We start from the raw sequence: 44,748 nt of genomic DNA, 5'->3' as shown, positions 1-44,748 counted from the left end.
GATACCAGCGGACGGTACGGCGCAGGCCTTCCTCCACCGTGACCGAAGGGCGCCAGCCAAGTTCGTCGCGGATGCGGGAGGGGTCGATGGCATAGCGGGCGTCGTGGCCGGGGCGGTCGGTGACGAAGGTGATCTGGTCGGCGTAGGGGGTGGCCTTGGGGGCCAGCTCGTCGAGGAGGGCGCAGATGGTGCGGACGAGGTCGATGTTCCGGCGTTCGTTCTCGCCGCCGATGTTGTAGCTGCGGCCGAGGGTGCCCTTTTCGAGGACGAGGAGGAGGGCGTCGGCGTGGTCCTCGACGTAGAGCCAGTCGCGGATGTTCTCGCCGGTGCCGTAGACCGGGATCGGACGCCCATGCAGCGCGTTCAGGATGACGACCGGGATCAGCTTTTCCGGGAAGTGGAAGGGGCCGTAGTTGTTGGAGCAGTTGGTGAGGACGGTGGGCAGGCCGTAGGTCTCGGCCCAGGCGCGGACCAGGTGGTCGGAGGCGGCTTTCGAAGCCGAATAGGGCGAGCGGGGATCGTAGGGGGTGTGTTCGGTGAACTGGCCGGTCGGGCCGAGGGAGCCGAAGACCTCATCGGTGGAGATGTGGTGGAAGCGGAAGCTGCCGGGCTTGCCCTGGCGGGTCCAGTGGGCGCGGGCGGCTTCCAGGAGGTTGAAGGTGCCGGTGATGTTGGTCTCGATGAAATCCGCCGGGCCGTCGATGGAGCGGTCGACATGGCTTTCGGCGGCGAGGTGCATCACGGCACCGGGGGCGTGGGTTGCGAAGATGCGGTCAAGGGTGGCGCGGTCGCGGATGTCGGCCTGTTCGAAGCTGTAGAGGTTGGAGTGGGTGACGGAGGCGACGTTCGCCGCGTTCGCGGCATAGGTCATGGCGTCGAGGTTGACGACCTCATGGCCGCGCGCGACGGCCAGGCGGACGACGGCGGAGCCGATGAACCCGCAGCCGCCGGTGACGAGGAGTTTCATTCGGTGGCCCCGTAGCGGAAGGGTTGGCCGATGTCGGCGAGGTAGGGGGCTTTGGCGTCCTTGTCGGAGAGGATGGGGAAGGCGGTGCCCCAGTCGATGCCGAGGCTCGGGTCGTCCCAGCGGACGGCGCCGTCGTTCTCGGGGCTGTAGAGGTCGGAGCATTTGTACTGGACCTCGGTATCGGCGGTGAGCGTCACGAAGCCGTGCAGGAAGCCCTTGGGGACGAAGAGTTGCCGCCCGTTGTCGGGGGTGAGTTCGACGGCGACATGGTTCCCGTAGGTCGGGGAGCCGGTGCGGATGTCGACGGCGACGTCAAGGATGGCGCCGCGCGAGCAGCGGACGAGCTTGTCCTGCGCGCGGGGGGGTGACTGGAAATGCAGGCCGCGGAGCGTGCCCCTGGCGGCGGAGAAGGAGTGGTTGTCCTGCACCCAGGGCAGGTCGAGCCCCGCGTCGGCCATGCGTTGCGCGTTCCAGGTCTCAGAAAACCAGCCCCGGGCGTCACCAAAGCGGCGGGGGGTGAGGATCAGGACGTCGGAAAGGGCGGTGGGGTCAATCTGCATCGGCAAAACTCGTCAGGACGGATGGGGCAGAGTTGCGTGGAGTTGACTGGCAATGCAAGCCGCGAAGGGCTGGAAACAGTCTGTTTGCGGGGTTTTGCCGCGTCGGGTCTTGGGCTATCAGGGGCCGATGACCAGGGGGAAAGGCGGGGAGATGACCCATCTGTGGGTGCGGGCGGAGCAGCGGCCGAACGAGGAGCGGGTGGGGATCACCCCGGAAGGTGCGGCGGCGCTGGTGAAGGCCGGCATCCGGGTGACGGTGGAGAGGTCGTCGGTCCGGGCGATCCCGCTGGACGGGTATCAGGCGGCAGGCTGCGAAATCGCGGCGGAGAATGCCTGGCCCGGGGCCCCGACAGATGCGATCATCTTCGGTCTGAAGGAGTTGCCCGAGGACGGGACGTCGCTCAGGCACCGGCACATCATGTTCGGGCATGCCTTCAAGGGCCAACCGGCGGGTCGGGAGTTGCTGAAGCGGTTCAAGGCCGGGGGCGGCACGCTTTACGACCTCGAGTATCTGGTGGGCGAGGACGGGCGGCGGGTGGCGGCCTTCGGCTATTGGGCGGGCTATGCCGGGGCGGCGGTTTCGTTGAAATGCTGGGCGGCGCAACAGCGGGGCAGGATTGCCGGGCCGGTGCGCAAAGTGGCGTCGAAGGAGGCCTTGCTGGGGGAGTTGGGGGAGGAGCTGGCGGGCCTTGCGCGTCCGCGGGCGATCATCATCGGGGCGTTGGGCCGGGTGGGCACGGGGGCTGCGGATCTGTGCACGGCGATGGGCGTCGGGGTGACGAAATGGGACATGGCCGAGACGGCAGGCGGCGGGCCGTTCCCCGAGGTCTTGCAGCACGAGATCTTCCTGAACTGTATCCTGGCGCGGCCCGGCTGTCCGGTGTTCGTGCCGGCGTCGGCGAAGACCGACCCAAGGAAGCTGACGGTGATCGGGGACATCGCCTGCGACCCGACCTCGGATTTCTCGCCGATCAAGGTTTATGACCGGGCGACGGATTGGGATGCCCCGGCGCTGCGGGTGCATGACGCGCCCCCGCTGGACGTGACGGCGATCGACAACCTGCCAAGCCTGATGCCGGTGGAATCGTCGGAGGACTATGCGGCGCAGCTGCTACCGTCGCTTCTGGCGCTGGATGCGCTGGACAATGGCGTCTGGGGGCGGGCGAAGGTGGAATTTGACAGGCACGTCGCGGGCGTGTGAGAGGGGACAAATTTCTTCGAGGAAATTTGCCAAGAATTTTCGAAAATTCTTGTCGCCGGGCGACAGGCGGAGGAGCTGAAAAATGACGATCCATTGGTGCGGCACGGGGCTGTCGTCGATTCCGGGCTTGCGGCGGCTGATCGAGGCGGGGCACGCCGTGACGGTCTGGAACCGCACGGTCGAGAAGGCCCGCGCCGAGGTCGGCGACCTGACACAGGACATCCGGGCCTTTTCGCTGGAGGCGCTGGCCGAGGCGTTGAAGCCGCATGACATCGCGGTGTCGATGCTGCCTGCGGACCAGCATGTCGGAATCGCCAGACTCTGCCTGGAGAAGGGGGCGAATTTCTGTTCGTCGTCCTACATCGCGCCGGAGATGCGGGCGCTGGACGAGGCGTTCCGCGAGGCGGGGCTGGTGTCGATCAACGAGGTCGGCCTGGACCCCGGCATTGATCACCTGATGGCGCATGACCTGGTGGCGCGGTATCGGGCGTCGAAGGCCTATCACAACGACAACGTGCTGAGCTTCACCAGCTATTGCGGCGGGGTGCCGAAGGTGGCGAACGCCTTCCGCTACAAGTTCAGCTGGGCCCCGGCGGGGGTGTTGAAGGCGCTGAAATCGCCCTCGCGCAGCTTGCGGCATTTCACCGAGCTGCGGGTGGCGCGGCCCTGGGATGCGATCAGCCGCTACGACGCGCCCTTGCCGGTGCCGGAGAGCTTTGAGGTCTATCCGAACCGCGACAGCTATCCGTTCATGGAGGAGTACCGCTTCGAAAAGCACTGGAAGGTCAAGGACTTCGTCCGGGGCACGATCCGGCTGAACGGCTGGGCCGATGCCTGGGCGCCGATCTTCCGCGAGATCGAGGGGCTGGAGGGGAAACCGGCAGCGGAGGTTGACGCGGCGCTGAATGCGCGGGCGGCAGAGTTGCTGCGTGACAATTCCTATGCCGAGGGCGAGCCGGACCGGGTGGTGCTGTTCGTGTCGCTGAAGGCGGAACGCGATGGAAAGCCGGTGTTCCACGAAACCTGGGCGATGGATGCCTGGGGCGACGTGCGCGGAACGGCGATGGGGCGGCTGGTCTCGGTGCCGGTGTCGCTGGCGATCGAGGCGGTGCTGAACCGCGAGATCCCGGCTGGGGTGCATGGCGCGCCGCATGATCCGAAGCTCCTGGCGCGCTGGCTGGATCAGGTCGGGCATCTGGCACAGGTGCTGCAACGGATCGACCATCTGGCCTGACGCAGCCCGTTTCGGGTGACAGGCGCTCCGCGCTGGCCTATCATCTGCCCTTACGACCCGGGACTACCGGGCAAACGAGCGAGGCAGGACGTGGGCCGCACAAGCAGCACGTCATGGAGATTTGACCGGCTGGCCGACAGGCTTGCCGTGATGGCGGCGCGGCGCGCGCGGCCAGCCGGGGGCTTCGTGTCGCAACCCGAGCCGCGGTCCATTGGCCTTTACACCCGGGGCAAGCAGCTGCTTTCAGGCAACATCCTCTTGGCCGGGCATCTGGCCGAGGCGCCGGGAGCGTCGCTCTGGGATATCTCCGCGCCGGAGCGGTTCGTGGCAGAGGCGCAAGGGTTCCGCTGGCTGGATGATCTGGCCGCGCTGGGCACGAAAGAGGCGCAGGGCCGGGCGCAGGACTGGACCTGGGGCTGGATTTCGCGCTTCGGCGGGGGCAAGGGGCCGGGCTGGACGCCGGACCTGACCGGACGGCGGATCATCCGCTGGGTGCATCATGCGTCGATCCTGATGCAAGCCCGAGACAAGGCGCAATCGGCGGCCTTCTATGCGGCGCTGTCGCGGCAGGCGAGCTATCTGGCGAAGCGCTGGCGCAGCGCGGCGGAGGGGTTGCCCAGGTTCGAGGCGCTGACCGGGCTGGTCTATGCCGGCATCTCGCTGATCGGGATGGAGGGGCTGGTGGCCCCGGCGTCGGCGGCGCTGGCCGCGGCCTGCGAGGCGGACATCGACGCCGAAGGCGGCATTCCGACGCGCAACCCGGAGGAGTTGCTGGAGGTGCTGACGCTGCTCACCTGGTCGGCGAGGGCGATGAGCGAGGCGAACCTGACGGTACCGCCGGCGCTGTCGGCGGCGATTACCCGGATCGCCCCGGCGCTGCGGGCCCTGCGGCATTCGGACGGCGAGCTTGCCCGGTTCCATGGCGGCGACAAGGGGGCGGAGGGGCGGCTGGATCAGGCGCTGGCGGCAGCGGGGGTGCGGGCGGGGGCGACGCCCGCCATCGCGATGGGCTATGCGCGGCTGCACGGCGGTCGGACCTCGGTCATCGTCGACGCCTCGGCCCCGCCGGGCGGACGGGCAGCGCGGACGGCCCATGCCTCGACCGGGGCTTTCGAGCTGTGTTCGGGGCGCCGGGCGCTGGTGGTGAACTGCGGTTCGGGCGCGGCCTTCGGGGCGGACTGGTGGCGGGCCTCGCGGGCGACGGCGTCGCATTCCGCGCTGGGCATGGAGGGGGTGTCGTCCTCGCGCCTTGGGGTTGCCGGTGAAGCGCTGGAGTACCGTGCGCAGGTCACGGCCTCGCGGCTGACGGTCGGGACCGAGGGGACCGACGTCTACCTGGCGCATGACGGCTGGCTGACCAGCCATGGGCTGACGGCAAGTCGCAGCCTGACGCTGGCGCATGACGGGCGGCGGCTGTCGGGGGTGGATGCGCTGACGGCGATGACCGGGGACGCGCGACGGCGGTTCGAGGATGTGATGACACAGACCGCGATGGCGGGCGCGCGCTTTGCGATCCGCTTCCACCTGCATCCGGAGGTCGACGCCACGCTGGACATGGGCGGTGCGGCGGTGTCGATGGCGCTGCGCAGTGGCGAGATCTGGATCCTGCGCTACACCGGGCAGGCGGAGTTGCGGCTGGAACCCTCGGCCTATCTGGAAGGCGGGCGGGTGAACCCCCGGCCATGCACGCAAATTGTGCTGCGGGGAGAGGCGCGGAGTTTCGAGACACGGATAGGCTGGACCTTGGCGAAGGCAAAGGATACTCCGCTGGCCATCCGGGACCTGGAGGGCGTGGACGCCTGAGGTTTCCGGGGCCACGAGCTACAGGGTTTGCCGCATGACCAACCTCGTCCCCATCGGCCGCGCGCTGATTTCCGTTTCCGACAAGACCGGGCTTCTGGACCTGGCGCGGGCCCTGGCCGGATACGGGGTGGAGCTGATCTCGACTGGCGGGACCAGCGGAATGCTGCGGGCGGCGGGGCTGAAGGTGCGGGACGTCAGCGACGTCACCGGCTTCCCCGAGATGATGGACGGGCGGGTCAAGACGCTGCATCCGAACGTGCATGGCGGGCTCTTGGCGCTGCGCGACGACGACGAGCATCTGGTGGCGATGGCGGCGCACGGGATCGAGCCGATCGACCTGCTGATCGTGAACCTTTACCCGTTCGAGCAGACGGTGGCTGCAGGCGCGGACCATGCGACCTGCATCGAGAACATCGACATCGGCGGCCCGGCGATGATCCGGGCGGCGGCGAAGAACCACCGCTTCGTGGCGGTGGTGACCGACCCGATGGATTACGACTGTCTCTTGGCGCAGCTGAAGGCCAATGACGGGGCGACGGGGATGGCGTTCCGGCAGAAGATGGCGCTGACCGCCTATGCGCGGACGGCGGCCTATGACACGGCGGTTTCCACCTGGCTGGCGGAGGAGATCGGGCAGGCGACCCCGCGCTATCGCAGCTTTGCGGGCAAGCTGGCGCAGCCCCTGCGCTATGGCGAGAACCCGCATCAGGCGGCGGCGTTCTATGTCGACGGGACGCGGCGTCCGGGGGTGGCGACGGCGCGGCAGTGGCAGGGCAAAGAGCTGAGCTACAACAACATCAACGACACCGACGCGGCTTTCGAGCTGGTGGCGGAGTTCTCGGGCGGGGCCCCGGCCTGCGCGATCATCAAGCATGCGAACCCCTGTGGGGTGGCGACGGCATCGACGCTGACCGAAGCCTACCAGCGCGCCTATCAATGTGACCAGACCTCGGCCTTCGGCGGGATCGTGGCGTTGAACCAGGTCCTGGACGGGGCGACGGCGGAGGAGATCGTCAAGATCTTCACCGAGGTGGTGATTGCCCCCGACGCGACCGAGGAAGCGCGGGCGGTGTTTGCGGGCAAGAAGAACCTGCGGCTCCTGACCACGGGCGCGCTGCCGGATCCGAAGGCGAAGGGGCTGGCCTTCAAGCAGGTGGCGGGGGGCTTCCTGGTGCAGGACCGGGACGCGGGGCATGTCGCGGCTTCGGACCTGAAGGTGGTGACGAAGCGGGCGCCTTCGGACAAGGAACTCACCGACCTGATGTTCGCCTGGACCGTGGCGAAGCATGTGAAGTCGAACGCGATCATCTACGTGAAGGATGGCGCGACCGTGGGCGTGGGCGCCGGGCAGATGAGCCGGGTGGACAGCACCCGCATCGCGGCGCGGAAGGCCCTGGACATGGCAGAGGCGCTTGGGTTGGCGGGACCGCTGACCAGAGGCGCGGTCGTGGCGTCGGATGCGTTCTTTCCGTTTGCCGACGGGCTGATCACGGCGGCCGAGGCCGGGGCGACGGCGATCATCCAGCCGGGCGGCTCGATGCGCGATGACGAGGTGATCGCCGCGGCGGATGCGCGGGGGCTTGCCATGGTCTTCACCGGCCAGCGGCATTTCCGGCACTGAGATGCGGCGGTTCTGGATCACGGCGGCTGTGACCTTCGGCATCGACCAGCTGACAAAGCTGGGCGTGGTGCAGGGACTGGGCCTGGTGCAGCGGGGCGAGATCGACGTGCTGCCGCCGTATCTTACCTTCCGCATGGCCTGGAACTACGGGATCAACTTCGGCCTTCTGTCCCACGGCTCCGACCTTGCGCGCTGGGGGCTGGTGGCGGTGGCGCTGGTCATCTCGGCCTGGGTGATCTGGTGGATGCGGCGCGAGCGGGGCAACTGGAAGGCGGAGATGGCGGGCGGCCTGCTGGTGGGGGGTGCGCTGGGCAACGTGGTCGACCGAATCGCCTATGGCGCGGTGGCGGATTTCCTGAACATGTCCTGCTGCGGCATCGAGAACCCCTATGCCTTCAACGTTGCCGACATCGCGATCTTCGCGGGGGCGCTGGGACTGGTGATCTTTGCCGGGGGGCAGGCGAAGGGTGGAAAACCCGCCCGCCGCCGTCGCTAATCACCCGTGACGCCCGCGTTGCTTTAGGCTAAGACGGGGAAAAGTCGGTTCGGAGGCAGGAATGCGGGCAGCGAAAGGCAGGGCGGTCATCGCGGTTGCGACGATGGTCACGCTTGCGGCCTGTGGCGGCGGCGGTGATCCGAAGCTGATGAACCTGCGGGCGGGTTCCGGCCCGGACGAATTTGCCATCGTGCCGCCGAAACCCCTGGAAATGCCGGAAAACCTGAGCGACCTGCCGGAGCCGACGCCCGGCGGCTTCAACCGCACCGACCAGAACCCCGAGGCGGATGCGGCGGTGGCACTGGGCGGCAAGCCTTCGGCGGCGGGGGGCATTCCGGCAGGGGATTCCGCGCTTTACGCCCATGCCGCGCGCTTCGGGGTCGATGGCGGCATTCGTGCCACGCTCGCCTCGGAAGACCTGGAGTGGCGGCGCGACAACAACGGCCGTCCACTGGAGCGGCTGTTCAACGTCAACGTCTACTATCGGGCCTACAGCAAGCAGCGGCTGGACCAGCAGGCCGAACTGGCCCGCTGGCGCAAGCTGGGCGTCCGCACCTCCTCGGCGCCGCCGCGCAAGGTGGGCGAAGAGTAACAAGCGCGTGGCCCCGGCTTGATTGTCCGGCCGCCACGCCGCAGTTTCCCCGAAGACCCGAACTGGAGAAGCCGATGCTCGGACGACTTGGCGCTGGCGCAGCCGCCCTGCTGACCCTTGCCCTGCCCGCCGCCGCGCTTGCCGACGAGCCGGTCACGACCTTCACCCTGGACAACGGGCTGAACGTGGTGGTGATCGAGGATCACCGCGCGCCGGTGGTGGTGCAGATGATCTGGTACCGGGTGGGCGCTGCGGATGAACCGGCGGGCCATTCCGGCATCGCGCATTTCCTGGAACACCTGATGTTCAAGGGCACCGACAAGGTCGGGCCGAACCAGTTCTCGGGCATCGTCGAGGCGCAGGGGGGCGACGACAACGCGTTCACCTCCTGGGACTACACCGCCTATTTCCAGCGCATTGCCGCCGACCGGCTGGATCTGGTGATGGAAATGGAGGCCGACCGGATGCGCAATCTGCGCCTGACGGAAGAGGATGTGACGACAGAGCGGCAGGTCATCCTTGAGGAGCGCGCACAACGGACGGACAGCGACCCCGGCACGCTGCTCATGGAACAGATGCGGGCGGCACAGTATCTGAACAGCCCCTACGGCGTTCCGGTCATCGGCTGGCGGCACGAGATGGCGGACCTTTCGCGCGAGGATGCGCTGTCCTACTACAAGCGGTTCTATGCGCCGAACAACGCGACGCTGGTGATCGCTGGCGACGTGACGCCGGACAAGGTGAAGGTGCTGGCGGAAGAATACTACGGGCCGCTGGAGCCTTCCGACGGGATTGTTCCGCGCGAACGGGCGCAGGAACCGCCGCAACTGGCGGAGCGTCGGCTGGTTCTTGAAGACGAGCGGGTGTCGGAGCCCTATGTCTTCCGCACCTACCTTGCGCCGGAGCGTGACCCCGGCAACCAGAAGGAGGCCGCGGCCCTGACCGTGCTGGCCGAGCTTCTGGGCGGGAACGGGCAGACCTCGGTTCTGGCGCGGGCGTTGCAGTTCGACCGGAAGGTGGCGGTCTATACCTCGGCCTACTACGACGGGACCTCGATCGACGATGCGACCTTCGGGCTGATGGTGATGCCCGCGCCGGATGTGAGCCTGGCCGATGCCGAGGCCGAGCTGGACAAGGTTCTGGACGACTTCCTGAAGAACGGCCCCGACCCGGCAGCGCTGGAGCGGATCCGCACCCAGGTCCGGGCGGGAGAGATCTATGCGCGCGACAACGTGGAGAGCCTGGCGAACCGCTATGGGCAGGAGTTGAGCGTGGGCCTGACGATGACGGATATCGAGGGCTGGGACGAGGCGCTGGCCGCCGTGACGGCCGAGGATGTCATGGCGGTGGCGCACAAGGTGCTGGACCGGAAGGACGCCGTCACCGGATGGCTGACCAAGCCTGCGGCAGAGGGGGAGGCCACGCCATGATCCGCACCGTTTTCGCCGCTGTCCTGCTCTTGGCCGCGCCGGCGCGGGCCGAGGTCCCGATCCAGGAAGTGACCTCTCCGGGCGGGATCACCGCCTGGCTGGTCGAGGATCACAACATCCCCTTCACCGCGCTGGAGATCCAGTTCAAGGGCGGCTCGTCGCTGGAGGCGCCGGACAAACGCGGGGTGGTCAACCTGATGACCGCAACGCTGGAGGAGGGCGCGGGGACGCTGGACAGCAAGGCCTTTGCCGAGGCCCGCGATGCGCTGGCGGCGAACATCAGCTTTGACTCCGGGGCGGATTCGGTGGGCGTGTCGGCGAAGTTCCTGACCGAGAACCGCGACCAGGTCATCGACCTTCTGCATGATGCGCTGGTGAACCCGCGCTTCGACCAGGACGCGGTGGACCGGGTGCGCGAACAGGTGCTGTCGAACCTGCGGGCGAACGAGAAGGATCCGGGCACGATCGCCTCGGAACGGTTCGATGCGCTGGCCTTCGGCGATCATCCCTATGGCTCGACCGGGGACGGGACGATCGCCACGGTGACGGCGCTGACCCGCGACGACGTGCTGGCCGCGCACAAGGGGGCGCTGGCGCGCGACCGGGTCTTTGTCGCCGCGGCAGGGGACATCACGGCAGAGGAACTGGGCAAGCTGCTGGACCGGCTTCTGGGCGACCTGCCCGCGACCGGCGCGCCGCAGCCGGGCGCGGCGGAGTGGAAGCTGCCGCCGGGGGTGACGGTGGTGGACTTCCCGACGCCGCAGTCGACGGTCTTTTTCGGCGAACTGGGCATTCCGCGCGATGATCCGGATTTCTTCCCGGCCTTCGTCCTGAACGAGGTGATCGGCGGCGGTCGCTTCACCGCGCGGCTGATGACCGAGGTGCGCGAAAAGCGCGGGCTGACCTACGGGATCGGCACCTACCTGGTGAACATGGAACATGCCGACATGCTGCTTGGACAGTTCTCGGCCTCGAATGACAAGGTGGCCGAGGCGATCAAGGTGGTGAAAGACCAGTGGGGGAAGATCGTCACCGAGGGCGTGACGCCGGAAGAGCTGGAGGCGACGAAGACCTATCTGACCGGGTCCTACCCGCTGCGGTTCGACGGCAACGGGCCGATTGCCAGCATCCTGGTCGGGATGCAGATGGACGGGATGCCCATCGACTATGCCACCACGCGGAACGCCAGGATCGAGGCGGTGACGATGGAAGACATCAAGCGCGTCGCGGCCCGGCTGATCAGACCCGAGGCGTTGCAATTCGTGGTGGTGGGCCAGCCCGAGGGAATGTGAGCCCGGGCTCGCATTTTGGCGGAAGTCCGGCAGGGGGCCGGGGATGCGGGGCAAACAACCCCCTTTCCCCATCCTGACCCATGGTCTACCAATTCGGCATGACCTGGACGATCCCGAACACGCTGACCGTGCTTCGTCTGCTCGCCGCGCCGGGCGTGGCGATCATGTTCCTGTATTTCCACCGTCCCTGGGCCGACTGGCTGGCACTGACGCTGTTCGTGGGGGCGGCGATCACCGACTGGTTCGACGGCTATCTCGCGCGGCTCTGGAAGCAGGAGTCGAAGTTCGGTGCGATGCTGGACCCGATTGCCGACAAGGCGATGGTGGTGATCGCGATCATGGTGATCACCGGTTACAACGGGATGAACCCCTGGCTGATCCTTCCGGCGACCCTGATCCTGTTCCGCGAGGTCTTCGTGGGGGGACTGCGGGAATACCTGGGGCAGAAGAGCGGGATGTTGAAGGTCACGAAGCTGGCGAAGTGGAAGACCACGGCGCAGATGATCGCCATCGCGGTGCTGTTCCTGGGGACCGGGCTGGAATACCTGAACGGGGTCGCCATGCAGGGGATGACGCCGGAGCAGTATGCCGAGGCGGTGTCGGCGGGGACCGCCGATCCGATCCGCGCCTGCGGCAAGCGGGACTGCGCGTCCTATGCGAACCTGGTGGGTTTCTGGCTCATGTGGATCGCGGCCCTGCTGACGGTGGTCACGGGCTGGGAGTATTTCTCGAAATCGTTGCCGTTCCTGCGGGAAGACAAGTGATCGACGTGCTGTATTTCGCCTGGGTCCGGGAACGGATCGGGCTGCCGCGTGAGCGGATCGAGACCGGGGCCGAGACGGTGGCCGGGCTGGTCGACGAACTGCGGGCCAAGGAAGAGCGGTATGCGGCGGCCTTTGCCGACCTTTCGTCGCTGCGGGTGGCGCTGGACCAGGAGTTGGCCGATTTCAATGCACCGCTGGCGGGGGTGAGGGAGGTTGCCTTCTTTCCGCCGATGACCGGCGGATGAAGGGTGGGGGCCGAGATGCGGGTCGCAGTCCAGTCTGCCGCGTTCGACCTCGGGGCCGAGGTTGCAGCCTTCACTGCGGGGGTCCGCGGCGCGGGGGCGGTGGTCAGTTTCACCGGACTGGTACGCGACGAGGGGGGAAAACTCTCGGCGATGGAGATCGAACACTACCCCGGCATGACGGAGAAGGCGATTTCGGGGATGGTCGGGGAGGCCATCCAGCGCTGGTCGCTGGCAGATGCGCTGGTGATCCACCGGCATGGCAGGCTGGCCCCGGGGGAGGCGATCATGATGGTCGCGACGGCGGCGGCGCACCGCGGGGATGCCTTCAGCGCGGCGGAGTTCCTGATGGACTACCTGAAATCACGGGCTCCGTTCTGGAAGAAGGAGATCGGAGCCGGTGGAGCCGACTGGGTGGCTGCGAAGGATTCGGATGAGGATGCGTTGAAGCGGTGGTGATGTCCACGGTGGACAAATCTGGAATTTATTGAAACTTCAATGGATTGACTGCGGGCGTTTAGCATCTGTTAAGGAATGGCGGTGTGGCGGATCACGCTGGTACCTCCTCCAGCCGCAGCCCCGGCCTGAGCGCGATGTCGGCGAGGGTGGAGCGGTCGAGATCGGCCAGGAAGGCCGCCTCGGCGGTGCGGAGCCGGTTTTTCAGGCGGCAGTGCCCGTCGATCGTGCAATCGCCGCCGGGGCCCGCAAAGCATTCGACCAGCGGCTGGTCGTCTTCCAGCAGGCGGATCACCTGGCCCAGGCGGATGTCGGATGCCGGACGGGACAGCATCGCCCCGCCGCCTCCGCCGCGCCGGGTGGTCACATAGCCTGCCCGGGCAAGCTTCTGGATGATCTTGGTCAGGTGGTGGCGGGACAGGCCGAACTCCGCGGCCAGTTCGGCGGTGGAGAAGCCGCGGTCGGGCGCTCCCGCCATCCGCATCAGCATCCGCAGCCCGTAATCGGTGAAGGAGGTTAGGCGCATGTCGGGGTCTGCCTTCTTGAATAAGTATTGCAAATACCAATTAACAGGGCTAGAGGGGAATGCAAGCAGATCGGTCCCCTTGCCATGTCCTTGTCCCCGCCGCCGATGGCCTCCGCCCGCCCCGAGATCACCGCCGCGCTGATGGCCGAGACCGGGCTGGACGAGCACATCCTGCGCAACCTGGTGCATCGCTTCTACGACAGGGTCCGCGCCGATGCGGTGCTGGGGCCGGTCTTTGCCGAGCGCATCGCCGACTGGACGCCGCACCTGGAGCGGATGGTGGCCTTCTGGTCCTCGGTCGCGCTGATGACCGGGCAGTATCACGGGGCGCCGATGCCCGCCCATGCGGAGCTTCCGGTGACCTGGGCGCATTTCGACCGCTGGCTGGCACTGTTTCGCGCGACTGCCGAGGAGGTCTGCCCGCCCGCAGGCGCGGCGCTGGTGATCGACCGCGCCGGACGCATCGCGCGGTCTTTGCACATGGCGGTCGAGGATACTGCGCGCGCCGCAGGAAAAGCGCCCTCGCTGCAACGATGATGAGGAGAAGAGGATGACCGACACCGCGCCAATCGACGACCCCGTCGCCCTGACCCGGCATATCGAGGCCAGCTTCCACGCCCGCCACCGCGCGCAACTGCCGGAACTTGCCGCGATGGCCGAGAGGGTCGAGCATGTGCATTTCGGCGACGAGAATGTGCCCGAGGGCCTGTCCGCCCTGCTGCGCCGGATGATCGGGGCGCTGGAGGTGCATATGAAGAAGGAGGAGTTGATCCTGTTCCCCGCGATCCGCCGGGGCGGCGGGCCGGGGATCGACGGCCCCATCGCCGTGATGCGCGCCGACCATGACGACCACGACCGGGAAGTCGCCGAAATCCGCCGCCTGACCGGGGGACTTGCCGTGCCGGAGGGCGCCTGCCGGACCTGGACGGCGCTTTATGCCGGGCTGGGCGCGTTCCTCGACGACCTGGCCGAACATATCCGGCTGGAGAACGAGGTGCTATTCCCGCCGTTCGAAACCGAGGCGGCCCGTGCCTGACCCGGTGCCGCCGCGCCCGGCGGTTCCCGACGACCCGGTGGACCGGATCCGCGTCAAGCGCATCTACCGGGCGGCGCGGGTGTCGGATGGCAGGCGGGTGCTGGTCGACCGGCTGTGGCCGCGTGGCGTAGCCAGGGATCGTGCCCGGCTGGACAGCTGGGCCAGGGACCTTGCGCCGAGCGATGCGCTGCGGCGCTGGTATCATGCCGAGCCCGACCACTGGGAGGAGTTCGTGACCCGCTATCGCGCCGAGCTTGCCGCCAGGCCCGAACTGGTGCGCGCGCTTGCCGCGCTTGCTTCGGAGGGCGTGGTCACGCTCTTGTTTGCCTCGAAGGAGGAGGAGCGGAACAACGCGACGGTGTTGCGCGACTGCCTGCGCGAGGAGATCGCCAGGGGACGGGGCGCGGCCTGACCGGGTGGATCAGGCCGGACGGTCGCCAGGGCCGACCGCGAGCACGGTCAGGTCGCGGCATTCGCCGCCGCGGGTCTCCCACTGGAAGCGCGCCCCGGCCTTGAGCCCGAGGAGGGCCACCCCGATCGGCGTCAGGACCGAGGCGCGGCCGGCGTCGATGTCGGCCTGTTCGGGCCAGACCAGCGTGGCGGTCTGCTCATGCCCCGTGGTTTCATCGCGCCAGGTGATGCGGCTGCCGATGCCGACCACGTCGGCGGGGATGCGGGCGGCGGGCAGGATGCGGGCGCGAGACAGTTCTTCGAGCAGCCGGTCGGCCAGCGCGGGCATCCGCGCCGACGCGCCTTCGACCAGCGCTTCGAGATGGTCGACGGTTTCCTGCGCGATGGTGATCTGCGGACGATGGGCCTTGGACATGCAGGATGCTCCTGTGGGGGCCGGGCCGGGCCCGGGAAATCTGGAAGGGAAGTGGGTTCAGGTGTCCCCGGGCGCAGGGTCAGGCCAGCCGCGCCAGCGCCCGGGGTAAGGCGCTGCCGTGCGGAAAACCGGCCATCGTCCGGTCTCTGAAGCTGGCGAAAATCCTGATCATGCGGGCAGGATAGGATGGCTGCGCGCCAAGGTCCATGCCGGTCATGCTTCCCCTTCCAGCAGCAGCCCCATGATCTGAGCGCCCAGGGCGAGGTCGGAAACCTGTCCGAAGTGCCGGGCGCGCATCTGGCCCGCACGGTCGAAGAGGACAAGCGTCGGCGTTCCCTCCAGCTGCCATTCGGCCATGGTCCGGGGCATCGGGCCCGTGCTGCCGGGCTGGTCCACGGCAACGGGAAAGCGGATGCGGTATTCGTGCAGGAAGGCGCGAAGCGCGACGGTGGTCATGGCCGCATGATGTTCGAACACCGAATGCAGGCCGACGACGGCAAGCTTGTCCGCGGGGAAGGTGCTGGCCAGACGCCCGGCCTGCGGCAGGCCATGGCTGACGCAGCCGGGACAGAGCATCTGGAACACCTCGACCGCCAGGACCCTGCCGCGGAAGGAGTCGAGTGACATCGGCTGATCGGTGTTGAGCCATTCCTGGACGTGAAGTTCGGTCATGTCGTTCTTCAGGGCGTGCTGTCGGTCGGCAAAGGTTAGGACCGCCGGAAACTGCCCGTCAAGCGGCGGCGGCGGTGATCCTGCTGCCGAAGGCGTGACCCGACGTATCAGCCCCTGCCGAAGCGCGACTGCCAGCTGGGTTGCAGGTCGCCGGGTTCGGAGCGCGCCAGCCAGACCGCCCGGGCGATGGCGCGGGCAAGGCAGGTGGCGGCGGCGTGGCCAAGCTGGAAACTGTCGGTCAGCGGGTCTTGCAGCGGCTTTGCCCCGGTCGCCACGCTGAACACGAGATCGCCGTCGAGGGGCGTGTGCGAGGGGACGAGGGCGCGGGCCATGCCGTCATGCGCGGCCACGGCCATGCGCTGCGCCTGGGCCTTCGTCAACGTCGCGTCGGTGGCGACGATGGCGATGGTGGTGGCCTCGCCCAGCCGCTTGCGGGGGAGGGGGGCGTCCTGCGGGGCGATCGGTGCGGGGCCGAGTCCGCCGAATTCGGCCTCCTCCTCCCACGGCGCGGCCCAGAAATGCGGGGTCTCGCCGACGGTGGCCTGGCCGAGGGCGTTGACGACGACCAGCGCGCCGACCGTCAGGCCGGAGGGCAGGACGCAGGAGGCGGAGCCGAGCCCGCCTTTCAGGGTGCCGGTCATGGCGCCGAAGCCTGCGCCTGCGGTGCCCAGAGCGAAGTCCGGGGCGGCAGTGTCGAAGGCACGGCGGCCGAGGGCGGGATAGGGGCTCTGCGTCCAGTCCTTGTCGCCGCCGTTCAGGAGGTCGAAGACGATGGCTCCGGGCACGATGGGGACGCGGACGGGGCCGACGGCGAACCCCCTGCCCGCGTCGCGCAGGCCCTGCATCACGCCCTGCCCGGCGTCGAGGCCGAAGGCGGAACCTCCTGCCAGGAAGAGGGCATCCACGTCCTGCACCATGCGGTCGGGGGCGAGGAGGTCGGTCTCGCGCGTGCCGGGAGAGCCGCCCATGACATGCACGGCTGCGACGAAGGGGCGGTCGGCGGTGAGGACGGTGACGCCGGAGCGCAGGCTCGCGTCCTCGGCATTGCCGACGCGGAGGCCGGGGACATCGGTGATCTGGTTCTTCGGGCCGGGGCGCATCAGATGCGGGTCTTGGTCGCGGCGGTTGCGGGGTCGCCGGTGTTGGGGGTGCCTGCGGGCTCGATCAGGAGGAGGTGGGTTTCGACAGTCGAACGGGGGCGGTGCTGCATGCCCTTCGGGACCACGAAGACCTCGCCGGGGGTCAGGGTCACGGCGCCGTCGGGGAGGTCGATCGCCAGTTCGCCGGACAGGACCATGAAGAAATCGTCGGTTTCGGGATGGTCGTGCCAGATGAACTCGCCCAGAACTTTCACCACCATCAGGTCATGGCCGTTGAAGCTGCCGACGATCTTTGGCGACCAGTGCGCGTCAAGCTGAGCAAGCTTTTCGGCAAGGTTGATGGGTTTCATCGGCTGCCCCCCGGTTTCGGACGGGCCAAGTGTGGCAGAAGGCTCGGGATTGGAAAGGGGCTCGTCGCGCGACTCCGTCACTCGTCGCGGGTTGGCGACGAGTGACGAAGGCATCGAGGAGCGGGCGTTCAGAAGTCGAAGATGTCGCTCAGGAAGCTTTCACGGCGCTTCTTCTTGTAGCCGTGGCGGTAGTCGTCATCGTCATCATCGCGGCGACGGCGGTCGTCCTCGCGATACGGGGTGCGGGGTTCGGGCTGGTAGACCGGGGCCGCATGCTGGGGGGCGTGGCTCTGCACCGCCTGCTGCGGGGTCGGCGCGGGGGCGGCTGCGGGGCCGCCGAGGGAGCGTTCGATGATCTTGTCCAGTTCGCCCCGGTCCAGCCAGACGCCGCGGCATTTCGGGCAATAGTCGATCTCGACCCCGCCACGGTCGGCCATCACCAAGGTTTCGTTGTCTACCGGACAGCGCATCTGCATCTCCATTCCATGTGTCAGGTCGTTACATGGGGTCGCAAACGCACCTCGCAAGGGTCGTTTCGTGTCTTGCGCGAAATGTCGCGACGGCGCATGGAAGGGGGGAGCCGTGGCGATGGCGTCGCCGCAGGGGTGTTGACCCCGACGCTTGTGGGGGAACCCGCTTCCGTCCTGTACGCCGGGACCTTTCGGGGTCTCGTGGCGCACATGCCCGACCCCTGCACATGAGGTCTGGAAATGTCGTTGAACCGTCCCGAGATGTACCGCTTTCACAATGGCGGCAAGAAGGACACGCTGCCCTTCGCCGATCAGGAATACCATGATCGCCTCGAAGGCCTGCGCGAGATCATGGAGATGCACGAGTTGGACGCTGTGGTGCTGACCAGCATGCACAACGTCGCCTATTATTCGGGCTTCCTCTATTGCAGCTTCGGGCGTCCCTATGCCTGCGTGGTGACGAAGACCGAATGCGTCACGATCAGCGCGGGGATCGATGCGGGCCAGCCCTGGCGGCGGTCGATTGCCGACAATATCACCTATACCGACTGGCAGCGGGACAACATGTGGCGGGCGGTAGCCTCGGTGACGGGGACGGGCAAGGCGGTGGGCTGCGAGGCCGACCATCTGACGATGGAGCGGGCGGAGAAGTTCAACACTTTCCTGAAGCTGAAGCGGGGGATGGATATTGCGCCCGCGACGATGCACCAGCGGATGATGAAGTCCCCGGCCGAGATCGCGCTGATCAAGCACGGGGCGAATGTGGCCGACGTGGGCGGCTATGCGATCCGCGAGGCGATTGCGGTGGGAGCTACGGAGCTGGAGATCAGCATTGCCGGGCGGGACGCGATGGAGCGGGAGATCGCCAAGCGCTTCCCGGATGCGGAGTATCGCGACACCTGGGTCTGGTTCCAGTCGGGGATCAACACCGACGGGGCGCACAACCCGGTGACGAACCGAAAGCTTCGCCACGGCGATATCCTGAGCCTCAACTGCTTCCCGATGATCAGCGGCTATTACACGGCGCTGGAGCGGACGCTGTTCGTGGGCGAGGTGGACGATGCCAGCATGAAGGTCTGGCAGACGAACATCGACAGCCATGAATACGGGATGAAGCTGTTGAAGCCGGGGGCGTCCTGCGCCGAGATCACCATGAAGATCAACGAGTTCCTGGCGGAGCGGCAGATGCTGCAATACCGGACCTTCGGCTATGGGCATTCGTTCGGGGTGCTGTCGCACTACTATGGCCGCGAGGCGGCGCTGGAGCTGCGCGAGGATATCGACACGGTGCTGGAGCCGGGGATGGTGATCTCGATGGAGCCGATGCTGACGATCCCGGAAGGAATGCCGGGAGCGGGGGGCTACCGCGAGCATGACATCTTTGTCGTGACCGAGGATGAGCCCGAGGACATCACGCATTACCCCTACGGGCCTGCGTTCAACGTGGTGGGCTGAGGCGTCGGGCCGGGGGATCCCCCGGCCCTCTTGCTCAGGCGCGTTTGACGACGCGGATCAGGAACAGCAGGATGACCGCACCGACGGTGGCCGCGATGATCGAGCCGAGGAGGCCGCCGCCGAGCGACAGGCCGATGCGCGGGAACAGGAAGCCCGCGATCAGCGCGCCGACGATGCCGACGACGATGTTGCCGACCAGGCCGAAGCCGTAGCCGTCGACGATCTGCCCGGCAAGCCAGCCCGCGACGGCGCCGATGATGAGAATGACAAGAAGTGCGGTGAGTTCCATTCGGTCCCTTTCCGCCCCCGAAACGGGGGTCCCACGCGGAATGCGTATGTCGTAACGCGGGATTGGGGCTTCGGTTCCCAATTTGCGGTCGACGGCGCGGTGGCCGCCGGTTGCGCAGGGATCGCGACCGGACCGCGATGAACTGAGGAAATCGAACCTTTGCCGCGGATTCCTGCCGGAATCGGCGCCCAAGGGAGCTATGGCCGCGAAGATTCGGAAAAACCTGCGAATTTAGGCTTGACGGATGCCCGCCCGCGTGGCGCAAGGTGGCCGAAGCTGCCCTAACCCCGAGTCTGCCAAGTGACCCACTCCCTTGCCCGGATCGTCGCGATCCTTGCCCTTCCCTTGCTTGCCGCCTGCGCAGGCACCGCGAAACAGAAAGCGCCGGATGTCGTGCCCGGATACGAGGGGGTGCAGGACGGGGAGTTCTTCATCGAACCGGTGCCCGCGAATTACCTGCAGGACGGGAACATCCGGACCGAGGTGGCCTACGACGGGCCGGAAGCCCCCGGAACGGTGGTGGTCGATACCTTTGCCCGCAAGCTTTACCTGGTGAACGAGGGCGGCACGGCGACACGCTATCCCATCGCGGTGGGCCGGGAAGGGCTGTCGTTCCGTGGTCAGGGCAATGTCGGGCGCAAGGCGGAATGGCCGTCGTGGCAGCCGACGGCGAACATGGTCCGCACCCGGCCCGACCTCTATGCGGCCTATGCGGGCGGCTTGCCGGGCGGCTTGATGAACCCCTTGGGCGCGCGGGCGTTGTACCTGTACCGCGGCGGGCGCGATTCGATGTTCCGCATTCATGGCACGTCGGACGCGGCCTCGGTCGGCCACGCGACGAGCGCGGGCTGCATCCGGCTGTTCAACCAGGATGCCATCGACCTGTACAACAAGGTGCCGAACGGGACCCGGGTGAAGGTGCGGACGGAGGCGGAAAGCCTGGCGCTGGAAGGGCCACAGATGCTGAACGCCTGGGGCCACATGGTCCCGGATACCCCGGAGAACGTGGCCAAGAAGGAGAAGGACGAGGCGGTGCTGGCCAAGCAGGAGGCCCGCGACAAGGCCGCTGCCGAAAAGGCCGAGAAGAAGCGCCTCGCCGCCTGCGCCCGTCGGGGCATTCCGGACAATGAATGCGCCCCGCCGGAAGGCGTGGCGACCGTCTCGGTGGGTACCTCCGACGCCGGCTAAAGCCGGATGACGTAGTCCTTGAGGGTGGTCTGCACGACCTCCCACGTCCCTTCGAAGCCCGGCCGGATGATCAGGCTGTCGCCCGGGTGCAACTGGGTGACGCTGCCATCGGCCCCGGTGAGCAGGGAATAGCCTGACAGGATGCGGAAATATTCCCATTCGGAATAGCTCACGCGCCACTTGCCGGGGGTGGACTGCCAAAGGCCGCAGTAGAGGCCGTCGCGGTCTTCGAGGTTCCAGGTGCTGTGCACAGGATCGCCCGAGATCACCTTGGCCGGATCGGGGCGGGTGACATCGGGCGCGGTGCCGTCGCGGCTGACGCGCTGGATCAGGGTCATGGGTTTCTCCTTTGCGGGCATTCAGGACGCGGGCGCGCCTGGGGTCAACCCCGTGACGCTGCGGTCGGCGGTGCTGCGCTGCGGCGCAAATTTGTTGCGGACCCGTTTCGGTTGTGCCCATATGGCGGGCAGATTGCGAAAGCGCCCCCTGCCGCTGCGAGGCCCCTGATGAGTGCGACTTCCCCGGTCCGGCCCGTGCTTCCCCCCGATATCCGCGCCCGGAAGGGCGGTACGCCGCTGGTGGTGCTGACCGCCTATTCGACTCCGGTCGCGCGGCTTGTCGATGCGCATTGCGACATTGTGCTGGTCGGGGATTCGGTGGGGATGGTGATCCACGGGTTGCCGTCCACGCTGGGCGTGACGATGGAGATGATGATCCTGCATGGCCGCGCGGTGGTGCGGGGGGCGCAAAAGGCGATGCCGGTGATCGACATGCCGTTCGGGTCCTATGAGGAGGGGCCGAAACAGGCGTTTCGCAATGCCGCGCGGTTGATGGCCGAGACGGGCGCCCCGGCGGTAAAGCTGGAGGGCGGGCAGCATATGGCAGAGACGATCGCCTTCCTGACCGCGCGGGGTGTGCCGGTGATGGCGCATGTGGGCCTGACGCCGCAGTCGGTGAACACGCTCGGCGGCTACAAGGTGGTGGGCCGGGCGGAGGAGGCCGAGAAGGTGATGGCCGATGCCCGGGCGGTCGAGGGCGCGGGGGCCTTCTCGGTGGTGCTGGAGAAGGTGCCGGAGGGGCTGGCTTCGCGGATCACGCAGGCGCTGACGATTCCGACCATCGGGATTGGTGCGGGGGTCCGGTGTGACGGGCAGGTGCTGGTGGTGGATGACATGCTGGGCCTGTTCACCGACTTCCGGCCCAAGTTCGTGAAGCGCTATGCCGAGCTTGGCAAGGCGGCGGACGAGGCGATTGCGGCCTATGCGGCGGAGGTGCGCAGCCGCGCCTTCCCGGCGGCGGAGCATTCCTTTGCCGACGACGTTCCGGTGAAGACATGATCCTGAAGACGGTGGCTGACCTGCGGGCCGTGGCGCGGGGCTGGCGGGCGAAGAACGAGGTGATCGGGGTGGTCCCGACGATGGGGGCGCTGCATGATGGCCACCTGTCGCTGGCGCGGCGGGCGCGGGCGGAATGTGACCGCGTGATCACCACGATCTTCGTGAACCCCAAGCAGTTCAACAACCCGGAGGACCTGAAGAAATATCCCCGGACGCTGGAGGCGGATGCCGAGTTGCTGGGCACTGTCCCGGTGGATGCGATCTTCGCGCCCTCGGTCGACGAGGTCTATCCGGAGGGCTTCATCACCACGGTGTCGATGCAGGGCGTGGCGCAGCCCTTGGAGGGCTACATGCGGCCCGGTCACTTCGACGGGGTGGCGACGGTGGTGACGAAGCTGTTCGGGATGTCCCTGGCCGACAGGGGCTATTTCGGCCAGAAGGACTGGCAGCAGTTGCAGGTGGTGCTGCGGCTGGTGCGCGACCTGAACGTGCCGGTCGAGGTGGTGGGCTGCGAGACGATCCGCGAGGCGGATGGCCTCGCGATGTCGTCGCGCAACGTGCGGCTGACGGCGGCGGGGCGGGCGAAGGCTCCGGTCCTGTACGCTGCGATTTCTGCGGCAGCCGAGGACATCCGCGCCGGTCACGCCGACCGGATGGCGATCCGCGAGGCGGCGGAGACGATGCGCGAGGCGGGGTTCGAGCGGGTGGAATATATCGAGTTGCGCGATGCCGAGACGCTGATGCCCTCGGACGACCCGCGGCGGCCCCGCCGGATGCTGGCGGCGGCCTGGATCGATGGGGTAAGGCTGATCGACAACATTCCGGTCTGATCGGACGGTTTTCGAATGGAGCGCTGACGCGCGAAGACTCCTTGTCTCGTCGTCGGGGCTTGCGCCCTCCTCCTCGGTCGAAGGGGGTTTCACCCCCAAACCCCCAGGATATTTGCGCCAGTATGAAAGCCGGATTCCGCACTTGGCGGATCGGGTCACTTGCTGCAAGACTTGCGCCGTTGGCGCGTCGGAAAAACCGGCGCCGGGATGATGTAATTCGGTGTTACATCACTATGTGATGGAAACGGGTTCAACGGAGGGTCGGATGGCCGATTTCGAAACGCAGATCAAGGAAAGCCAGGCTCAGGTCGCCGAGGCGCAGGCGAAGATTTCGGCGATCACCAGCCGGATCGAGGAGGCGCGGTCGAAGCTGGACCAGGGTGCCGTGCTGGACGTGGAGAACGCCACGCTGGAGGATGTGCACAAGCACACCGACCTGATGAACGCCAACATCGCCGAACTGATCATGGGGCTGGACGACGTGACCGCCGGATTCTCGAAGGAATTCGACGAGATGCGGACCAAGACCGGGATGGAGAGCTTCATCGGCATCTTCTCGTCGGCGAAGGCCGAGTCGATGCGGCAGGAGCGGATGCGGGGCGCTTCGGTTGATGACAAGTTGCAGGACCTGATTTCCAAGTCGGACGTGATCGTGAAGCTGTTGCAGGGGCAGCTGGACCTGTTGAACGGGCAGAAGACCAAGGTAGAGGGGAACCTTGCCAGTACCCTTACCGAACGCGAGGACACGGTGGGCGCGCTGGACGCGGTGCGCAAGGAAGTGGCGTCGATGGATCCAAGGATCATCGAACTGGAGAACAGGATCAGCGTCGAGCAGGACGCGGCGGCGCGGACCAAGCTGGAGACGGAACTGGCGACGCTGAATGCCAAGTACAACGCGCTGGTGCAGGACGAACAGGTGAAGCTTGCGAAGAGCCAGACGCTGGAGCGCTATATCGAGAAGGGCAAGACCTGGGTCGACAGTCTGCAGAACCAGGCGGCGACGCAACTGGTGCTGATCAACAAGCTGCAAACGGACACCAAGCAGCGGGTGGTGCTGTATGATGCGCTGACTTCCAGCTTGAAGACCGCGCAGCAGCAGGACGTGGCGCATAGGATCAACGAGATCGGGGTGAAGACCGACCAGGAAGCGCAGACCGCAATGGCGGCGATCGGCGCGGCGACCAACGACAAGATGGCCGACATGCTGGAAGCGCATGAGGGGCATATGGTCTTTGCGAGGGCGATCCTGGAGCAGAAGGCGAAGGCGGATGAGCGGTTCGCGCGGCGCTTTGCTGCGATTGTCGAGAAGCACGACAAGAATACGTATGGGGGATGAGGTTTAGGGATCAGGTTCAATTGAGCCGCAAGTGGGGAGCAATTTCTTTGCTCCTTGGAGGTCTCATATTCGGAGCCATCTATCTGTTGGCCGAGAACGGAAGAAAAGACCTGGCGTTGTACTTGGCAAGCGTCTGCACGGCATTGATTGGCGTGGCTGTGGTGCTTCTTCTTTTTGGTGGGTTGCTCCGACCAATGCAGAAGAAGTTCTACCACTACGCTCTCGAGGCCAATGATCACACTCGAACGATGATAGCCGTCAATCCTGTCGCAAGATGGTTCTGGTGGCTCGACAACGAAGGTCGCGACCGCGATGCCTGACCCCACCGTCAAAGACGTCCTCACCTCGGACCATCACGAGCTGTACGACACGCTCACCGCCCGTCGCTACTTCGCCAAGTTCGACCGGATCACCGGGCATCTGGCGCGGGTGGCGGCGGAGGTGGAGGCGGAGGGGAAGCTCAGCCGGACCGAGGCGCGGGTGCTGGGGGTCTATCTCAAGGCCGTGGCGGGAACGTTCCGGGCGTTGAACCACAAGTACCTGATGACCGGGCGGGGCGAGGGGGCTCCGCGGCTGACCATCGACCGGCATGAGAGCGGGTTTCCGGTGGCGCAGGAGCTGATGACCATGGCGGTCGATGCCCAGCAGGCCGCGAAGCATCTGGAGGGCATGCCGTCGGAGACGGAACTCAAGGACCGGATGGTGCGGCAGATCGTGGGGGACCAGACGATCCCCACCGCGCTGCAATTCGCGCTGTCGCAGCGGTATTATTATGAGGCGCTGGCGGCGGGGGGCATCTTCTGGGCGCGGAACGACCCGGATGCGCAATGGATCGAAGATCTGGGGGAGCGGCGGCATTTCCTGGTGCATTGGGCGGTCTGGGATACGCAGGACAATCTGCCGGTGGTCTATCTGATGGATCTGGAGGATTCTGGCAGGAAACCCTTGCCGAACGACGCCTACCGCTGGCCCGAGGTGCAGCACGCGCTGATGGCGCAGTCGGTGGGCGGTTTGAAGCTGCTGACGATTGCAACGGGGTTCGACAAGGATTTCCCCGACCTGCACCCGAAGCGGCTGCGGCGGATCATCCTGGGGCCGATGTATTCGGCGGGGTTCACGCTGCAATCGGGGCCGATCTCCAAGGTGCTGGAGGGGACGAAGGCACCGGAGGAGGAGGACTGGGCGCTGGTCTGGACGGTCGAGGACCTGGTTTCCGACCGCGAGGAAGAGGTGAAGGACGGCTGGTTCTCGACCGTGGGGCGGCAGGTGTACAAACTGGATGCGGTCGGCGGGGCGGAACTTGGCGCCACGCGGCAGGAGCGGATGATCATCCTGCCGGAGAAGCCCTATCAGGTGCTGGTGGAACAGAACCCGAAGGGGTTGCAGGGGTTGCGGAAGTTCGTCGTCGGGGCCGGGGGGCGGTTGATACCGACGTTGTAGCCGGGGGCCAGCCCCCGAACCCCCGGGATATTTTCGCCAGTATGAAAGGGATTTGAGGATGAGCACGCGGGACACGATGGAGCTGAAGGAAGAGGCGATCCGGGCGCAGTACGAGGCGGCCTTGGGGATGGTCTTCGGCTTTGATCACGCGCCGCGGCTGGCGAAGCCTTTGGTTCAGGCGGTTCAGACGGAGCGGTCGCCGGGGATCGGGGTGCGGCCGACGTTCCGCTCGACGGTGCCGGGCATGGCGACGCGGTCGACGGCGCGGCCGGGTGGGGTGCGGTTGTCGGAGCGGGTGGAGGGGCTGTCAGATGGCCTCGTGTCACCGGTGCAGGCGGCGGTGCTGAATGCGCTGCGGCGATCTTTGGCGATTGCGCTGGCGATGGGGGAGACGTTTTCGGCGCAGTCGGGGCTCGCGGAGCTGAAGAAGGCGAACCTGGAGGGACGGGTGCCGGAGCCGAAGCGGGCGGAATTCGGCGAGCTGTTGCAGGGCGAGGCGCTGGTGGTTCTGTTCACCTTTGCCAATGCGCTCGCCTATCTGATCGCGCCGCATGTGGGGCCGGGGACGGTGGAACTGGGCGAGGTGGAGGAGGTCTTGACCGACAACGCTCCGCTGGCCTTGCAGGGGGCCCTGTGGGAGCTGGACCAGGACATCGGCGCGCTGGCGACGGATGATGCGAAGCTGGTGGCGGTCTTGTCGGCCTTCGCTGAGGCGCTGATGAAGAAGGTGCAGATAAGGGCGGAGAACGGGGCGCGGACGTCTGTGTTCACGTCCGGGTCGTGGAAGGTGGAGGCGGACGGGCTGACCATCGCCGGGTTCAAGCCGGCGAAGGCGGCGAAGGGCGGGTCCATCGTCATGGCCTTCAAAAGCCCGCATGAGGTGGTGGGGAACCACATCGCCAAGTACCAGTCGATGCGGCTGGCGAAGATGCTGATGGCCTATGACTTCGAGCGGCGGCTGAACCCGTTCGCGGAACTGGGCGGGTTCATCTTCACTTTCATGGGGGATGGCAAGCCCGGGACGGGGAAGACCACGCTGATCCAGATGATGGCGGGGCTTCTGGACGGGTACTGCAAGGTGGCGGGCTATCCGTTCCGCTACCAGAACTTTTCCATCGACCAGATCGACAGTTATCAGGGCAAGTCCGGCCAGAACGCCAAGGCCTTCATCGACGCGGTGATTGATCCGAGCGTGATCGGTTTCGGCACCATCGACGACATCGACCAGGTGGCGGGCAAGCGCGGGGACCGGCAGTCATCGGCGGGCCAGCAGGAGGTGACGGCGGTCTTCATGCAGGCTTTCGCCGGGGCGGGAACGGTGGTGCGGGGGAACTGCACCTTCGGGATGTTCTCGAATTACCCGGAGAACGTGGACGACGCTTTGCGCCAGCGGGCCGGGGCGCGGTTTCTGGTCGACGGGCCGCAGAGCCGGGAGGATTACATTGATATCCTCTCGCTGCTGTTGGGAAAGAACCACTCGATCCCGGTGGGGGACCATCAGCTTTTCGCGGCGCAGGAGATCAGGAAGGCGGTGGCGGCTTCGTTCGAGGGATATTCGAAGCCGCATGAGGATGGGTTACTGAAGGTCTGGGACAAGGTGGCCTCGGACATCGGGCCCTTGGATACGCTGGCGAAGATGGGGGCCTACCTCAAGGCGATCCAGCAGGCGGATGAACGGTTCACGGGGCGGGCGATCAAGAACATCACCGATGCGGTGAAGGTCCGGGCGATGGACTTTGAACTGCCGGACGAGTGGATGGCCGAGCCGGACCTGTTCCTGTTCAAGGGTTATGACGAGAAGCTGGCGATGATCCGGGGGTTGATGACGCCGATCACGGTCGAGATGGTGATCCAGGAGATCAACCGCTACGCCGACTCTGAGTTCCGCTATGCCGACAAGTCGGACGAGGTGGCCATCGAGGCGATGGTGCGGGAGTTCGGGCGGACGGAAGAGGCGAAGCGGCGGTATCTGGAGGGGAAGCAGTGAACGACTTCTTTTATGGAGCGAGCTATCAAGCGTTTCTTATAACTATCACAACTTTGGCGGTGATAGGTTGGATTCTACCGAGATTCATTAGGAGAAGGATGTTGCGGTCAATCGCCTGGCTACCGCTAGTTTGGGTAGTTAGTCTAATTTTACTATCCATACTGTCTGGAATAGCTTCCCTTGTCTTGCATATACTGAACAGCACGAATGTAATCTCAAATGTGTTGGAAGATTTTCCAGGCGCAATTTCATATTTCTATGAAACTGGTGTCGAACTGTCTGTTTTGAGTCTAATGACAACGACTCTGAGCTGCGTGTGGATTATCGCCCATTGGGCGCTCTGGGGTATAAAACTTCATGATGGCAGGATGCCATGAAACGCCTCATCCAGCGCGGCCACATGTTTGGGAAACTCGCCAAGGCCTCCTCTCCGGCCCCCCTCCCCCAGCCCCTCCCCACTAGGGGGAGGGGAGGCGCTTGGTCGGTTGGCGTAGGTGCAGGTGGTGGACGGTTTGGCCCTCCCTCCCCCCTGTGGGGAGGGTCGGGGTGGGGGGCCTCGGGCATGGGGCGTGACGGATGACGGGCATTCACCCGATAAACCGGAAAAGGGCGCGTAAGTTGCGGGCGGAGATGACGCCGCAGGAGCGGAAGGTCTGGGTCAAGCTGCGGGAGTTGAACCGGATGCTGGGGCTCAACTTCCGGCGGCAGGCGCCCATCGGGCCGTTCATTGCGGATTTCGCCGATCTGGGGCGGCGGGTGGTGGTCGAGATTGATGGCGGCGGGCATGGTGGGGAGCGGGACCAGCGTCGGGATGAGCGGTTGGTGGGCCAGGGGTTTCGGGTGTTGCGGTTCTGGAACCCGGAGGTTTCGGGGAATATCGAGGGCGTGATGCAAGTGATCTTCGATGCGGTTGGCGGCGAGGATTTGGCCGATAGTGCGCCCCCCGCCCCTATCCCCTCCCCACGCGGGGGAGGGGAGGCGCTTAGGGCTGGCGTTTCGCGTGATGGTCTGGCGGTTTCGCCTCTGGCTGACGCCCCCCCATCCCAGCCCTCCCCCACGCGGGGGGAGGGAGGCGCTCGTCCTTTAGCGTTGCGCGGAACGGCGGACCGGGGAACCTCCCCTCCCCCCGGTGGGGAGGGGATGGGGGTGGGGGGCACGCCATCAGCCATGAGCGCGCGGGAAGGTCGTCCATGAAACGCCTCATCCAACGCGGTCTCATGTTCGGGAACCTGATCGAGGTCTCCTCCCCAGCCCTTGTCGAACGCTACAACCGGGCACTGAAGCATTTGACGGGGAAGACCACCAAGCTCGACGATTTCCACATCGACCTCTCCGGCTACTCGCCGGAGATTGGGGATGAGCTGAAGGACGACCTCTACCTCAACCCCAACGGGGCGAACCGGCAGTTCATCCTGCTCACCACGGCGCAGAAGGATGCGCCTTTGCTCAACATCAAGTTCTCCACCAGCCGGGGGATCCTGACGCAGTTCATCGAGAAGAACGACGCGCAGTTGTTTGCGCTGACGGCGCGGGATGCGGTGGCGGGGGAGTTGCAGAATTCGGTCTATGCGGTGGACACTCCGGCGCGGCTGTTCGACATCAGGCAGGTGACGGTCGAGGCCGACACCATCGGCGGGCATGTGGCGGATGCGGGGAAGCTGGCGAAGCTGATCGAGCGGTTCCGGCAGGAGCCCGACGGCTGGCGCGACGATGTGCTGGTGGCGGAGATGATCACGCTGGCGAAGAAGACGGGCGACGTGACGCGGGTGCCGATTGCGCTACCGGCGATGACCTTCGAGCAGGCGAACTTCTGGACCAGCTTCTTTGGCGGGGTCTACATCTTTCAGGGGGTGCGCTATCCGGCGGCGATTTCGACGCTGGACTGGCATAGCTTGGGCGAGGTGCCGGTGCCGCAGGTGATGGACTTGACCCTGCGCAACCAGATCGCCGACTGGCTGGAGCGGAATGGCCTCACCGAGCCCATCGTGCAGGCGCGGGGGGCGGATGCCTCGGCAATCCTGCGGCAGAAGATGGATTTCATCCTGGTCGATGCGGCGGACCGGCTGGGGATCGAGGTTGGCGACGCAAGGCGGACGGAGCTGCGGAAGATCGCCTATAAGTTGGGGTCGGCGTTGCCGCAGGAATTCCTGGGGCTGGCGGACCTGTTGCGCTGGGTGGAGGCCGGGGGGGCCTGGCCGAAGATCACCAGCGAGCATCCGGCGTATTTCTACACGCTGCGGGGCAAGGCGGGGCCGGATCGGGACCTGGTGAACATGCTCTTGACGGAACTGTCGCCGATGGACGTGCGGCAGATGTTCATCACCCACAAGGAGCTGTTCTATGCGCAGTACATGACATGGTCGGATCGCAAGAAGACCTATGTCGCGGATTTCCTGGCGCGGGAGTATCAGGTGGACCGGGAAGGCGCGCGGACGGCTTTGTTCGGGCCGGAACCGGGGATGGACGAATTGCACCGCCCGCAGATGGCCGAGGGGCCGAAGCCGGTCCGCGGCCCTGCGGTCGGGCCATGGGGGAGAAGGTAGATGGGTTGGTTGCGGCTTGCGTTCTTCATGTATGTGGGGCTGACGATCATCTATTTCGTCACCTCGATCTACTCCCGGTCGGTCCGGCGCGAAAAGCTGGAGAAGGAATGGGACACCGACCCCGCGCGTGAGGGCCAGACGGTGCAGGAGCGACAGGCCTTCATCGAGGCGGGGATGGTCCACTATGACAAGGGGCTGAAAAAGCGCCTGCTGTGGCTTATCTATATCATTCCGACCATCGGCTTCCTGGTCACGATCTATCTTATCAACTGGCACTGAAAGGGCGCACCCATGTGGACCAAGATCAAATGGGGTATCCGGATCCTGCTGGTGCTGATCGTCGGCCTCTTCCTGCACTACACCCTGCCGCAGCATGACGTGGTGCGGATCACCGAGACCTCGAACCGGATCACGCAGATCGGCGGCAACTGGATCTTCTATTCCATCGAGGACACCGGGACCGGCTCCGAGACCAGCACGACCCGCGACATCCGCTTCATTGATGCGGCCTATGCCGACGGTGATGTGATGGTCTACCGCAACGAGGATACCGGCTGGTTCTGGCCGCCCTATTTCAAATGGGACAGCGCCACCCTGCAGGCCGAGGCGGCGAACCTGAAGTCGACCTCCGCCGCGCCGCAATGGGTGGTCATCACGCATTACGGCTGGCGGATTCCGCTGTTCTCGGCCTTTCCCAATGCGGTGAACATCTATCCGGTCGAGGGGCCGGATGTGACGATCATCCCCTGGGTCAACATCATCCTTCTGGCCGTCCTGGCCTTCGTGATCCTGATGATCCGCAAGATGTGGCTGCAATTCCGCGAGCGGATGGTCGACCCGGCGTTGGCGGATGCGGGCGAGGCCTGGGATTCGGTCGAGGCGCGGGCCGAAAACGCCCGCAAGGAAGCCCGCGGCTTCTTCGGGCGGATCGGGGCCTGGCTGGGGACGTGGCGGGCGAAAAAATAGCTGAGGGAAGCCGACCAGCTGGATATTGCCGGGGCGCTGCGCGCTGGTAGTGTCCGGGCCAGTCGATGACCCGACGCTTGCCTGGACCTGAAGGAGACCATGATGCCCGAGGCTTATGTCTGCGCCTACCTGCGCACCCCGATCGGCCGTTTCGGCGGAAGCCTGGCTTCGGTCAGGACCGATGATCTGGGGGCCGTGCCGCTGCGGGCGCTGATGGATCGGCATGATCTGGATTGGGCGGCGGTCGATGACGTGGTGTTCGGCTGCGCCAACCAGGCCGGGGAGGACAACAGGAACGTGGCGCGCATGTCCCTGCTGCTGGCCGGACTGCCGGTCTCGGTTCCGGGGACCACGATCAACCGGCTGTGCGGGTCGGGGATGGATGCGGTTCTGACGGCGGCGCGCATGATCAGGACCGGCGAGGCGGAACTGGTGATCGCGGGCGGGGTGGAAAGCATGACCCGGGCGCCCTTTGTCATGCCCAAGGCCACCTCGGCCTTTTCGCGGGCGAACGAGGTGCATGATTCCACCATCGGCTGGCGGTTCGTGAACCCGCTGATGCAGGCGCAATATGGCGTGGAATCGATGCCCGAGACGGCCGAGAACGTGGCCGAGGACTACGGGATCAGCCGGGCCGACCAGGATGCCTTTGCGCTGCGGTCGCAGGAGAAGGCGGCGGCGGCCATCGCCTCGGGGCGGCTGGCACAGGAGATCGCGCCGGTCACGATCCCGCAGGGCAAGGGCGCGCCGGTCGTGGTGGACCGGGACGAGCATCCGCGCGCGACGACGCTGGAAAAGCTGGCTGCGCTGCCTGCGCCGTTCCGCAAGGGGGGCAGCGTGACGGCGGGCAACGCGTCGGGCGTGAACGACGGGGCGGCGGCGCTGATCATCGCCTCCGAGGCGGCAGCGCGGCAGCACGGGCTGGTGCCGATTGCCCGCATCCTGGGTGGCGCCGTCGCCGGCGTGCCGCCCCGGATCATGGGGATCGGTCCGGCGCCGGCCTCCCAGAAGTTGATGGATCGGCTGGGGCTGGCGGTCAGGGATCTCTCGGTCATCGAGCTGAACGAGGCCTTCGCGTCGCAGGGGCTGGCGACGTTGCGGGAGCTGGGGATTGCCGATGATGATTCGCGGGTGAATCCGAATGGCGGCGCGATTGCGCTCGGGCATCCGCTGGGCATGTCGGGGGCGCGGCTTGTCGGCACGGCGGCCCTGCAGGCGAAACCGGGCGAGAAGGCGCTGGCGACCATGTGCATCGGGGTTGGTCAGGGGATTGCGCTGGCGTTGGAGCGGGTTTGAAACCGCGTGAGGCCTGGTCGACGGTCAGTGGGGCTGCCCGTTGGCGATGCGGGTCCGCAGGTCCTCAAGGATGGTTGCGGTCTCTGACGCGCCGAAGCGGCGCGCGCCGTTCCGATAGTAAAGCAGCAGGGCATCAAGGTCGAAGCAGCCGCCCGAGGCCTTGATCGTGGTTTCGGGCTTCAGGATGGCGCGCATCGAGCGGCAGTCCTCGGCGATGGAGGCCTGCATGTCGGGGCGCTGTCCGGTCGAAGTCTTGACGAACTGCGCGCCGGCCCGTTCCACGATCAGCGCCGCCTGCAGACGCTGCGGGCGGGTCAGGTAGAAGCATTCGAGAATGCCCTTCACGGTGACATCGTAGGGCCGTGCGGCTTCGACGATGGCGTTGACGTCCTGTTCGACATACGCGTGATCGCCGGACAGGAAGGCGGAGATGTTGATCACCATGTCCAGTTCCTGCACGCCTTCGTCCAGCGCGCGGCGGGCCTGGAGGAGCTTGACCTCGGTATGGTCGTTGCCATGCGGAAAGCCGACATAGGTCTGGAGCAGGACGCCCGTGCCCTCCAGCCGTTTGCGCGCGGCCTTGACGCGGATCGGCTGGGTGGTGAAACGGCCAGTGCGATATCTGATCGCCGTCTCGATCCCTTCAACCATGTCGCGTTCGGTATGGAAGGGGTCGATGATTGAATGGTCGATCATGGACGCAAGTTCGTCGACGGTGAGCATGCGGTTCTCCTCCGTGGATGTGTTCTGGTACATTTAGCGTTAAAAGACCAGAGCAGCAACCGGAATCCGCAAGTTGGTGTTTTGTCGCAGCGACGAGGAATCCGGACGGGCGCTTGGCGGCCCCGCCTCGAACCTGTTGTGGCGGAGGCCCGCGAGTAACCGGCCAAGGCGCGAAGACAAGGAAGATCATGGCCGAGCCAACCGTGAGAAGTATGGCGATCAGGCGCAATGAAGGCGAGCGGCTGAAGGCCTGCCTGCGCGTGGGCACGGCGCGGGATTGACGGCTGATCGCCCTTGCATGCATTTCAGTTTAGCGTTAAATGCTCCAAGCAAGACGCTGTGCGCGACCTCGGGCGGCGTGAAGCCGGACACTCCGGGCAGCAGCATTGAAGGGGGAAACCAGAATGGCGATGATGGACATGGACCTGACGGGAAAGACGGCGCTGATCACGGCCTCGGTGACGGGGATCGGTCTGGCCACGGCGCAGCAGCTGTGCTCGCGGGGGGCGAAGGTCTGGATCAACGGGCGGAAAGCCGACCGGCTGGCGCAGGCAGCGGATGCGGTTCGGGCGCGGGTGCCAGGGGCGCAGGTCATGACGGTGCAGGCCGACGTCGCCACCGTCGAGGGGTGCCAGCATGTGATTGACACCGTCAGGGACGTGGACCTTCTCCTGAACATGGCGGGCGGGACCGACCGGATCGTGCCGTTCGACGAACTGACCGACAAGGACTGGCAATACCAGTGGGATTTCAACGTGATGAGCGGTGTCCGCCTGACCCGCCACTTCGCGCCGCTGATCAAAGCGAAGACCTATGGCCGGATCATCTTCATGACCTCGGAAGCCGGGATGGTGACACCGGACATGATCGTCGATTACGGGGTCTGCAAGGCGGCGGTCATCCGTCTGTCACGTTGCGTGGCCGAGATGTTCCACCGCCACCCCGGCGTGACGGTCAACTGCGTCAGCCCCGGCGGCACGATGTCGGAATGGGTCTATCGCGACGCCAAGGGGCGTCCAGTGCAGGAGTTCGAGAAGCAACACTTCGAGAAGAACGAGACGACCTCGCTGCTTGGCCGGTTCGCGGAGGCCGACGAGGTGGCGAACATGATCACCTATCTGTGCTGCCCGGCCTCGAACGCCACGCGTGGAGCGGTGCTGCGGGCGGATGGCGGACCGGTCCGGACTGTCTGACCTAAACCACGGCGACGCTCCTCTCCCCCGCGTCCGCCGGGCCGACCTGACCGCCTCCCGGTCAGGACGTCCTCGGGCCGTTCCGGTGCGGAACGGCCCGCTTTTCGGAAATCCAACAGTCACTAGGGTCAGGACCATGAAATTCGGCGTGCATTCCTTCGTCTGGAACGATGCCCAGGACACCGCAGCCATCGAATACGGAATGGAGCGCGCGAGGGTGGCGGGCTACGACTTCTTCGAGTTGCCGGGGTTCGACCGCAAGCGGGTGGACGTGGCGCGCATCGCGAAGACTGCGGAGTCCTTGGGCATCGAACTTGGCGCATCCTGCGGCCTCGCGCCGGAATTCGACGTGTCGAGCGACGATCCGGCAGTGGTGGCGGCGGGCGAGGCGGTGCTGAACGAGGCGGTGTCGATTGCCCGCGATGTCGGATCAAGGGGGATGAGCGGGCCGATCTTCTCGGGCCACCAGAAGTACCGCGTGATGCCGACACGCAGGAACTGGGACACGTCGGTTGCCGTCCTGACGCGGGTGGCCGACCGGGCGAAGGCGGCGGGGGTCGCGCTGTCGATGGAGCTGGTCAACCGCTACGAGACCAACCTGATGAACACGGTGAAGCAGGGGCTGGCCTATATCCGCGACACCGGGTCGGACAACCTGTTCCTGCACATCGACACCTTCCACATGAACATCGAGGAAGGCGACATGGGCCAGGCGATCCGTCTGGCGGGCGGCAGGATCGGCTATTTCCACGTCGGCGAATCGAACCGGGGATACCTTGGTTCCGGCTCTATCGACTTTGCGCCCGTCTTCGATGCGCTGGTCGCCATCGGCTATCAGAAGGTGATCAGCGTCGAGGCGTTCAACACGCAAGGTTGTGGCGACTGGCTGAAGGCGATCTGCGCGATCTGGCGCGAGAACTGGACCGATGCGGATGCCTTTGCCCTGACCTCGCTGGACTTCATGCGTGCGCAGTGGGACGAGGCGCAGCGTCGGGCGGCGGCCTATCGATAGATACAGGGGATGGGCGTTCGCCCGATCCCTCAGTTCATGTAGATGCCGCCGTCGACAACCAGGGACTGGCCCGTCACATAGGCCGAATCCTCCGAGGCCAGGAAGGACACGACGTTCGCGATGTCCGCAGGCGTCGCGAAGCGGCCCATCGGGATCGTCGCGGCCATCTTCCTGATCTGGCTGCCGCGCGGTGTGCCTTCACGCTCGGTCACCATGCGGTCGATCTCCTGGTACATCGGGGTGTCGACCATGCCGGGGCTGTAGACATTGGCCGTGATACCATGCGGTGCAAGTTCGAGGGCAACGCTTTGCGTGAGGCCGCGGACGGCAAACTTCGACGCGACATAGGCCGAAACCCAGTCGCCGCCCTTGTGGCCGCTGATCGAACAGGCCGCGATCAGCCGACCACCGCGTCCTTGGGCGATCATCTGCCGGGCGGCAGCCGCATAGCAGTGGAAGACACCCTTGAAGTTGATGTCGAAGGTGCGGTTCAGGATCTCGGGCGTGGTGTCCATGAACCGGGCGATCAGCGTGACCCCGGCATTGGCCACCATCACATCAAGCCCGCCAAGCGCTGCGACATGATCCGCCACCAGCGCGTCAACCTGGGACTGGTCGCTGACATCGGCAAAGGCGGTGCGGCAGGTTCCCCCGGCCTTGGTGATCATGCGGGCTGCCTCGGCCAGGGCGTCCTTGTTGGCGGGCAGGTCGGCCAGAGTGACCGACAACCCGTCCCTGGCCAGGCGCTCGGCAATGCCGCGCCCGATGCCCTGGGCCGATCCGGTGACGATGGCGGTGCGTGTCATGGGGGGTGTCCTCCTTTTGGCCGTTGCGGGCTTTGCCGTTCCGTAGTGTCCGGGCCGCGATTGTCCCGTTGACAGCGGTCTCAACTTTGTTTAGCGTTAAACAAGAAACCGCGCAAGCCTGGTCTTGCCGGGAACTGCAACTGCCCCTCGCGGCGGACGGCAATGACGGGGCGCAACCGCTTTCGTCGTGGGGAACCGTTAGTCTGCAGTGGCAGGGCGGAAAGGAGGGATGGAAGATGATCACGATGCAAGACCCGAAGTCCAACCGCCTGATGCGCCTGCATGCCGCCCTGATGACCCCCTGCGACGCCGAGGAGAACATCTCGCACGCCTGCCTGCGCCGCCTGGTCGCCCATGTGAAGGGGCAGGGAATCGACGGCTTCTATGTCGGGGGATCGACCGGCGAGGGCCTTCTGCATTCGGTCGCGGAACGCATCGCCACTTTCGAAACGGTCGCCGAGGCGGCGGGCGACAGCGCCCGTATCGGCCATGTCGGGGCGATCGCAACCCGCGATGCGCAGGTGCTGGCAAGGGCCTGCGCCACGCTACGCTATGACGCCGTGTCGGCCATCCCGCCGATCTACTTCCCGCACGGCAAGGATGAGATCTTCGGCTACTATCAGGACATCCTGTCCGCCGCCGCCGGAATGCCGCTGATCATCTACAACATCCCGGCGATGAGCGGCGTCAGCTTCACGCTGGAGGACCTGGGGCGATTGCTGGAGCTGCCGGGCGTCGTCGGGATCAAGCAGACTGCCATCGACATGTACCAGATGGAGCAGCTTGCCCGCGCCTTCCCCGGCAAGGTGCTTTTGAACGGCTATGACGAGATGCTGCTGGCGGGCCTTTCCATGGGGGCGAACGGCGGGATCGGATCGACCTACAACGTGCTGGGCGCGGCGTACCTGGAACTGGTGCGGTTGCAGGGGGCAGGCCAACCGGCCGCAGCCCTTGCCGTCCAGTCGAAGTGCAACGCCGTCATCGACGAACTGGTCCGCGTGGGCGTCTTTCCGGGCCTGAAGTACCTTCTGCACCGGATGGGGGTGGTCGCCACCCCGGTTTGCCGCAGGCCGCTTGCCATCCTGACCGCTGCCACCAGCGGCCGACTTGACCAGATTGCCGCAGAACTGGCCGCCTGACGCGCGCCATCCCCTGCCAGAGACAAAGAGGATCAGATGACCCTGCACCCGATGAAGACGCTGATGGCCGATGCCCATGCCGGGGGCTATGCGGTCCCGGCCTTCAACTGCGCCAACCTGGAGATGATCCAGTGCGTGCTTCGGACCGCCGCCGAGCTGCGCGCGCCGGTGATCCTGGGCATCCACCCGGTCGAGATCGCCTATATGGGCAGCGCCTCGATTGCCGTTGCGATTGCCAGGGGCGTGGCCGAGGACCTGAAGGTCGATTTCGCCATCCACCAGGACCATGGCGATTCGGTCGAGACCTGCATCCGGTCGATCCGGGGCGGCTTCACCAGCGTGATGTATGACGGCAGCCACCTGCCCATCGCCCAGAACGCCGCCAACGCGCGGGAGGTGGTGAAGATCGCCCATGCCTGCGGCGTGACGGTCGAAGGCGAGGTCGGCACCATCGGCATGACCGACGAATTCGGCACGAAGTTGGAGAACGCGCACCTATGTGATCCCGAGATGGCCGTGGAACTGGCCGATACCGGGATCGACTGTCTGGCCGTCGCCATCGGCAATGCGCATGGCTTCTATACCGAGACGCCAGAGCTGCGCTTCGATCTGGTCGAGGAAATCAACAAGCGGGTCAAGATCCCGCTGGTGCTGCACGGCGGCACGGGGATCCCCCGCGATCAGGTGCAGCAGGCGATCCGCATGGGCGTGGCCAAGATGAACGTCGGCACTGCGCTGCGCTATGCCTTCGTCAAGGCGGCTGCCGACACCATCGCGGCAGAGGTCGTCAAGGACTTGGCCCTGATGACCATCGGCACGGCCGGGATCACGGCCGGAGCCGATGTGGTGCGGGACTATATGGACATCTGCATGTGTGCGGGGAGATCGAAGTGAACATCCGTTCGGAAACAGGCGCCCAGCCGGGCAGCGCGGACACAGGGGAGGCGAAGATGGCGCAACATCGCATTGCCGATATCGAGGTCCACCTCGTCTCGACCACAGCGCCCGCAGGGTTGGCAGACGCCACGCGCACCGTCGAAACCATCGGCATGACGGTGGTCCGGGTAAAGACCGACACCGGGCTGGAAGGGGTGGGCGTCACCTATCACGAGGTCGGCGGCACGGCGATCAAGGCCCTGATCCTGCACGACATGCTGCCCCGGCTGAAGGGCCGCGACATCTTCGACACCGAGGTGATCTGGCGCGACTTCTTCGGCGTCTTCCGGGGGGTGGGCCGCAAGGGCCTGTTCTTCTGTGCACTGTCGGCGATCGACTTCGCGCTTGGCGACCTGAAGGGCAAGGCGCTGGGGATGCCGCTTCATCGGCTGATGGGCGGCGGGCGGTCGCGCATCCCGGTCTATGCCTCGGGCGGCTGGGTCACATACAGCGACGAGCAGCTGGTCGAAGAGATGCAGGACATGGTTGGCCAAGGCTATTTCATGGTCAAGTTCAAGATCGGTTTCGACGGCGGTCGCCAACCCGGCCGGGACGTGGAGCGCGTCCGCAAGGTGCGCGAGGCGCTGGGCGACGGCATCGGCATCATGATCGACGCCAACAACTGCTGGGACGCGGCCACGGCGATCCAGTTCGCTGACCGTGTCAAGGAACTGAACCCGATGCTGATCGAGGAGCCGGTCTTCGCCGACGACATCCCGGGCCTGGCCCGTTTCCGCGCGAAAAGCACGATCCCGCTCGGGACGGGCGAGCACGAGTATACCAAGTGGGGCGTCCGTGACCTTCTGATGGCCGATGCCGCCGACATCGTGCAGGTCGATGGTGCGCGGGCGGGTGGCTACACCGAGATGATGAAATGCGCGGCCCTGTGCGAGGCCTGGAACGTCAAGTTCGCCCCGCATGCGATGGAGCATATCCATATCCCCATCGCCTCGGTCTGCGGCATCGTGCCCTTCCTCGAACGCCTGCGGATGTTCGAGCCGGTGACGCATTCGGTCTGGAAGAACGCGCAGGTGCCGCATGACGGCTATCTCGACGTGATCGAGGCACCGGGCCACGGGCTGGAACTGGACATGGACTTCATCCGCGACGCGGACGAAACGTAAAGGAACATCAGATGGATATGATCATTGGCGCTGGCCTGCGCGGGGCCAGCGATGGGAAGACTCGTCCCGTCATCAACCCCGCGACCGGCGAGGTGATCGACACGGTGCCAGAGGCGACTCTGGAAGACGTGGCCTATGCCATCGGCGTGGCGGTGGAGGCGCAACGGGACTGGGCGGCCCGGACGACGCGGGAACGCACCGACATGATCCGGGCTGCTGCGGGCATGATCCGGGCGCGGCGGCTGGAGCTGGGCAAGGTCCTGAGCCGCGAGGCGGGCAAGCCCTACATGGCGGAAGCCGTGTGGGAGTTCGACTCGGTCGCCTACATCCTTGAGGCGTCCTGCGAGGTGGCCAAGCATCACTACGGCCATGTCATGCCGGATTCGACGGAACCGGGCTATGACCACGACCTGCAGTTCACCATGCACGTTCCGCGCGGTGTCATCGCCTGCATCGTGCCCTACAACTTTCCGCCGGCGATCTGGGCCTTCAAGGTGGGCGGCGCGCTGGCCGCTGGCAACGCAGTGGTGGTCAAGGCGCCGTCCTATGACCCGCTGGCGGTGATCGAATGCCACAGGATCCTGATCGAGGCCGGGATTCCTCCGCAGATCGTGCAGTGCCTGACCGGCTCGGGCGCGCGGGTCGGCAATGCGATGTGCGAAGACCCGCGGGTGGATGCGATCAACTTTACCGGGTCAAGCGACACCGGCGTCACCATCGCCCGCGCCGCGGCCACCCATCTGACGCCGACCTACATGGAGCTGGGCGGCAATGACGGGCTGATCATCTGCGACGATGCCGACATGGACCTTGCGGTGAAGGAATCCGGCGACAAGGCGCGGAACTCGGGGCAGGCGTGCAGCGCGGCGAAGCGTTTCATCGTCCACAACTCGGTCAGGAAGCGCTTCATGGAACGGCTGATCGACGAGCAACTGTCTACGCTGGTGGCGGGCGATCCGCTGGACCCTGCCACGACGATGGGCCCGATGATCGGCAAGCCTGCGGCGGAGGAAATCGACCGGCAGGTTCAGCACACCGTGGCGCAGGGCGGCAAGGTCATGTTCGGCGGCAAGCGGCGGAACACATACGCCTTCTTCGAGCCGACCGTGATCGCCGATGTAACCCCTGACATGGACATCGCGCGGGACATGGAGGTCTTCGGGCCGGTCTGGCCGATCATCGGTTTCGACCGGATCGAGGATGCGATCCGCATCCATAACAACACCAAGTTCGGTCTGGGCGGCGGCATCATCACGCCCGACACCAAGAAGGCCCTCCAGGTGGCGCGGCAGCTGAAGACCGGGCATGTGGCGATCAATGCCTCGGGCGGGTTCCGGGCGGCGGAATTGCCCTTCGGTGGCGGCAACAAGGCCAGCGGCAACAGTCGGGAAAGCATGTCGGAAGTCATGCGCGAGGTGACGCAGGTCAAGTCGATCATCCTGCGCGACGTGTTCAGGCAGTGATCTCTGGCGGGCGCTTCGGGCGTCCGCCTACGAGGTTCCGACCGGGGCGACCGAGGACCGCGCGACAATCTGGTAGGGCATCACCGTATCCGAGACGAGCGGTGTCGCCGGGTCCTTCCGCCGCGCCCTGATGCCCGCATCCAGCACTTCCATTGCCCGCTCGGTCATCGCCTGTGCGTCCTGATGCACCGTTGTCAGCCCCGGCCAGACCTGTTCGGCAACCGGCGAGTCGTCGTAGCCCACCACCGACAGCGCAGCGGGCACCGGAATGCCCCGTCTTTGGGCGGTAGCCACCACGGCGGCGGCGAGGGTGTCGTTGGCGGCAAAGATCGCTGTCACCCTTGGTTCGCGGGACAGCAACTCTTCCGCAGCGATCAGGCCGTCATGAAACCGGAACGCCGCGCTTTGGACGATGCAGTCCGGGCGCATCGCGATGCCATGCGCGCGGAGAGCGATCTCATAGCCCTGCAATCGCGCCGCGCTGCCGCTTTGCGCGTCGGGACCGGCGACATGGCCGATCCGGTCGTGCCCGGCCGCAACCAGCAGCGACACAAGGTCATAGGCGGCCTGCCGTTCATCGCACCTTACGGATGCAAGGCCCGGCAGCGGATGCCCGGGGGCAAGGGCGACGGCAGGAACCGACAGCGGGACCTTCTTCGGGTTTGCCGCAATGAACTCCGCGATCGGAGAGGGGAGCAGGAAGCCGTCGATCCCGCCGCTCTCCATCCGCGTGATCGTTGCCTTCAACTCCTTGGGGTCGTCTATCTGGGCCAGTTGAACCGACACGTCGACATGCAGCCGCGCCGCCGCCTTCATCGCGCCCACGATCACGGCGGCGATGAACGGGTTGATCACCCCGGGGTACAGAAGCCCGACATGCGGGCGCACCATGCCCGCCAGTTCCTGTGCGGCGCGGTTCGGCACATAGCCCAGTTCCTCGATCTTCTGCTGCACCTGCTGGCGCAGCTGGTCGCTGACATTGGCGCGATTGTGGATCACGTTCGAGACGGTCATCATCGAGACACCGGCCGCCTCGGCCACATCCTTCACCGTCACCCTGTCGGTCTGTCGTCCGCGTCGGGCGCGCTTGGCTGCGATCTCGTTCATCCTGCCTGGTCCTTGGTTCTGTCGCCATTGATGCGTGATCGCGTCCTGCATGTCGATTCGGAAGTCGATGGCGCGGTCCCCGACCCGGATGCCCCATTCCGGGCGATCCGTTCTGGCGCAAACCCGCGCCAACCGATTGTGAATCTTCGAAGCGGCCGCCTGTCATGCCCGATAGCATAGAGTGTTGACTCCTGCGTGTGTAGCGCTAAAGTAGTTTAGCGCTACAATGAAGACGAAAGCCTGGACCGGAGCGCGTTGCGACAGTCCTTGCAGGGAAGCGCCGCAAATCAGCAGGAGGAGGACCTACATGAGACATTCCGTATCCGCGTTCGCCATCTCGACCGCACTTTCGTTGACCGCAGGGGCGGCCTTTGCCGAAGGCACGGAAGCCGAGGTCATGCACTGGTGGGTCTCTGCCGGTGAATCTGCCGCAATCAAGCAGGTGGCCGACGCCTATACCGCTGCCGGCGGCGTCTGGAAGGACAACGCCATCGCGGGCGGCGAAGTCGCCATCGCCAACATCATCAGCCGCATCACCGGGGGCGACGCGCCGACCGCCGCGCAGATGCCGCTGGGCAAGCAGATCGACGACCTCGTCGCCTCGGGCCTTCTGGCCCCGCTGGACGGACCTGGCGCCGAGACCGGCTTCCTCGACAACATCCCGGAGGTCTTCAAGGAAGCTGTCACCTACGACGATGGCCATGTCTACGCGCTGCCGATCAACAACCACGGCCACAACTGGGTCTGGTTCAACAAGTCCGTGCTGGACGCCGCCGGAGCGAAAGAGCCCGTCACCTGGGACGATCTCTTCGCCGCCCTGGACGCGATCAAGGCCAAGGGCAATGCGATCCCGCTGGCCGTGGGCGCGCAACCCTGGCAGCTGGGCCAGACGTTCTGGACCGTTCTCGTGACCGAGGGCGGGGCGGACCTCTACTACAAGGTCAACCGCGACCTCGACGTCGAGGCTGTCAAGTCGCCCGAATTCCGCAAGGTCGTCGAGACCTTCATCAAGCTGCGCGACTATTCGGACGAAGGCTCGGCCAACCGCGAATGGAACGTTGCGGCCAACATGGTCATCACCGGGCAGGCCGGCTTCCACTTCATGGGCGACTGGGCCAAGGGCGAATACCTTGCCGCCGGTCAGACCCCGGGCGTGGAATTCGGCTGCCAGCTTCTGGGCAACGGCGACGGGCACCAGAACTTCATCGTGGCTTCGGACGCGTTCATCTTCCCGCTGGACGGCGCAGATGGGTTGAACGAGGCGCAAACCCTGCTGGCAACAACGATGATGAGCAAGGAGGTTCAGGTCGCCTTCAACGCCAAGAAGGGGTCGGTTCCGGCGCGTCTGGATGTCGACATGGCCTCGCTCGACGCCTGCTCGCAGGAAGGCGTGGCGGCGCTGCAAGACCCGAACCAGCGGATCGCCGCGACCGATTTCCTGAACACGCCGGACTATATCGGCGCCGAACGGGACCTGGCGGCGACCTTCTGGGCCGATCCGGCGATGACGGTGGACCAGTTCATCGAGGCCTATGTCGCGTTGGTCGAGACCGAAGCCTCGATGCGTTGATCGACAGGGGAGGCGGCGGTTCGGCCGCCGCCTCCCGCCGAAGGAAACGGGCCAGGGGGAGGGCGCTGCAATGAACATCACGCTGAAACAGGGCCGGGTCGGCACCGACATCAACGGCACCGTGCCGGACAGGCTGAACCTGAAGGGCCGCGTCGCCATGGTCACGGGCGGATCGCGCGGGATTGGCAAGGCCTTCGCCGTCGGGCTGGCCGAAGCGGGCGCCGACGTGGTGGTCGTGTCGAGGAAGACGAAGGAGGAAGGCGAGGCGGTCGCGGCCGAGCTGCGCCAGATCGGGGCCAAGGGGTCGTTCGCGGTGCTGGCCGACGTGACCAGCCGGGCGTCGCTGGATGCTGCGGTGGACGAGACGGTCAAGCGCCTCGGCAAGCTCGACATCATGGTCGCCAATGCCGGGATCGGCATCGACGTGAACGCCGAGGACATGACCGAGGACCAGTGGGACCGTCTGATGGACGTGAACCTGAAGGGCGTGTTCTTCGCCGCCCAGGCCGCCGCGAAGCACATGATCCCGCGCAAGGCGGGCAACATCATCGTCACCTCGTCGCTGTCGGCCTTCGTGGCGAACGGCAATCCGCAGGCCTGCTACAACACCTCGAAGGCCGGGGTGAACATGCTGGTGCGCTGCCTTGCCTACGAATGGGCGCGGCACAACATCCGGGTGAACGCGATCGCGCCGGGGTTCATCATGACCGACATCCTCGGCCCCTACCTGAGCGAGTTTCCGGACGAAGCCTACGGCTACATGATCAAGCCCGCCGCGATGAACCGGATCGGCACGCCGGACGAACTGGCGGGGGCGGCGGTGTTCCTGGCCTCGGACGCCTCCAGCTACATGACCGGGCAATGCATGGTCATCGACGGCGGCTATTCGCTGACGCCACTGGAAAACCGGCTGCTCTGACGCAGGCGCAGGGAGAACCCATCATGCCGACACGCGCACGAACCGGCCCCCGCTTCGCCTGGGGCAACTACCTGGGCTTCGCACCGGCGGCGCTGATCGTCGTCTTCGTCTATCTCTTCGCGATGGGCTGGACGGTCTGGATGTCCTTCACCAATTCCAAGATGCTGCCGACCAGCAAGTTCGTCGGCACATTCCAGTATGCCCGGCTGTTCTCGGATGACCGCTGGCAGGTTTCGGTCGTCAACCTTGGCATCTTCTGCGCGCTTTTCGTGGCGCTCAGCCTGATCCTGGGCCTCCTGATGGCTATCGCGCTGGACCAGAAGGTGCGGTTCGAGGACGGGCTGCGGACGATCTACCTGTATCCGCAGGGCATGAGCTTCATCGTCACCGGCCTGATCTGGCAGTGGATCCTGAACCCGCAGATGGGGTTGCAGGGGTTCTTCCGGGGGCT

At 66.0% G+C, this 44,748-nt stretch carries 50 protein-coding genes; 36 read left to right on the top strand and 14 right to left on the bottom strand.

Annotated elements, in window-relative coordinates; genetic code table 11:
• Positions 1-967 (bottom strand): dTDP-glucose 4,6-dehydratase (gene rfbB, locus JNL31_RS05910; protein ID WP_294971035.1); only part of this gene is annotated, 967 nt, incomplete at its 3' end.
• Positions 964-1,527: a dTDP-4-dehydrorhamnose 3,5-epimerase gene (gene rfbC, locus JNL31_RS05905; RefSeq protein WP_294971033.1), complete on the bottom strand. Its 564-nt coding sequence runs from the start codon at positions 1,525-1,527 to the stop codon at positions 964-966. The genes rfbC and rfbB, both read right to left, overlap by 4 nt.
• A gap of 151 nt (positions 1,528-1,678) precedes the next feature.
• Here rfbC and JNL31_RS05900 point away from each other — a divergent pair, with 151 nt between their 5' ends.
• The 11 genes from JNL31_RS05900 to JNL31_RS05850 all read left to right on the top strand — a co-directional run bounded on the left by JNL31_RS05900 (position 1,679) and on the right by JNL31_RS05850 (position 12,661).
• Positions 1,679-2,728: a saccharopine dehydrogenase gene (locus JNL31_RS05900; RefSeq protein WP_294971031.1), complete on the top strand. Its 1,050-nt coding sequence runs from the start codon at positions 1,679-1,681 to the stop codon at positions 2,726-2,728.
• Positions 2,729-2,810: 82 nt separating this feature from the next.
• On the top strand, positions 2,811-3,962 hold the full coding sequence (locus JNL31_RS05895; protein ID WP_294971029.1) for a saccharopine dehydrogenase family protein: 1,152 nt from the start codon (positions 2,811-2,813) through the stop codon (positions 3,960-3,962).
• Between the two features lie 90 nt (positions 3,963-4,052).
• Positions 4,053-5,765 (top strand): heparinase II/III family protein, encoded by a 1,713-nt coding sequence (locus tag JNL31_RS05890; protein ID WP_366928920.1) that lies wholly within the window; start codon positions 4,053-4,055, stop codon positions 5,763-5,765.
• A 34-nt stretch (positions 5,766-5,799) separates the two neighbouring features.
• Complete coding sequence (purH, locus tag JNL31_RS05885; protein WP_294971028.1) at positions 5,800-7,386, top strand: bifunctional phosphoribosylaminoimidazolecarboxamide formyltransferase/IMP cyclohydrolase; 1,587 nt, start codon at positions 5,800-5,802, stop codon at positions 7,384-7,386.
• A gap of 1 nt (position 7,387) precedes the next feature.
• The gene (lspA, locus tag JNL31_RS05880; RefSeq protein ID WP_294971026.1) at positions 7,388-7,882 is read left to right on the top strand and encodes a signal peptidase II; all 495 of its coding nucleotides are present in this window, start codon (positions 7,388-7,390) and stop codon (positions 7,880-7,882) included.
• Positions 7,883-7,943: 61 nt separating this feature from the next.
• The gene (locus tag JNL31_RS05875; RefSeq protein WP_294971024.1) at positions 7,944-8,474 is read left to right on the top strand and encodes a DUF3035 domain-containing protein; all 531 of its coding nucleotides are present in this window, start codon (positions 7,944-7,946) and stop codon (positions 8,472-8,474) included.
• Between the two features lie 74 nt (positions 8,475-8,548).
• Positions 8,549-9,904: a pitrilysin family protein gene (locus JNL31_RS05870; RefSeq protein WP_294971022.1), complete on the top strand. Its 1,356-nt coding sequence runs from the start codon at positions 8,549-8,551 to the stop codon at positions 9,902-9,904.
• Positions 9,901-11,196 (top strand): pitrilysin family protein, encoded by a 1,296-nt coding sequence (locus tag JNL31_RS05865; RefSeq protein ID WP_294971020.1) that lies wholly within the window; start codon positions 9,901-9,903, stop codon positions 11,194-11,196. The genes JNL31_RS05870 and JNL31_RS05865 overlap by 4 nt, the downstream gene beginning before the upstream one ends.
• 98 nt (positions 11,197-11,294) lie before the next feature.
• Complete coding sequence (pgsA, locus tag JNL31_RS05860; RefSeq protein ID WP_294971018.1) at positions 11,295-11,960, top strand: CDP-diacylglycerol--glycerol-3-phosphate 3-phosphatidyltransferase; 666 nt, start codon at positions 11,295-11,297, stop codon at positions 11,958-11,960.
• Positions 11,957-12,205, top strand: coding sequence for a molybdopterin converting factor subunit 1 (moaD, locus tag JNL31_RS05855; RefSeq protein WP_294971016.1), 249 nt, complete (start codon positions 11,957-11,959; stop codon positions 12,203-12,205). Before pgsA ends, moaD begins: the two co-directional genes overlap by 4 nt.
• A gap of 15 nt (positions 12,206-12,220) precedes the next feature.
• Entirely contained in the window at positions 12,221-12,661 is a 441-nt protein-coding gene (locus JNL31_RS05850; RefSeq protein WP_294971014.1) for a molybdenum cofactor biosynthesis protein MoaE, read from the top strand.
• Between the two features lie 91 nt (positions 12,662-12,752).
• Here the strand turns inward: JNL31_RS05850 and JNL31_RS05845 are convergent, their stop codons facing one another.
• Positions 12,753-13,184 carry an Rrf2 family transcriptional regulator gene (locus JNL31_RS05845; protein ID WP_294971012.1) on the bottom strand — a complete coding sequence of 144 codons (432 nt, stop codon included), beginning with the start codon at positions 13,182-13,184 and terminating at the stop codon, positions 12,753-12,755.
• A gap of 105 nt (positions 13,185-13,289) precedes the next feature.
• Here JNL31_RS05845 and JNL31_RS05840 point away from each other — a divergent pair, with 105 nt between their 5' ends.
• Genes JNL31_RS05840 through JNL31_RS05830 form a run of 3 tightly spaced genes read left to right on the top strand, consistent with a single transcriptional unit; the run spans position 13,290 to position 14,632 of the window.
• Complete coding sequence (locus JNL31_RS05840) at positions 13,290-13,721, top strand: group III truncated hemoglobin (RefSeq protein WP_294971010.1); 432 nt, start codon at positions 13,290-13,292, stop codon at positions 13,719-13,721.
• A gap of 13 nt (positions 13,722-13,734) precedes the next feature.
• Positions 13,735-14,220, top strand: coding sequence for a hemerythrin domain-containing protein (locus JNL31_RS05835; protein ID WP_294971008.1), 486 nt, complete (start codon positions 13,735-13,737; stop codon positions 14,218-14,220).
• On the top strand, positions 14,213-14,632 hold the full coding sequence (locus JNL31_RS05830) for a DUF488 domain-containing protein (protein WP_294971006.1): 420 nt from the start codon (positions 14,213-14,215) through the stop codon (positions 14,630-14,632). The genes JNL31_RS05835 and JNL31_RS05830 overlap by 8 nt, the downstream gene beginning before the upstream one ends.
• 9 nt (positions 14,633-14,641) lie before the next feature.
• Here JNL31_RS05830 and rnk read toward each other — a convergent pair whose 3' ends face one another.
• The 6 genes from rnk to JNL31_RS05800 form a co-directional block, all read right to left on the bottom strand.
• On the bottom strand, positions 14,642-15,046 hold the full coding sequence (rnk, locus tag JNL31_RS05825) for a nucleoside diphosphate kinase regulator (protein WP_294971004.1): 405 nt from the start codon (positions 15,044-15,046) through the stop codon (positions 14,642-14,644).
• A 79-nt stretch (positions 15,047-15,125) separates the two neighbouring features.
• A complete protein-coding gene (locus tag JNL31_RS05820; protein WP_294971002.1) occupies positions 15,126-15,263 on the bottom strand; it encodes a hypothetical protein in 138 nt (45 codons plus the stop codon).
• Positions 15,260-15,718, bottom strand: a complete 459-nt coding sequence (locus JNL31_RS05815; RefSeq protein ID WP_294971000.1) for a TlpA family protein disulfide reductase — start codon at positions 15,716-15,718, stop codon at positions 15,260-15,262. The genes JNL31_RS05820 and JNL31_RS05815 overlap by 4 nt, the downstream gene beginning before the upstream one ends.
• 107 nt (positions 15,719-15,825) lie before the next feature.
• Positions 15,826-16,818 carry a P1 family peptidase gene (locus tag JNL31_RS05810; protein WP_294970998.1) on the bottom strand — a complete coding sequence of 331 codons (993 nt, stop codon included), beginning with the start codon at positions 16,816-16,818 and terminating at the stop codon, positions 15,826-15,828.
• Entirely contained in the window at positions 16,818-17,168 is a 351-nt protein-coding gene (locus JNL31_RS05805; RefSeq protein WP_294970996.1) for a cupin domain-containing protein, read from the bottom strand. The genes JNL31_RS05810 and JNL31_RS05805 overlap by 1 nt, the downstream gene beginning before the upstream one ends.
• 128 nt (positions 17,169-17,296) lie before the next feature.
• Positions 17,297-17,638, bottom strand: coding sequence for a zf-TFIIB domain-containing protein (locus JNL31_RS05800; protein ID WP_294970995.1), 342 nt, complete (start codon positions 17,636-17,638; stop codon positions 17,297-17,299).
• Positions 17,639-17,884: 246 nt separating this feature from the next.
• Between JNL31_RS05800 and JNL31_RS05795 the strand changes: the two genes are divergently transcribed.
• A complete protein-coding gene (locus tag JNL31_RS05795) occupies positions 17,885-19,093 on the top strand; it encodes a M24 family metallopeptidase (RefSeq protein ID WP_294971037.1) in 1,209 nt (402 codons plus the stop codon).
• A 34-nt stretch (positions 19,094-19,127) separates the two neighbouring features.
• Here JNL31_RS05795 and JNL31_RS05790 read toward each other — a convergent pair whose 3' ends face one another.
• Complete coding sequence (locus JNL31_RS05790; RefSeq protein ID WP_294970993.1) at positions 19,128-19,382, bottom strand: GlsB/YeaQ/YmgE family stress response membrane protein; 255 nt, start codon at positions 19,380-19,382, stop codon at positions 19,128-19,130.
• 345 nt (positions 19,383-19,727) lie between these two features.
• Between JNL31_RS05790 and JNL31_RS05785 the strand changes: the two genes are divergently transcribed.
• On the top strand, positions 19,728-20,570 hold the full coding sequence (locus JNL31_RS05785) for a L,D-transpeptidase (protein WP_366928921.1): 843 nt from the start codon (positions 19,728-19,730) through the stop codon (positions 20,568-20,570).
• Here the strand turns inward: JNL31_RS05785 and JNL31_RS05780 are convergent.
• Complete coding sequence (locus tag JNL31_RS05780; RefSeq protein WP_294970992.1) at positions 20,567-20,908, bottom strand: cupin domain-containing protein; 342 nt, start codon at positions 20,906-20,908, stop codon at positions 20,567-20,569. The genes JNL31_RS05785 and JNL31_RS05780 overlap by 4 nt on opposite strands.
• 168 nt (positions 20,909-21,076) lie before the next feature.
• Here JNL31_RS05780 and panB point away from each other — a divergent pair, with 168 nt between their 5' ends.
• The 11 genes from panB to pcaF all read left to right on the top strand — a co-directional run bounded on the left by panB (position 21,077) and on the right by pcaF (position 32,305).
• Entirely contained in the window at positions 21,077-21,907 is an 831-nt protein-coding gene (panB, locus tag JNL31_RS05775) for a 3-methyl-2-oxobutanoate hydroxymethyltransferase (protein ID WP_294970990.1), read from the top strand.
• Positions 21,904-22,737: a pantoate--beta-alanine ligase gene (panC, locus tag JNL31_RS05770; RefSeq protein WP_294970988.1), complete on the top strand. Its 834-nt coding sequence runs from the start codon at positions 21,904-21,906 to the stop codon at positions 22,735-22,737. Before panB ends, panC begins: the two co-directional genes overlap by 4 nt.
• A 265-nt stretch (positions 22,738-23,002) precedes the next feature.
• On the top strand, positions 23,003-24,073 hold the full coding sequence (locus JNL31_RS05765) for a hypothetical protein (RefSeq protein WP_294970987.1): 1,071 nt from the start codon (positions 23,003-23,005) through the stop codon (positions 24,071-24,073).
• Between the two features lie 20 nt (positions 24,074-24,093).
• A complete protein-coding gene (locus JNL31_RS05760; protein ID WP_294970985.1) occupies positions 24,094-24,393 on the top strand; it encodes a hypothetical protein in 300 nt (99 codons plus the stop codon).
• Positions 24,386-25,513 (top strand): hypothetical protein, encoded by a 1,128-nt coding sequence (locus JNL31_RS05755; RefSeq protein WP_294970984.1) that lies wholly within the window; start codon positions 24,386-24,388, stop codon positions 25,511-25,513. Before JNL31_RS05760 ends, JNL31_RS05755 begins: the two co-directional genes overlap by 8 nt.
• A 58-nt stretch (positions 25,514-25,571) precedes the next feature.
• Entirely contained in the window at positions 25,572-27,500 is a 1,929-nt protein-coding gene (locus tag JNL31_RS05750; protein WP_294970982.1) for an ATP-binding protein, read from the top strand.
• 576 nt (positions 27,501-28,076) lie between these two features.
• Entirely contained in the window at positions 28,077-28,694 is a 618-nt protein-coding gene (locus JNL31_RS19130) for an endonuclease domain-containing protein (RefSeq protein WP_366928919.1), read from the top strand.
• Entirely contained in the window at positions 28,691-30,043 is a 1,353-nt protein-coding gene (locus JNL31_RS05745; protein WP_294970980.1) for a DUF6638 family protein, read from the top strand. The genes JNL31_RS19130 and JNL31_RS05745 overlap by 4 nt, the downstream gene beginning before the upstream one ends.
• Positions 30,044-30,322: a hypothetical protein gene (locus JNL31_RS05740; protein ID WP_294970978.1), complete on the top strand. Its 279-nt coding sequence runs from the start codon at positions 30,044-30,046 to the stop codon at positions 30,320-30,322.
• 12 nt (positions 30,323-30,334) lie between these two features.
• Complete coding sequence (locus JNL31_RS05735) at positions 30,335-31,009, top strand: DUF1523 family protein (protein WP_294970976.1); 675 nt, start codon at positions 30,335-30,337, stop codon at positions 31,007-31,009.
• A 102-nt stretch (positions 31,010-31,111) separates the two neighbouring features.
• Positions 31,112-32,305 carry a 3-oxoadipyl-CoA thiolase gene (pcaF, locus tag JNL31_RS05730; protein WP_294970974.1) on the top strand — a complete coding sequence of 398 codons (1,194 nt, stop codon included), beginning with the start codon at positions 31,112-31,114 and terminating at the stop codon, positions 32,303-32,305.
• A 24-nt stretch (positions 32,306-32,329) separates the two neighbouring features.
• Here pcaF and deoC read toward each other — a convergent pair whose 3' ends face one another.
• A complete protein-coding gene (gene deoC / locus JNL31_RS05725; protein ID WP_294970972.1) occupies positions 32,330-33,028 on the bottom strand; it encodes a deoxyribose-phosphate aldolase in 699 nt (232 codons plus the stop codon).
• 404 nt (positions 33,029-33,432) lie between these two features.
• Between deoC and JNL31_RS05720 the strand changes: the two genes are divergently transcribed.
• Positions 33,433-34,221 carry an SDR family oxidoreductase gene (locus JNL31_RS05720; protein ID WP_294970970.1) on the top strand — a complete coding sequence of 263 codons (789 nt, stop codon included), beginning with the start codon at positions 33,433-33,435 and terminating at the stop codon, positions 34,219-34,221.
• Between the two features lie 136 nt (positions 34,222-34,357).
• A complete protein-coding gene (locus JNL31_RS05715) occupies positions 34,358-35,233 on the top strand; it encodes a sugar phosphate isomerase/epimerase (protein WP_294970968.1) in 876 nt (291 codons plus the stop codon).
• A gap of 29 nt (positions 35,234-35,262) precedes the next feature.
• On the opposite strand, the gene JNL31_RS05710 is transcribed toward JNL31_RS05715, so the two are convergent.
• Positions 35,263-36,039 carry an SDR family oxidoreductase gene (locus JNL31_RS05710; RefSeq protein WP_294970966.1) on the bottom strand — a complete coding sequence of 259 codons (777 nt, stop codon included), beginning with the start codon at positions 36,037-36,039 and terminating at the stop codon, positions 35,263-35,265.
• 236 nt (positions 36,040-36,275) lie between these two features.
• Between JNL31_RS05710 and JNL31_RS05705 the strand changes: the two genes are divergently transcribed.
• Genes JNL31_RS05705 through JNL31_RS05690 form a run of 4 tightly spaced genes read left to right on the top strand, consistent with a single transcriptional unit; the run spans position 36,276 to position 40,701 of the window.
• The gene (locus JNL31_RS05705; RefSeq protein ID WP_294970964.1) at positions 36,276-37,178 is read left to right on the top strand and encodes an N-acetylneuraminate lyase; all 903 of its coding nucleotides are present in this window, start codon (positions 36,276-36,278) and stop codon (positions 37,176-37,178) included.
• A 36-nt stretch (positions 37,179-37,214) separates the two neighbouring features.
• Complete coding sequence (locus tag JNL31_RS05700) at positions 37,215-38,072, top strand: class II fructose-bisphosphate aldolase (protein WP_294970962.1); 858 nt, start codon at positions 37,215-37,217, stop codon at positions 38,070-38,072.
• A 56-nt stretch (positions 38,073-38,128) separates the two neighbouring features.
• The gene (locus JNL31_RS05695) at positions 38,129-39,238 is read left to right on the top strand and encodes a mandelate racemase/muconate lactonizing enzyme family protein (RefSeq protein WP_294970960.1); all 1,110 of its coding nucleotides are present in this window, start codon (positions 38,129-38,131) and stop codon (positions 39,236-39,238) included.
• An 11-nt stretch (positions 39,239-39,249) separates the two neighbouring features.
• Entirely contained in the window at positions 39,250-40,701 is a 1,452-nt protein-coding gene (locus tag JNL31_RS05690) for an aldehyde dehydrogenase family protein (protein ID WP_294970958.1), read from the top strand.
• 27 nt (positions 40,702-40,728) lie between these two features.
• Here JNL31_RS05690 and JNL31_RS05685 read toward each other — a convergent pair whose 3' ends face one another.
• The gene (locus JNL31_RS05685) at positions 40,729-41,808 is read right to left on the bottom strand and encodes a LacI family DNA-binding transcriptional regulator (RefSeq protein WP_294970956.1); all 1,080 of its coding nucleotides are present in this window, start codon (positions 41,806-41,808) and stop codon (positions 40,729-40,731) included.
• A 307-nt stretch (positions 41,809-42,115) separates the two neighbouring features.
• Here JNL31_RS05685 and JNL31_RS05680 point away from each other — a divergent pair, with 307 nt between their 5' ends.
• The 3 genes from JNL31_RS05680 to JNL31_RS05670 all read left to right on the top strand — a co-directional run.
• Positions 42,116-43,378, top strand: coding sequence for an ABC transporter substrate-binding protein (locus JNL31_RS05680; RefSeq protein WP_294970954.1), 1,263 nt, complete (start codon positions 42,116-42,118; stop codon positions 43,376-43,378).
• A gap of 70 nt (positions 43,379-43,448) precedes the next feature.
• A complete protein-coding gene (locus JNL31_RS05675) occupies positions 43,449-44,297 on the top strand; it encodes a glucose 1-dehydrogenase (protein ID WP_294970952.1) in 849 nt (282 codons plus the stop codon).
• A gap of 23 nt (positions 44,298-44,320) precedes the next feature.
• Positions 44,321-44,748: carbohydrate ABC transporter permease (locus JNL31_RS05670; protein WP_294970950.1), on the top strand; the 428-nt coding region annotated here is incomplete at its 3' end.

The organism is Tabrizicola sp., assembly GCF_016792905.1.
In the GTDB taxonomy this organism is placed as follows: Bacteria; Pseudomonadota; Alphaproteobacteria; order Rhodobacterales; family Rhodobacteraceae; genus Tabrizicola.
Note: the sequence above shows the minus strand (reverse complement) of the source record. Positions and strands in the feature narration are given on the sequence as shown.

Coding starts and splice junctions, on each gene's coding strand:
- rfbC (WP_294971033.1), bottom strand. CDS start 1,527: ATGCAGATTGACCCCACCGCCCTTTCCGACGTCCTGATCCTCACCCCC.
- JNL31_RS05900 (WP_294971031.1), top strand. CDS start 1,679: ATGACCCATCTGTGGGTGCGGGCGGAGCAGCGGCCGAACGAGGAGCGG.
- JNL31_RS05895 (WP_294971029.1), top strand. CDS start 2,811: ATGACGATCCATTGGTGCGGCACGGGGCTGTCGTCGATTCCGGGCTTG.
- purH (WP_294971028.1), top strand. CDS start 5,800: ATGACCAACCTCGTCCCCATCGGCCGCGCGCTGATTTCCGTTTCCGAC.
- lspA (WP_294971026.1), top strand. CDS start 7,388: ATGCGGCGGTTCTGGATCACGGCGGCTGTGACCTTCGGCATCGACCAG.
- JNL31_RS05875 (WP_294971024.1), top strand. CDS start 7,944: ATGCGGGCAGCGAAAGGCAGGGCGGTCATCGCGGTTGCGACGATGGTC.
- JNL31_RS05870 (WP_294971022.1), top strand. CDS start 8,549: ATGCTCGGACGACTTGGCGCTGGCGCAGCCGCCCTGCTGACCCTTGCC.
- JNL31_RS05865 (WP_294971020.1), top strand. CDS start 9,901: ATGATCCGCACCGTTTTCGCCGCTGTCCTGCTCTTGGCCGCGCCGGCG.
- pgsA (WP_294971018.1), top strand. CDS start 11,295: ATGACCTGGACGATCCCGAACACGCTGACCGTGCTTCGTCTGCTCGCC.
- JNL31_RS05850 (WP_294971014.1), top strand. CDS start 12,221: ATGCGGGTCGCAGTCCAGTCTGCCGCGTTCGACCTCGGGGCCGAGGTT.
- JNL31_RS05845 (WP_294971012.1), bottom strand. CDS start 13,184: ATGCGCCTAACCTCCTTCACCGATTACGGGCTGCGGATGCTGATGCGG.
- JNL31_RS05840 (WP_294971010.1), top strand. CDS start 13,290: ATGGCCTCCGCCCGCCCCGAGATCACCGCCGCGCTGATGGCCGAGACC.
- JNL31_RS05835 (WP_294971008.1), top strand. CDS start 13,735: ATGACCGACACCGCGCCAATCGACGACCCCGTCGCCCTGACCCGGCAT.
- rnk (WP_294971004.1), bottom strand. CDS start 15,046: ATGTCCAAGGCCCATCGTCCGCAGATCACCATCGCGCAGGAAACCGTC.
- JNL31_RS05820 (WP_294971002.1), bottom strand. CDS start 15,263: ATGACCGGCATGGACCTTGGCGCGCAGCCATCCTATCCTGCCCGCATG.
- JNL31_RS05815 (WP_294971000.1), bottom strand. CDS start 15,718: ATGACCGAACTTCACGTCCAGGAATGGCTCAACACCGATCAGCCGATG.
- JNL31_RS05810 (WP_294970998.1), bottom strand. CDS start 16,818: ATGCGCCCCGGCCCGAAGAACCAGATCACCGATGTCCCCGGCCTCCGC.
- JNL31_RS05805 (WP_294970996.1), bottom strand. CDS start 17,168: ATGAAACCCATCAACCTTGCCGAAAAGCTTGCTCAGCTTGACGCGCAC.
- JNL31_RS05800 (WP_294970995.1), bottom strand. CDS start 17,638: ATGCGCTGTCCGGTAGACAACGAAACCTTGGTGATGGCCGACCGTGGC.
- JNL31_RS05790 (WP_294970993.1), bottom strand. CDS start 19,382: ATGGAACTCACCGCACTTCTTGTCATTCTCATCATCGGCGCCGTCGCG.
- JNL31_RS05780 (WP_294970992.1), bottom strand. CDS start 20,908: ATGACCCTGATCCAGCGCGTCAGCCGCGACGGCACCGCGCCCGATGTC.
- panB (WP_294970990.1), top strand. CDS start 21,077: ATGAGTGCGACTTCCCCGGTCCGGCCCGTGCTTCCCCCCGATATCCGC.
- panC (WP_294970988.1), top strand. CDS start 21,904: ATGATCCTGAAGACGGTGGCTGACCTGCGGGCCGTGGCGCGGGGCTGG.
- JNL31_RS05765 (WP_294970987.1), top strand. CDS start 23,003: ATGGCCGATTTCGAAACGCAGATCAAGGAAAGCCAGGCTCAGGTCGCC.
- JNL31_RS05755 (WP_294970984.1), top strand. CDS start 24,386: ATGCCTGACCCCACCGTCAAAGACGTCCTCACCTCGGACCATCACGAG.
- JNL31_RS05750 (WP_294970982.1), top strand. CDS start 25,572: ATGAGCACGCGGGACACGATGGAGCTGAAGGAAGAGGCGATCCGGGCG.
- JNL31_RS19130 (WP_366928919.1), top strand. CDS start 28,077: ATGACGGGCATTCACCCGATAAACCGGAAAAGGGCGCGTAAGTTGCGG.
- JNL31_RS05745 (WP_294970980.1), top strand. CDS start 28,691: ATGAAACGCCTCATCCAACGCGGTCTCATGTTCGGGAACCTGATCGAG.
- JNL31_RS05740 (WP_294970978.1), top strand. CDS start 30,044: ATGGGTTGGTTGCGGCTTGCGTTCTTCATGTATGTGGGGCTGACGATC.
- JNL31_RS05735 (WP_294970976.1), top strand. CDS start 30,335: ATGTGGACCAAGATCAAATGGGGTATCCGGATCCTGCTGGTGCTGATC.
- pcaF (WP_294970974.1), top strand. CDS start 31,112: ATGCCCGAGGCTTATGTCTGCGCCTACCTGCGCACCCCGATCGGCCGT.
- deoC (WP_294970972.1), bottom strand. CDS start 33,028: ATGCTCACCGTCGACGAACTTGCGTCCATGATCGACCATTCAATCATC.
- JNL31_RS05720 (WP_294970970.1), top strand. CDS start 33,433: ATGGCGATGATGGACATGGACCTGACGGGAAAGACGGCGCTGATCACG.
- JNL31_RS05715 (WP_294970968.1), top strand. CDS start 34,358: ATGAAATTCGGCGTGCATTCCTTCGTCTGGAACGATGCCCAGGACACC.
- JNL31_RS05710 (WP_294970966.1), bottom strand. CDS start 36,039: ATGACACGCACCGCCATCGTCACCGGATCGGCCCAGGGCATCGGGCGC.
- JNL31_RS05705 (WP_294970964.1), top strand. CDS start 36,276: ATGATCACGATGCAAGACCCGAAGTCCAACCGCCTGATGCGCCTGCAT.
- JNL31_RS05700 (WP_294970962.1), top strand. CDS start 37,215: ATGACCCTGCACCCGATGAAGACGCTGATGGCCGATGCCCATGCCGGG.
- JNL31_RS05695 (WP_294970960.1), top strand. CDS start 38,129: ATGGCGCAACATCGCATTGCCGATATCGAGGTCCACCTCGTCTCGACC.
- JNL31_RS05690 (WP_294970958.1), top strand. CDS start 39,250: ATGGATATGATCATTGGCGCTGGCCTGCGCGGGGCCAGCGATGGGAAG.
- JNL31_RS05685 (WP_294970956.1), bottom strand. CDS start 41,808: ATGAACGAGATCGCAGCCAAGCGCGCCCGACGCGGACGACAGACCGAC.
- JNL31_RS05680 (WP_294970954.1), top strand. CDS start 42,116: ATGAGACATTCCGTATCCGCGTTCGCCATCTCGACCGCACTTTCGTTG.
- JNL31_RS05675 (WP_294970952.1), top strand. CDS start 43,449: ATGAACATCACGCTGAAACAGGGCCGGGTCGGCACCGACATCAACGGC.